Genomic DNA, 57,671 nt, shown 5'->3' on the forward strand with positions numbered 1-57,671 from the left:
GCGAAAGTCTCTTGGCCATGAAATCGAGTAGGACGGGGCACGAGAAACCTTGTCTGAATATGGGGGGACCATCCTCCAAGGCTAAATACTACTGACTGACCGATAGTGAACTAGTACCGTGAGGGAAAGGCGAAAAGAACCCCGGAGAGGGGAGTGAAATAGATCCTGAAACCGTATGCGTACAAGCAGTGGGAGCAGACTTTGTTCTGTGACTGCGTACCTTTTGTATAATGGGTCAGCGACTTATATTCAGTGGCGAGCTTAACCGAATAGGGGAGGCGTAGCGAAAGCGAGTCTTAATAGGGCGTTTAGTCGCTGGGTATAGACCCGAAACCGGGCGATCTATCCATGGGCAGGTTGAAGGTTAGGTAACACTGACTGGAGGACCGAACCGACTACCGTTGAAAAGTTAGCGGATGACCTGTGGATCGGAGTGAAAGGCTAATCAAGCTCGGAGATAGCTGGTTCTCCTCGAAAGCTATTTAGGTAGCGCCTCACGTATCACTCCAGGGGGTAGAGCACTGTTTCGGCTAGGGGGTCATCCCGACTTACCAAACCGATGCAAACTCCGAATACCTGGAAGTGCCGAGCGTGGGAGACACACGGCGGGTGCTAACGTCCGTCGTGAAAAGGGAAACAACCCAGACCGTCAGCTAAGGTCCCAAAGTCATGGTTAAGTGGGAAACGATGTGGGAAGGCTTAGACAGCTAGGAGGTTGGCTTAGAAGCAGCCATCCTTTAAAGAAAGCGTAATAGCTCACTAGTCGAGTCGGCCTGCGCGGAAGATGTAACGGGGCTCAAACCATGCACCGAAGCTACGGGTGTCACGCAAGTGACGCGGTAGAGGAGCGTTCTGTAAGCCTGTGAAGGTGAGTTGAGAAGCTTGCTGGAGGTATCAGAAGTGCGAATGCTGACATGAGTAACGACAATGGGTGTGAAAAACACCCACGCCGAAAGACCAAGGTTTCCTGCGCAACGTTAATCGACGCAGGGTTAGTCGGTCCCTAAGGCGAGGCTGAAAAGCGTAGTCGATGGAAAACAGGTTAATATTCCTGTACTTCTGGTTATTGCGATGGAGGGACGGAGAAGGCTAGGCCAGCTTGGCGTTGGTTGTCCAAGTTTAAGGTGGTAGGCTGAGATCTTAGGTAAATCCGGGATCTTAAGGCCGAGAGCTGATGACGAGTGTCCTTTAGGACGCGAAGTGGTTGATGCCATGCTTCCAAGAAAAGCTTCTAAGCTTCAGATAACCAGGAACCGTACCCCAAACCGACACAGGTGGTTAGGTAGAGAATACCAAGGCGCTTGAGAGAACTCGGGTGAAGGAACTAGGCAAAATGGCACCGTAACTTCGGGAGAAGGTGCGCCGGTGAGGGTGAAGGACTTGCTCCGTAAGCCCATGCCGGTCGAAGATACCAGGCCGCTGCGACTGTTTATTAAAAACACAGCACTCTGCAAACACGAAAGTGGACGTATAGGGTGTGACGCCTGCCCGGTGCCGGAAGGTTAATTGATGGGGTTAGCGAAAGCGAAGCTCTTGATCGAAGCCCCGGTAAACGGCGGCCGTAACTATAACGGTCCTAAGGTAGCGAAATTCCTTGTCGGGTAAGTTCCGACCTGCACGAATGGCGTAACGATGGCGGCGCTGTCTCCACCCGAGACTCAGTGAAATTGAAATCGCTGTGAAGATGCAGTGTATCCGCGGCTAGACGGAAAGACCCCGTGAACCTTTACTATAGCTTTGCACTGGACTTTGAATTTGCTTGTGTAGGATAGGTGGGAGGCTTTGAAGCGTGAACGCCAGTTTGCGTGGAGCCATTCTTGAAATACCACCCTGGCAACTTTGAGGTTCTAACTCAGGTCCGTTATCCGGATCGAGGACAGTGTATGGTGGGTAGTTTGACTGGGGCGGTCTCCTCCTAAAGAGTAACGGAGGAGTACGAAGGTGCGCTCAGACCGGTCGGAAATCGGTCGCAGAGTATAAAGGCAAAAGCGCGCTTGACTGCGAGACAGACACGTCGAGCAGGTACGAAAGTAGGTCTTAGTGATCCGGTGGTTCTGTATGGAAGGGCCATCGCTCAACGGATAAAAGGTACTCCGGGGATAACAGGCTGATACCGCCCAAGAGTTCATATCGACGGCGGTGTTTGGCACCTCGATGTCGGCTCATCACATCCTGGGGCTGAAGCCGGTCCCAAGGGTATGGCTGTTCGCCATTTAAAGTGGTACGCGAGCTGGGTTTAGAACGTCGTGAGACAGTTCGGTCCCTATCTGCCGTGGACGTTTGAGATTTGAGAGGGGCTGCTCCTAGTACGAGAGGACCGGAGTGGACGAACCTCTGGTGTTCCGGTTGTCACGCCAGTGGCATTGCCGGGTAGCTATGTTCGGAAAAGATAACCGCTGAAAGCATCTAAGCGGGAAACTTGCCTCAAGATGAGATCTCACTGGAACCTTGAGTTCCCTGAAGGGCCGTCGAAGACTACGACGTTGATAGGTGGGGTGTGTAAGCGCTGTGAGGCGTTGAGCTAACCCATACTAATTGCCCGTGAGGCTTGACCATATAACACCCAAGCAATTTGCGTCGAATGAGCAGATTGCGGTGTATGAAGACGAAGTGAACCGAAAGTTTGCCACGCACAAAGCACCAAAGACTGTCACGTACCCGATTCGCTGGAGCGTTGCCCAGGCAACGAGCTGGCTACCGAATTTCTTGACGACCATAGAGCATTGGAACCACCTGATCCCATCCCGAACTCAGAAGTGAAACGATGCATCGCCGATGGTAGTGTGGGGTTTCCCCATGTGAGAGTAGGTCATCGTCAAGATTAAATTCCAAAACCCCTATCTGCGCAGGCAGGTAGGGGTTTTGTCTTTTGCGGTGTTGAAACCGGCGTTGAAACGTCCGGTGCAGGGCTTGCCCGTACAAAGGCCGCCTCCATCCTCCAGGCATAAAAAAACCACCTTCGCAGGTGGTTTTTCAATACTCGGGATTCACTCCCCGCGATAGATGCAACCGCTGGTGCAGGTCTCGTGAATCCGGATCGCCGACAGCTCAGGCAGCAGTGGCTTCAGTTCCTTCCAGATCCACTTCGCCAGGTTTTCGCTGGTGGGGTTTTCCAGGCCGGGAATCTCGTTCAGATAGTTGTGGTCCAGGCGCTCGTACAGCGGCTTGAAGATCGCCTTGATCTCGGAGAAGTCACGAATCCAGCCGGTATGCTGATCGATATCACCGCTCAGGTGGATCGCCACCTTGAAGGAGTGGCCATGCAGGCGGCCACACTTGTGCCCGGCGGGCACGTTGGGCAGGCGGTGGGCGGATTCGAACGTAAACTCTTTGAAGATTTCCACGGTATTGTCAGCTCTGAAGAATGCATGCAGCTGGGCAGTTTAACAGTTCCGTTGCGGGAATAACCGTCTCAAAGCGCCAGCAGGCGCTCCGCCAGTCCACCGTTATCGGCCAGGTCGAGGAATTCATCGCCCAGTCGCCGGCTTTCCTCCATCGCCTTGCGCCAGTAGCTCTGGCGACTCCGATCGTCGCCCATAAAGCGCTTGAAGTCGTTACGATCCGGCAGCTTGCCGTAGGGCAACCGGGCCAGGTATTCCTGCGAAGGTGCCAGCAGCAGGACATCCTGCAAGCGGTCAGGACTGCCGCGGCGCCATGGGAGGGTCTTGTCGAACCAGCCGGGTATGACCTTGTCGGTGAAATGTGGGTACAGCACCACATCGTCACCGCTGTAGGGCAGGTCCAGGTGATAGTCGAGCAACCCGCCATCGCGATAGGTGCCATTGCCGACGCCGACGATGTCGCGTACGCCCTCCATGACCATCGGGATCGATCCCGAGGCCAGCAGGCCCTGGCGCAGGTTCTCCGTCGCCAGCGGCAGCAGGCGCGAGGGAAAGTCCTTCAGGGGCAGCAGGGGAGGGGAGAGACGTGGGTCATGCAGGATCACCCGCTCGAAATGCCGGGCCAGGCGCGCACGGCCCAGCAGATTGTCGGCGATCACGGAAGACAGGCCCAAGCCGAGACGGCCCCGATGATCGTCCGCCAGCAGGCCATGGCTTTTGACGATGACCACGTTCAACCGGTAGCGTTCGTTGCTCAGGATCGAGGCATCGCGCCCCTCGAGCAGGTCATGCAGCATGCGCTCGCAACTGCGGCTGACCTGCGCCATGGTCACGCCCTTGGCAAAACTCTGTTCGTTATAGAGTTGGCCCAGCCGTTCGATCCCTTTGGCAGCATCCGGCAGACAGGCGCTGGCAAACCGCCAGGCGCCAATCGAGGCACCGATCAGCGAACGTTCCCGTGGGCTGCCGGGTAGCCATTGACCGAACAGCGCCAGGTCCAGCCCCTGGATACCCAGGGCTTTCGGTCCACCCGCCGCGCCGGGCAGGGTGCCGACATCGGCGGCTTTCAGCCCGCTTTCACGGATGCGCCGATAGGCGCGCTTGCCGGCCTTGAGCGTCAGCGCGGGATATTTGATATGGATCGCAGTCATACAGCTCTCGTTCTGTGAATAGCCGGATTATAGGGAAGGTTGTCGCGAGTCGCTGCGGGTATCGGGCAAATCGACAGACCGTGCCTGAGGCGTGGACCGGCAATGGTCCAGGAAATTCAGCTTCATTTAAGTTGAAGTGGTTACCTTGTAACCGGTAACTGGCCATTTGCCATGGAGTGTTGTGATGAAAGCCCTGGGCACCGCTTTGGTCTTTTTGGCTCTGTGGGTCGCCACCTCCGAAGTCTCGGGTCGCGATATTGCCGTTGATGAGGCGGCGAAACTGCAGGCGGCAGGTACAATCCTGTCTCTTGATCGATTGGCCGCCATCGCCGTGGCCAGGCACCCCGGTGCACTGCCGAGCGATACCGGGCTGGAGCAGCGATACGGTCACTATATTTATCGGATAGAACTGCGCGACGCTCAGGGAGTTGAGTGGGAAATCGAATTGGACGCCGGTAGCGGTCAGGTTCTCAAGGACCATCAGGACAGGTAATGATCTTCAATTTGCGCGCCTGCAGTCTGTTGATGCTGGCAACCCTCTGTTCCCTGGCAGCGGCCAGGGATCTGGATCAGGACGAGGCCCTGCGCCTGCGCCAGCAGGGAGTGATACTACCCCTGGAAAGCCTGTTGCAACGGGCCATGGGCCATCATCCCGGGTCAAAGCTGCTGGAGGCCGAGCTTGAGAGCAAGCACGGTCACTATGTCTATGAAGTCGAGTTGCTGACCCAGGCCGGTGTGGTCCGGGAACTCAAGCTCGATGCCAGCAATGGCGATCTGTTGAAAGACGAGGAGGACGACTGATGCGGTTGTTGCTGGTGGAGGATCACGTGCCCCTGGCCGACGAATTGCTGGCCGGCCTGGCTCGCCAGGGGTATGCCGTCGACTGGTTGGCCGATGGGCGCGATGCGGCCTACCAGGGGGCTGTCGAGCCGTATGATCTGGTCATTCTCGATCTCGGCCTGCCGGGCCTGCCCGGGCTGGAAGTACTGCGGCAGTGGCGGGCCGGTGGCCTGGGCATTCCGGTGCTGATCCTCACCGCACGCGACTCCTGGGCCGAGCGTATCGAGGGGCTCAAGGCCGGTGCGGACGATTACCTGACCAAACCCTTTCATCCCGAAGAGCTGCAACTGCGGGTCCAGTCGCTGTTGCGTCGTGCCCACGGCCAGCCGAACCAGCCGACCCTGAACGCCGCGGGCCTGCACCTGGACGAGGGTCGCCAGTGTGTCAGTCGTGACGGCGCGGAGATCCAGCTGACCGCCGCCGAGTTTCGCCTGCTGCGCTATTTCATGCTGCACCCGGAGCAGATCCTCTCCAAGAGCCATCTGGCCGAACATCTCTATAACGGTGAAACCGAACGGGACTCGAATGTCCTGGAAGTGCACGTCAATCATCTGCGCCGCAAGCTGGGGCGCTCGGTGATCGAGACCCGCCGCGGCCAGGGCTACCTGTTCGGTGGGGCCGGCGGGTGAGGTCTATCCAGCGCCGCCTGAGCCTGGGCCTGGTCAGCGTATTGCTGATCGTCGGCCTGATCGTTGCGCAGACCAGCCTCTGGTTGTTCGAAATGGGCCTGCAACGCTATCTGGAGGATGGCCTGCATGCCGACAGCGAGAATCTGCTGGTCGCCCTGGTACGTGGCCCCGACGGCCTGCAACTGGATGAGCGCCGGCTGTCCCCGGCCTATCAGCGACCGTTTTCCGGGCACTACTTCCGAATCGATTTCGCCGACCATCACTGGCGTTCCCGTTCGCTCTGGGACCAGGACCTGCCGGTGCCGGAGCAGCCGGGGCTGCACGCCAACCTGCAATTGGGCCCGGAAAGGCAGATGCTGCTGGTATTGCGCTCGGACTACCGGCGCCTGGGGCAGTCGATCAGCATCAGCGTGGCCCAGGACTATACGCCGGTCCGGGAAAGCTTCCAGCTGATGCAGCGCATCGGCCTGGGGATCGGGCTGGCGGCGCTGATCGTGATCCTGCTGCTGCAGCGGGTCACTGTCCGCCGGGCCCTGCGCCCGCTGGAAAACGCCCGGGAGCAGATCGCCCAGTTGCAGCAGGGCAAGCGTTCGCAGCTGGAGACTCAAGTCCCTCAGGAACTTGAGCCGCTGGTGGCACAGATCAACCACCTGCTGGCCCACACTGAAGACAGCCTCAAGCGTTCCCGTAACGCCCTGGGCAATCTGGGGCATGCCCTGAAAACCCCTTTGGCGGTGCTGCTGAGCCTGGCCTCGGATACCCGGCTGGATGATCACCCGGGGCTGCGCCAGGTATTGCGCGAGCAATTGGAACAGATCGAACAACGCCTGAGCCGTGAACTGAATCGCGCGCGCCTGGCCGGTGACGCCTTGCCCGGCGTACTGTTCGATTGCGATACGGAGTTGCCAAGCCTGCTGTCGACCCTGGGGATGATTCATGGCGAGCATCTGTCGCTCAGCCACACCGCCCCGCCAGGCCTGCAACTGCCCTGGGATCGCGAGGACCTGCTCGAACTGCTGGGCAATCTCCTGGACAACGCCTGCAAGTGGGCGGATGCCGAGGTTCGCCTGGGCATCGTGGAGACCGTTGGGGGCTATCGCCTGAGTATCGAGGATGACGGCCCCGGCATTCCCGAGCAGAACCGGGATGCGGTATTCAGCCGCGGCACGCGTCTGGATGAGCAGACCACCGGGCATGGCCTGGGGCTGGGCATCGTGCGCGATATCGTCGATGCCTGGGGGGCGCAGATGCGCTTGTTGAGCAGCCCGCTGGGCGGGCTGCTGGTGACGATCGACTTGCCGCGCAGGAACTGAAGCCCCGCGCGCCAGGCCTCAGACCCGGAACTGGTCCATCAGGCCCTGCTGCTGGTTGGCCAACTGGTTGAGCGACTGGCTGACCCGTGCCGATTCGTTGGCCTGTCCCGATAGCGACTCGGTGACATCGCGAATGGTCGCCACGTTGTTGTTGATTTCCTCGGCCACCGCGCTCTGTTCTTCCGCCGCGCTGGCGATCTGAAGGTTCATGTCGGTGATGACCGTGACCGCACTGCCGATCTGCTGCAGGGCGGTCACCGCCTGGCTGACCTGCTCGACACTGCCCTGGGCCTGGCGATGACTGTTGCCCATCGAACTGACCACCTCGCGGGTGCCGTTCTGCAGCTCTTCGATGACCTGGCGGGTCTCCTCGACCGACTCCTGGGTGCGCCGGGCCAGGTTGCGCACTTCATCGGCGACCACCGCGAAACCGCGTCCGGCCTCACCGGCGCGGGCGGCCTCGATCGCCGCGTTGAGGGCCAGCAGGTTGGTCTGCTCGGCGATGGCGCGAATCACTTCGAGGACCGAGCCGATCTTCTCGCTGTTGGCCGCCAACCCTTCGACCTGGCCCATGGCATCGCTCATGTCGGCAGCCAGGTGACCGATGCTGCTGGTGGTACGGTCGATCACGGTCAGTCCCTGGCGGGTCGCCTGGTCGGCATCACGGGCGGCTTGTGCGGCCTGGGCGGCGCTGCGGGCGACATCCTGGGCGGTGGCGCTCATCTCGTGGGAGGCGGTGGCGACCTGGTCGACCTGGCGGTACTGCTGTTCCATGCCGGCGCTGGTCTGGGTGGCGATGGCGGCGGACTGGTCGGCGGTGCCGCGGGCGTCCTGGACCGAGCGCTTGACCTCGGCGATCACCGGTTGGAGTTTATCGAGGAAACGGTTGAACCAGCCGGCCAACCGGCCCAGTTCGTCCTGCTTGTCATAGTGCAGGCGGCGGGTCAGGTCGCCTTCGCCACTGGCGATGTCTTGCAGCATGTGGGCGACGGCGAGAATCGGCCGGGTCACGCTGCGTGCGGTGAGCCAGACCAGCAGCAGGCCGATCACCGCCGCCAGCAGGCCGAGGCCGGATTCGATCAGGGTGCCGGCGGCGCCGCGCTCGTCGAGCTGCGCCTTGAGCGCCTCGGCCGGTCCCACCAGTACCTTCTGCGGCACATCGAGCAGCACGCCCCAGGGCTTGCCGCCGGGGATCGGCTGGAAGGGCGCGAGGATCTTCAGTTGCTGGTGGGTACGCAAGACCTGTGTCTCACTGCTGTTGGCCAGTTGCTGGATCAGCGCGGCGCCGTCGAGGCTATCGACCTTGTCCAGGCGCTGGCTGAGCTTGCTGGCATCCGGGCTGTAGCCGGCGAGCAGGCCGACGGGGCTGAGGATACTGACGCTGGTCTGGCCATCGTAGAGCTTGCTGCTCGCCTGCTGGCTGACCGCTTGCAGGCTGTCGAGGTTGATGTCCACCGACAGCGAGGCGATCACCTTGCCCTCGAACTGCAACGGAAAGACGATGCTGGTCATCAGCACGTTGTGGCCGTCGATTTCGTAGAAGTACGGCTCGATCACGCACGGCTTGAGGGTGGTGCGCGGGCAGGTGAACCAGGTGTTGTTCGGTTGGCCGCTGGGGCCGGTGCTGGTGTCGCTCATGTCGCTTTCCGGCAGCGACATGGAGGTCAGCCTGCCGGCGGTCGGTTGCGACCAGTAGAGGGCGAAGCGGCCCTTTTCGTTGCTGCCGAGTTTCTTCTGGCCGGCGAACAGTTCGTCCTTGCCGTCCAGCGCATTGGCTTCGAACACCAGGGACAGCCCCAGCAGGTCGGGGTTGGCCTGCAGGGCGGCCTTCACCTGGCGGGTCAGGTCCTCGCGCAGATCGAAGGCGTCGAGAAAGCGCTTCTGGGCCTGTTCGCGCAGAAACAGCACCTGGCGGGCGAAACCGTTGCCGTATTGGTAGGCATCCATGAACTGGCGGCGGATGATCAGCGCCTGGACTTCGCCCTGGGCCTCGATACGCGCCTGGGCGGCCTCGTTGAGCATTTCCATGCTCGAGGCCTTGACCAGTTCCGAACTGTGCTTCATGCGGTAGAGCGAGAGGCTGACCAGCAGCGTGACGATCCCCAACAGGCAGAGCCCGGCGAGCAGGGTGATCTTCCATTGGATGGAAAGCTGTCTGAGCGACATGTAACGACGTCCTTATTCTTTGAAATGCAGAGGTTTGGAAGGTTAACGGCATGCCTGATTTTTTCTTTATTTGAATGTTCAAATAAAAAACAATGACCGGCGTCAACGAAGGGTGGCTTTATCCCATCGAATGAACATCGATGAAAATCGACAATACGTCGTAAAAGGTCGATTTACTGTCGGGAAAACGAGGAACTTCGACTATTTCCTGCATCTGCACGGGCGTGCGGGCTGCTCAACTTTCCGCGATTCAGGCCGTTAAACCGTTACCAGCCCAATAATAAGAGAGCATCCCCATGCGCCTGAGTCTCAAGGCCAAAGTCCTGTCCCTCGCCGTCTTGCCGGTCCTGGTGTTTGCGGTGGTGATCAGCCTGACCACTGCGTTGATTCTGCAGAATCAGGCGCGCCATGAGGTCGAGGAAACCCGCCAGCAACTGATCGCCGAAGCCCGGGCGACCCTCAAGAGCTATGTCGCGGTGGCGATGACGGCGATCAAGCCGCTCTACGATGCGTCCGCGCCCGGTGACCAGGCTTCCCGCGACCAGGCCATCAAGCTGCTTTCGAGCATCAAGTACGGCAAGGACGGCTACTTTTTCGGCTACGACTCGCAGATCGTCCGCTTGTTCAAGAGTGACAGCCCCGACGGGCTGGGCAAAAGTTTCAAGGACACTCGCGATCCCAATGGCGTGTATGTCAACCGCGGCCTGGTCGAGGTGGCCAAGAATGGCACCCACTACCTGGAATACAGCTCGCCGCTGCCGGGCAAGGAATCGGTACTGGTGCCCAAGCTGGGTTACACCGAGTATCTGGACAAGTGGGACATGGCGGTCGGCTCCTCGGTCAACCTCGACGGGATCGAAGCCCAGGTCGCGGTAGTCCGGGCCAAGATCACCGAACGCATGGAGGGCGTGGTTCTGAGCATCGTCGGTATTGCCTTGCTGGTGCTGCTGGTGATTGCCATCGTGGGGATGCTGGTGGCCAATACCATCCTGCGGCCCCTGGTGCTGATGAAAGCCAACCTGGACGATATCGCCGCAGGCGAGGGCGATCTCACCCATCGCCTGGCAATCACCAGCCAGGACGAACTCGGGCAGTTGGCCGGGTCGTTCAACCGCTTCGTCGAGAAGATCCACAGCCTGGTGCGGCAGATCACCGAGATGACCGGGCAGTTGACCGGTTTGGTCGGCCAGGTATCCGAACAGGCCAACCGTTCGGAAGAGGCGATGGAGCGTCAGCGGCACGAGACCGATCAGGTCGCCACGGCGATCAACCAGATGTCCTCGGCGGCCCAGGAAGTGGCCCGCAGTGCCCAGGGCGCCGCGGTCGCGGCCCAGCAGACCGACGCCGAAGGCCAGGCGGCCAAGCGGGTGGTCGATGGCAGCATCGAGCAGATTCATGCGCTGGTGAAGGACATTCGCCACAGTGGCGTGTCACTGGACAGCCTGCAGCAGGACGTGACGTCGATCGTCAGTGTGCTCGGGGTGATCCGTTCGATCGCCGAACAGACCAACCTGCTGGCCCTCAACGCGGCGATCGAGGCCGCCCGCGCCGGTGAGGCGGGGCGCGGTTTTGCGGTGGTCGCGGACGAGGTGCGGGCATTGGCCAGCCGGACCCAGCAGAGCACCCAGGAAATCCAGGGCATGATCGATCGCCTGCAGTCGGGGACGCAGTCGGCGGTGGAGGCGATGCGCCGTTCCAGCGAGGCTGGGGACGGTACCTCGGTGAAGGCCAACGAGGCGGGGGCTTCGCTGGATACCATCGCGCAACTGATCGGGACTATCAACGCGATGAACGCACAGATCGCCAGTGCTGCCGAGGAGCAGACGGCGGTGGCCGAGGAGATCAACCGCAGCGTGCACCAGATCGCGGTGGCGGTGGATAACGTCGCGGACCAGACCCAGCAGGGCGCGCAGACTTCCCGCAGTCTGGCGGACCTGGGGCAGCGTTTGGGCAAACTGGTGGGGCAGTTCCGGATCTGAGACCGGCGTTATCGTTCTTCGCGGATAAATCCTGCTCAGCGTTGAGTCGTACACCGAGGAAGGCTCGACACTGTGGGGTTTATCCGCGAAGAGGCCACCGCAGCCTCAGTGGATTTTACGGACCGACCTGGATATCGCGCATCAACAACCCGAACTCCAGCTCGACCTGATCCGGAATCGGCAGGTAAACCGTGTGCCCATCCCCCGGCGCCACCTCGATCGCCTCGCCGTTGCCATTGCGCAACTCACCCAGGTCGAAATGAAAGTTTCCCCTGGGCGTCATCAGTTCCAGATGGTCGCCCAACTCGAAACGGTTCTTCACCTTGACCTCCGCCAGCCGCTCGCGGCGCACGCCGGTCAGTTCGCCGACGAACTGCTGGCGCTCGGAAACCGAGCTGCCGTTCTGGTAGTTCTGGTACTCGTCATGCACGTGCCGACGCAGGAAACCCTCGGTATAGCCGCGTTGGGCCAGTGATTCGAGGTCGGTCATCAGGCCGCGGTCGAACTCGCGCCCAGCCACCGCGTCGTCGATCGCCTGGCGGTAGACCTGGGTGGTCCGCGCGCAGTAGAAGTGCGACTTGGTCCGGCCCTCGATCTTCAGCGAATGCACGCCCATCCGTGCCAGGCGCTCGACATGCTGCACCGCGCGCAGGTCCTTGGCGTTCATGATGTAGGTGCCGTGCTCGTCCTCGAAGGCCGGCATCGACGCTTCGGGGCGGTTGGCCTCCTGCAGCAGGAACACCTGGTCGGTCGGCGCTCCGAGGCCAAGGGTCGGCTCGACCACTTCGGGCTCGAAAACCTTGACGATCTCGCCGGTGAGGTTTTCCGTAGCCGGCTGCGCACTGTATTTCCAGCGACAGGCGTTGGTGCAGGTGCCCTGGTTGGCATCGCGCCGGTTCATGTAGCCCGATAGCAGGCAGCGCCCGGAATAGGCCATGCACAGCGCGCCGTGAACGAACACCTCCAGTTCCATGTCCGGTACCTGTTGGCGAATTTCCTCGATCTCCTCCAGGGACAGCTCCCGGGACAGGATGATTCGCGTCAGGCCCATCTGCTGCCAGAACTGCACGCTGGCCCAGTTCACCGTGTTGGCCTGCACCGACAGGTGAATCGGCATCTGCGGAAAGTGCTGGCGCACCAGCATGATCAGGCCCGGGTCGGACATGATCAGCGCGTCCGGCGCCATCTCGATCACCGGCGCCAGGTCCTTGAGAAAGGTCTTGAGCTTGGCGTTGTGCGGGGCGATGTTCACCACCACGTAGAAGCGCTTGCCCTGGGCCTGGGCTTCGCGGATGCCGAGGGCCAGGTTGGCGTGGTCGAACTCGTTGTTGCGCACCCGCAGGCTGTAGCGCGGCTGGCCGGCATAGACGGCGTCGGCGCCATAGGCGAAGGCGTAGCGCATGTTCTTGAGGGTGCCGGCCGGAGCCAGCAGTTCGGGGGCAGGGAAGGGCATGTGCGGACCGTCGGCAAAAGGGCGCGAGATTAAACCTTCCGGATTCTGGTTTTATTGATCTGGATCCAGACTTTGTGAACGAATCGCCGCGTTGGCCTGACTAAATCGTTGGGTGCCCTGCGCCCCTGCGTTTTCCCGACATGGACCGGACATGAGCGAAGCTTCTCTGCACAACAAATTCCTGCTGGTGCTGCTGGCGCTGGTGACCGTGGCCTTCCTCTGGATTCTCCAGCCGTTCTATGGCGCGGTGTTCTGGGCGGTCATTCTCGGGATCGTCTTCGCGCCCTTGCAGCGCCGCCTGCTGCTGCGGCTGAAGGCCCGGCGTAACCTCGCATCGTTGTGCACCCTGGGAGCCTGCCTGCTGATCGCCGTGCTGCCGGTGATTGTCATAGGCGTGTTGCTGGTACAGGAAGGGACCGCGTTGTACCAGAGTATCGAAAGCGGTCGCTTGGACATCGCCGGCCACGTGGCGCAGTTCAAGCACCTGCTGCCAGGCTCGTTTCAACGGCTGCTCGATCGCTTCGGCCTGGGGGATCTCGATGGGCTGCAGGCCAAGGTGGTCGAGGGCGTGACCCAGGGCAGTCAGTTCCTGGCCAGCCAGGCCGTCAGCGTCGGGCAGGGCACCTTCGAGTTCGTGGTGAGCTTTTTCATCATGCTCTACCTGTTGTTCTTCTTCCTGCGCGACGGCCCGGAACTGGTGCGGCGGATCCGTACGGCGGTGCCACTGGCCGAACAGCAGAAACGTCGCCTGCAACTGAAGTTCAACCGCGTGGTGCGTGCCACGGTGAAGGGCAACCTGGTGGTGGCGGTGACCCAGGGCGGCCTTGGCGGGTTGATCTTCTGGCTGCTGGATATCCCCAGTGCCCTGCTCTGGGCGGTGGTCATGGGGTGTCTTTCGCTGCTGCCGGCGGTGGGGGCGGGGATCGTCTGGGCGCCGGTGGCCGTGTACTTCCTGCTGAGCGGGGCGATCTGGCAAGGCGTGGTGCTGGCGCTGTTCGGCGTGTTCGTGATCGGGCTGGTGGACAACCTGCTGCGGCCGATCCTGGTGGGCAAGGACACGCGCATGCCCGATTACCTGATCCTGGTCAGCACCCTGGGCGGGTTGTCGGTATTCGGGCTGAACGGCTTCGTCATCGGGCCGTTGATCGCCGCCCTGTTCCTCTCCAGCTGGGATATCTTCACCGAGAACAAGAAACGCGTGAGATTGCCCTCCTGAGCGCGCGCCTCTGTAGGAGCCGGCGGTGCGGCGATCCGACTTGCCCGCGAAAGGGCCCTGGCTTCGACCCAATCACCTGAAACTGTAGGAAATTCCGGCGTACACCCCCATGCCTTCGCCCGGCACCGAACGCGCCGCGTCGGCCCCCTTGTCGTCGTAGCCCGGCACCACCAGCGCGGCGTAGTGCTGGTTGGTGAGATTGCGCAGGTCCAGCCAGGTCTGCCAGTCCTGCTTGGGCGAGGCGTAGCCCAGGGTGGCGCCGAACAGCGCGTAGGACGAGGCGTAGCGTGAGTTGGCGTAGTCCACGGCCATGCGCGAGGCGACCTGGGTGTTCAGACCGACATAGATCCCGGTCGGATGGTCGTAGCGGATCTCGGCCTGATAGTAATGCTGCGGGATACCGGGCAGGCGGTTGTCGCCGAAGGCGCGGTCATCGCGGTAATGGAAGTCGCTGAGGGTATAGGCCTGGCGCAGGCTGACCTTGCCCAGGGCCGGACGCTCCCACAGCAGGCTGTCCAGGCCGGCTTCGATGCCCTGGTGCACGGTAGGGCTGGCATTTACTTCGCCGGTGATCGGGCCTGTGGTCTGCGTGGCAGCCTGCATCTCCACGGTCAGCAGCTCATGGCGTACCGCCGAGTAGTACCAGGCCAGATCCCACTTGCCGAGCCAGGACTCGCCGCGGCTGCCCAGTTCCAGGGTGGTTGCGGTCTGGTTCTGCAGTTTGATCGGTGTGCTTTGCCGGCCGTAGGCCGGACCAGCATCTCGACCGAAGTAGGTGCCCGAACTCCAGATCAACGACCACGGATGCGGTGGCTCGACCGAGCGGCTGAGATTGCCGTACACCTGCAACTGCGGGCTGAACTCGTAACGCAGGCCCACGCGCGGCGCGTAGTCCCAGTCATGCTGGCTGACCTTGCCGCCACTGGCCGGATAGCTCACATCGCTTTCACGGCGGGTATAGATCATCGCCAGGCCGGTGGTCAGCCAGAGATCGGGCACCAGTTCCAGGTCATTGCTGGCGTGCAGCACGTTGTCCGAACCCTGGTAGCTGAAATCGCGGATCTTGGTCCCGACCGGATAGCCGGTGGTGTTGCCGGAAGGGATCCGCACGTATTCCGAGGCACCGCTGTTGGGCAAGTGCTTGGTGCTGCGCCAGCCTACGGTGGTCTTGCTCTCCCGGCCGAACAGCGTGTCGCGACGAAGGTAGTTCAAGGTACCGCTGACATCGGTGTAGGCCACCTTGAGGCGGTTGGGGCCTTCGCGCAGATCCATTGGATAGTCGTGATAGACCAGCCCGACCTCCAGTTTCGAGTCGTCGTCCAGGTACATCGTGGTCTTGCTGCCCAGCCAAGTACTGCCCGGTTGTGGACGGCTATCGTCGCGGTTGACGTAAGACGGGTTGGCCGCGTGCGGATGGTGCTTGATCTGCTCCTGGGTCACCCGTCCGGCCAGCTCGTTGTCGGTCTCCCGATAGCGCAGGTAGAGGCGCGTTTCCAGTTCCGGGCTGAAGCGGTAGCCGACGTTCGCCGCAATGCCCTTGCTGCTGCCCTTGGTATGGTCCTGGTAGCCGTCGTAGTCCGAGTCTGTCAGTGACACGTAGTAATCCAGGTCGCCCAGCACCTGGCCGGAGCTGATCTGGCGTTTGCGGTAGCCATGGCTGCCGGTCTCGTAGCGCACCTGCAGGGGCGCGGCATCCCGCCCGGTGTGGGTGATGTAGTCGATGGCGCCACCGAGGGCCAGCGAGCCGCGCTCGAAACCGTTGGCACCGCGCAACACTTCGGCGCGGCTCAGCCACAGCGGCTCGAACAACTCGTAGGGTGTGCCGCCGGGACCGGTCAGCGGCAGGCCGTCGAACATCGTGTAGACACCCGAGCCGTGGGCGCCGGGCGCGCGGTTGATGCCCGAGCCACGAATCGACACCTTGGTACCGTCGTTGCCGGCCGACTGGGCATAGACCCCCGGCTGGTAGGCGAGCACGTCCTGGTTGCTGGCGACTCGGCCATTCTCGACCTTGCTCAGATCGACCAGGTTGCTGGCGCCGGGCACCTGCTGCAACTGCTCGCGGGCCTCATCGAGCTCGCTGACCTCTTCGCTGCGCACCTGCACTTCGCCCAACTCGACGGAGACGGGGGCGGCTTGCAATGGCGCGCTGCACAACAGGGCGAGAGGGAGCAGGGAAGAGGGGAGGGCGGTGCGCATCAACAGGGGCTCGGCGGAACAGGGCGGGCCAGCCTATAGAAGTCGAGAATGGTTCGCAACGCATTCGGCAGGCCCTGAAAACAAAACACCCCGCCAGAGTTGCCTCGGGCGGGGTGTCGGGTCCGGCTGGCCGTTTGCTTAGCTGGCCAGGACCGCGTGTTGCACCAGTTCCAGCAGCGGTTGCGGGTACACGCCGAGGAAGAAGGCCAGGATCGCGATCGCCAGCAGCATCACGCCACCCGCACGTTGTTCCCAGTGCAGTTGGGCATCGTGACGACGCAGGTTCGGCTCGATCAGGTACAGGGTGACCATCACGCGCAGGTAGTAGAAGACGCCGATGGCGCTACCGACCACCAGGGAGCCGATCAGCCACCAGTGCTGGGACTCGACACCGGTCGCGATGATGTAGAACTTGCCGATGAAGCCGGCTGTCAGCGGGATGCCGGCCAGTGACAGCATCATCACGGTCAGTACGGCGGTCAGGTACGGACGGCGCCAGAACAGGCCGCGGTACTCGTACAGGGCATCCATGTCGCGACCGTTGTACGGCGAGGACATCAGGGTGATCACGCCGAAGGCGCCGAGGCTGGTGATCACGTAGGTGACCAGGTACACGCCCATGGCTTCCAGCGCCAGGCCCTTGCTCGCCACCAGGGCGATCAGCAGGTAGCCGAAGTGGGCGATGGACGAGTAACCGAGCAGACGCTTGAGGTTGCTCTGGGTCAGCGCCAACAGGTTACCGACCAGGATCGAGGCTACGGCGATGACCGCCAGGACGTTGCTCAGTACGCCGCTGCTGGCCACCGGCGAGATCTGGAACAGGCGAATCATCACGGCGAACACGGCGACCTTGCTGGCGGTGGCCAGGAAGGCCGCTACCGGTGCCGGGGCGCCTTCGTAGACGTCCGGGGTCCAGAGGTGGAACGGTACCAGCGACAGCTTGAACGCCAGGCCGACCAACATCATGCCCAGGCCCAATTGGGCGATCGGGCTTGGCAGGCCGGTGGCCGCCAGGGCCTGGCCGATACCGGTGAAGCTCAGGGTGCCGGCTTCGGCGTAGAGCAGGGCCATACCGAACAGCAGGAACGCGGAACCGGCGGCCGACAGCACCATGTACTTGATACCGGCTTCCAGCGAACGCTTGTTGAAGAACGCGTAGGCCACCAGGCCGTAGACCGGTACCGAGAGCAGTTCCAGGCCGATGAACAGGCTGGCCAGTTGCTGCGCGCTGACCAGTACCAGGCCACCGGCGGCGGCCATCAGGATCAGCAGGTACAGTTCTTCACGGTTGCCCGGGTAGCCCGAACCGCCATCGCCCAGGTAGGCGTGGGCGAGAGTGACGCAAGCCAGGGTGGCGACCAGGATCAGCGCCATGTACAGGCAGGCGAAATCGTCGATCTGGACCAGCGGGGTCACCGCCAGCGGGGCGACTTTCAGCGCTGGCAGAATCGACAGCAGCGCCAGGTTGAGACCGGCACAGGACAGCAGGAAGGTCTGTGAGTGGTTACGACGCCAGGCGATCGCCAGCATCACCACGATAATGGTGAGGCTGGTGATCAACAGCGGCGCCAGCGCGATAAAGTGTTGAATCGTGAATTCCATAGCGCTCTTACCGGGCCGAAGCGAGTTGAGTGAAGGCGGTGCCGAGCCACTGCTGCACGCCATGCATGGTGGCGGCAGAGGTGTCGAGGAACGGTTGCGGGTACACGCCGAGGTAGATCAGCAGTACTGCAAGGCCGAGCACCATGGTCAGTTCACGACCGTCCATACCGTGCAGCACTTCATCGGACTTGGCCGGGCCGAAGTAGGCGCGGTGGATCATGATCAGCGAGTAGACCGAACCGAACACCAGGCCGGACGTGGCGATGGCGGTGATCCATGGCGCGCTGACGAAGGTACCGATCAGGATCAGGAACTCGCCGACGAAGTTGCCGGTACCCGGCAGCCCCAGGGAGGCGGCGGCGAAGAACAGGCTGATGGCCGGCAGGTAGGCGATCTTCGACCACAGGCCGCCCATTTCACGCATGTCGCGGGTGTGGGTGCGCTCGTACAACTGGCCGCTGAGGATAAACAGGGCCGCTGCCGACAGGCCGTGGGCCAGCATCTGGATCACCGCGCCTTGCAGGGCCTGCTGGCTGCCGGAGTAGATACCGATCAGCACGAAGCCCATGTGCGAGACGCTGGAGAAGGCGATCAGGCGCTTGATGTCGGTCTGGGCGAAGGCCAGGAAGGCACCGTAGAAGATCCCGATCAGACCCAGGGTCATGGCGATCGGCGCGAACTCGGCCGAAGCGTTCGGGAACAGCGGCAGGGCGAAACGCAGCAGGCCGTAGGCCGCGGTCTTCAGCAGGATACCGGCGAGGTCGACGGAACCGGCGGTCGGTGCCTGGGCGTGGGCATCAGGCAGCCAGGAGTGGAACGGTACCACCGGCAGCTTCACCGCGAAGGCGATGAAGAAACCGAGCATCAGCAGGTACTCGACGCCATGTGACATCTTGGTCTTCAGCAGGTCGGCGTAGTTGAAGGTGATCACGCCGGTGTTGTTGAAGTTCACCAGCACCAGGCCGAGGATCGCCACCAGCATGATCAGGCCGGAAGCCTGGGTGAAGATGAAGAACTTGGTCGCCGCGTAGATCCGGGTCTTCTTGCCATCGGAGGAACTGTGACCCCAGAGCGCGATGAGGAAGTACATCGGCACCAGCATCATTTCCCAGAAGAAGAAGAACATGAACAGGTCGAGGGCGAGGAACACGCCGACGACACCGCCCAGGATCCACATCAGGTTCAGGTGGAAGAAGCCCACGTGGCGCTGGATCTCTTTCCACGAGCAGAGTACCGAGAGGATACCCAGCAGGCCGGTCAGCAGGATCATCAGCAGCGACAGGCCGTCGAGGGCCAGGTGCACGTTGATGCCGAAGCGCTGGATCCAGACGTGCCTGAACTCGATGGCCCAGGTCGGATCGGCGCCAGGCGCCGGTGCCAGGTGGTAATCCCCGTGCGCCCACAGCCAGAGGCCGAGGGCGAGTTCGAGGGTCATGGTCAGCAGCGCAATCCAGCGGGGGAGGGTGGCGCTGGTGCGCTCACCCAGCCAGCACAGCAGGCCGCCGATGAAGGGGATCAGGATTAGCCAAGGCAGAATCATGACGGGCTCAATTCCTTTCGCAATGTCGCAAGGTTCATAGTCAGACCGCTACCAGTACGATGGCGCCGAGCACCACGACTGCACCAGCGGCGATCGACGCGGCATACCAACGCAGTTGACCGGTCTCGCTGCGGCTCAGGGCGGTGTGACCGCCCTTGGCCAGGCGCGGGATCAGGCCGATGGTCTGGTCGAGCGGGTCTTTGCGCAGCACATGGCTGATCGCCAGGTAAGGCTTGACGAACAGTTTGTCGTAGATCCAGTCGAAGCCCCAGGCGGCGAACCACCAGGCCGAAAGGATGCGTCCGATGCCGCTGTTGGCGATGGCCGTCACGAAGCGACGCTTGCCCAGGAACAGCACCGCAGCCAGCAGGATACCGGCCAGGGCGATGGCGCCCGAGGCGATTTCCAGGCTGTGCTTGGCTTCGCCGCCGGCGTGACCGGCGCTTTCCGGCAGTACGCCGGCCAGTGGTGGGTGAATCCAGGCACCGACGAAGGTCGACAGCACGATCAGCACGCCCAGCGGCAGCCAGTGGGAGATACCGTGGCCGGCATGGGCTTCGGTCTTGGCTTCGCCGTGGAAGGCGATGAAGATCAGGCGGAAGGTGTACAGCGAGGTCATGAACGCACCGACCAGGCCGGCGTACAGCAGGCCATGGTTACCGCTGGCGAAGGCTTCCCAGAGGATTTCGTCCTTGGAGTAGAAGCCGGCGGTCACGATCGGCAGGGCGGCCAGGGCGGCACCACCGACGATGAAGCTGGCGTAGGCCAGTGGCAGTTTTTTCCACAGACCGCCCATCTTGAAGATGTTCTGCTCGTGGTGGCAGGCGACGATCACCGCACCGGAGGCAAGGAACAGCAGGGCCTTGAAGAAGGCGTGGGTCATCAGGTGGAAGATCGCGCCTTCCCAGGCGCCGACGCCCAGGGCCAGGAACATGTAGCCGATCTGGCTCATGGTCGAGTAGGCGAGGATACGCTTGATGTCGGTCTGAACCAGCGCGGCGAAGCCGGCGAGAACCAGGGTCACGCCACCGACGATTCCCACCAGATGCAGGATATCCGGCGCCAGGGCGAACAGGCCGTGGGTACGGGCGATCAGGTAGACACCGGCGGTCACCATGGTCGCGGCGTGGATCAGTGCCGAAACCGGGGTAGGACCGGCCATCGCGTCGGCCAGCCAGGTCTGCAGGGGCAGTTGGGCCGATTTACCGACCGCACCACCGAGCAGCAGCAGGGTCGCCAGCACGATCCAGAAGTCGCCGACCTTGAAGTGCTCAGGCGCCTTGACCAGCAGTTCCTGGATATTCAGCGTGCCCAACTGCTGGAACAGGATGAACAGGCCGATGGCCATGAACACGTCGCCGATGCGGGTGACGATGAACGCCTTCAGTGCCGCATTACCGTTGTTGCGGTTGCTGTAGTAGAAACCGATCAACAGGTAGGAGCACAGGCCCACGCCTTCCCAGCCGAAGTACACGAACAGCAGGTTATCGCCGAGCACCAGGAACAGCATGCTGGCGATGAACAGGTTGGTGTAGGAGAAGAAGCGCGAGTAGCCGTCTTCACCGCGCATGTACCAGGAGGCGAACAGGTGGATCAGGAAACCCACCCCGACCACCACACCGAGCATGGTGATCGACAGGCCGTCGATGTACAGGGCGAAGTTGGGGGCGAAGCCCTCCACCGACATCCACTGCCACAGCACCAGGGTGTAGTGGCCGCCTTCAGGAGGCGCGACGTTGAACTGCCAGATCACGTAGGCGGCGACGATCGCCGACAGGCCGATGGAGCCGACGCCGATCAGGGCCGAGAGGTTTTCCGAGAGACGTCCACGGGAGAACGACAGCAGCAGGAAACCGATCAGGGGGAATACGAAAGTCAGAAAGATCATGTTCATCCGCGCATCTCACTGGCAGCGTCGATATCGAGCGTGTGGAAGCGGCGATACAGTTGCAGCAGGATCGCCAGGCCGATACTGGCCTCGGCGGCTGCCAGGCTGATCACCAGGATGAACATGATCTGTCCATCCGGTTGCGCCCAGCGTGCGCCCGCGACGATGAAGGCCAATGCGGCGGCGTTCATCATCACTTCCAGGCTCATCAGCACGAAGAGAATGTTGCGGCGGACCATCAGGCCGACCAGGCCGAGGCAGAACAGGATGCCGGCGACGGCCAGACCATGTTCCAGAGGGATAGCAGGCATCGTATTACTCCTTCGCCTCGTTGCGGCCCAGGTGGAAAGCCGTGATGGCTGCGGCGAGCAGCAGCATCGAGGCCAGTTCTACGACCAGCAGGTATGGACCGAACAGGCTGATGCCCACGGCCTTGGCGCCTACGGTGGTTTGACCGATGCCGACACCGCTGCTGTGGCTGAACAGCACGTACAGCAGTTCGGCCAGCAGCAGGGCGGCGAGGATCACCGGCCCGATCCAGATCCCGGGCTTGAGCCAGGTGCGTTCCTGCAGCACCGAGGCGGGCCCGAGGTTGAGCATCATCACCACGAAGACGAACAGCACCATGATGGCGCCGGCGTAGGCGATCACTTCCAGGGCGCCGGCGAACGGGGCGCCGAGGCTGAAGAAGGTCATCGCCACGGCGATCAGCGAAATGATCAGGTAGAGCAGGGCGTGCACGGGGTTGGTGTTGGTGATCACGCGAAGCGTGGACACCACTGCGATACCCGATGCGAAATAGAAAGCGAATTCCATCTTTCTTCCTTAAGGCAGCAAGCTCTTCACGTTGATCGGTTCGGCTTCGTTCTGGGCGGCGCCTTTCGGCTTGCCGGCAACGGCCATACCTGCAACACGATAGAAGTTGTAGTCAGGGTTCTTGCCGGGGCCGGAGATCAGCAGATCTTCCTTTTCGTAAACCAGATCCTGACGTTTGAACTCGGCCATTTCGAAATCCGGCGTCAGCTGGATCGCGGTGGTCGGGCAGGCTTCCTCGCAGAGACCACAGAAAATGCAGCGCGAGAAGTTGATGCGGAAGAACTCCGGGTACCAACGACCGTCGTCGGTCTCGGCCTTCTGCAGGGAGATGCAACCGACCGGGCAGGCCACGGCACACAGGTTGCACGCCACGCAGCGCTCTTCGCCATCGGGGTCGCGGGTCAGGACGATGCGGCCGCGGTAGCGCGGTGGCAGGTAGACCGGCTCTTCCGGGTATTGCAGGGTGTCGCGCTTGCGAAAGCCATGGCCGAAAATCATCACCAGGCTTCGCAGCTGGGTACCGGTACCCTTAACGATGTCACCAATATATTTGAACATGGGTCAAATCCTCACTGAACCGCGCCGGCGGGCGTGTTCAACAACACGAGCGCAGCGGTCACCAGCATATTGATCAGGGTCAGTGGCAGGCAGAATTTCCAGCTGAAGTCCATCACCTGGTCATACCGTGGGCGCGGGATCGAGGCGCGCAGCAGGATGAACATCATGATGAAAAACGCGGTCTTCAGGGCGAACCAGACGAACGACAGTTGCGGCAGGATGCCGAACGGACCGTGCCAGCCACCGAAGAACAGGGTGACCAGCAGTGCCGAGATCAGGATGATGCCGATGTACTCGCCAACGAAGAACATGCCCCATTTCATGCCGGCGTATTCAATATGGTAGCCGTCGGCCAGTTCCTGTTCCGCTTCCGGCTGGTCGAAGGGGTGACGGTGAGTCACGGCCACGCCGGCGATGAAGAAGGTCAGGAAACCGAAGATCTGCGGGATGATGAACCACAGGTGCTGGGCCTGGTATTCAACGATGTCGCGCATGTTGAACGAGCCGACCTGGACCACGATGCCCATCAGCGACAGGCCCATGAACACTTCGTACGAAACGGTCTGGGCCGAGGCCCGCAGACTGCCGAGCAGGGCGTACTTGTTGCTGCTCGACCAGCCGGCGAACAGTACGGCGTACACCGACAGGCCGGCCATGGCGAAGAAGAACAGCAGGCCGATGTTCAGGTCCGCCACACCCCAGGTCGGGGTGATCGGGATGATCGCGAAGGCGATCAGCAGGGCGCTCATGGCGACCACCGGTGCCAGGGTGAAGATCACCTTGTCGGCGAACGGTGGGGTCCAGTCTTCCTTGAAGAACATCTTCAGCATGTCGGCGGCGATCTGGAACATGCCGAACGGGCCGACGCGGTTCGGACCGTAGCGGTCCTGCCACCAGCCCAGCAGGCGACGTTCGACGAAGCTCAGCAGTGCGCCGCAGACCACCACGGCCAGCAGGACCACGATGGCCTTGATGACCGTGAGGATCACGTCAATCACTTCAGGGGTGAACCAGGTCATTGAGCCGCCTCCTGCAGACCGTCAACGGATTTGCCGAAAATCGCCGGCGGGATACCGGCCAGGCCAGCCGGCAGGGCTACCAGGCCAGCGCCCAGTTGTTCATTGACGCGCAGCGGCAGACGCAGGGTGGTGCCGGCCACGTTGAGGCTCAGCAGGGCACCGTCGTTGACGCCCAGGCGGTCCGCTTCGGACTTGGCCAGCGCGACGTAGGCGGCCGGGATACGCTCCTGCACCGGTGCGGCCTTCGAGGAGTTCTCCTCGCTGCCGAACAGGTGATAGAACGGTACCGCCTGCCAGGTGCCGCGCGATGGCGAGAAGGCAGCCGGTACGCTGGCGAACCAGCCCAGGTTGTCGCCACGGCTTTCGATCAGGCGGATGCCCGGGTCACCGGCACGAATGTGGCCGCCGACTTCGTCCTGGAACTTGTTCCAGGCCTGTGGCGAGTTCCAGCCCGGCGACCAGGCGAACGGCACCTGCTGGCGCGGTTCGGCGGAGCCCGAGTAGCCTTCCATGGAGAAGGCGAACGCGGTGTCCTGATCCTGCGGGGTGCGTGGCTCGTGCACGCTGATGTTGGCGCGCATGGCGGTACGACCGGAGTAGCGCAGCGGTTCGCGGGCCAGTTTCAGGCCCTTGATGCGGAACGCGGCCGACGGTGCGGCGTCGACGATAGCGGCCAGTTGCGGCGCGCTGGCGGCGCAGGCGGCGGTGACGTGGTCCAGCTGGGTCCAGTCCACCGGCTTGTTCAGCAGGGTCGCACGCAGGGCGTGCAGCCAGCGCCAGCCTTCGTGAACCAGGATGCTGGCGTCCATGTATTGCGGGTCGAAGACCTGGAAGAAGCGCTGGGCGCGGCCTTCCTGGCTGACCAGGGTGCCGTCGCCTTCGGCGAAGGTCGCCGCCGGCAGCACCAGGTGGGCGCGGTCGGTGGTGGCGGTCTTCTGGTGGTCGGCAACGATCACCACCTTGGCGGCCTTGAGGGCGGCGTCGACCTTGGCGGCGTCGGTACGGGTGAACAGGTCGTTCTCCAGCACCACGATGGCATCGGCACGGCCGGAAATCACCGCGTCCAGGGCGGCATCGACGGACTCGCCACCGAACATGGCCAGGCCGAGGCTGTTGGCCTCAGGCACGACCAGGCTGATGGAGCCTGCCTTCTCGCGCAGCTTCAGGGCCTTGGCGATGTTCGCCGCGGCTTCGATCAGTGCCTTGGAACCCAGGGAGGTACCGGCGATGATCAGTGGGCGCTTGGCCGCGAGCAGGGCGTCGGCGATACGCTGGGCCAGTTCGCGGGCTTCGCTGTCCAGGCCTTCGACGGCCGGTGCGCTGGCGTCCAGGGCGTGGGCCACGGCGAAGCCGAGGCGGGCCAGGTCATCCGGTGCGGCGTGCACGCACTCTTCGGCGACGTCGTCGAGCTTGGTTTCCGCGAGGCTGGCGATGAACAGCGGATTCAGCGCGTTCTGGCCGATGTTTTTCACCGCGGCGTTGAGCCACGGCTGTACGCGCATCGCGTCGGCCATGTCCTCGGCCTTGCCCTTGACCGACTGGCGCAGGGCCAGGGCCAGGCGGGCGGCGGTCTGGGTCAGGTCTTCACCGAGGACGAACACGGCGTCGTGGTCTTCGATGTCGCGCAGGTTCGGCACGGGCAGTGGGCTGTCCTTGAGGACTTGCAGCACCAGGCGGATGCGCTCCAGCTCGGACGCTTCGATACCCGAGTAGAAGTGCTCGGCACCGACCAGTTCCTGCAGCGCGTAGTTGCTTTCCAGGCTGGCGCGCGGCGAACCGATACCGACGATGTTGCGACCGCGCAGCAGGTCGGCGGCCTTGTCCAGGGCGTTGTCCAGGCTCAGCCTGGTGCCGTCGGCCAGCAGTGGCTGGCGTGGACGGTCGGCGCGGTTGACGTAGCCGTAACCGAAGCGGCCACGGTCGCACAGGAAGTACTGGTTCACCGAACCGTTGAAACGGTTTTCGATGCGCCGCAGTTCGCCGTAGCGCTCACCGGGGCTGATGTTGCAACCGCTGGAGCAGCCATGGCAGATGCTCGGGGCGAACTGCATGTCCCACTTGCGGTTGTAGCGCTCGGAGTGGGTCTTGTCGGTGAACACGCCGGTCGGGCAGACCTCGGTGAGGTTGCCGGAGAACTCGCTTTCCAGAGTGCCGTCTTCGACGCGACCGAAGTACACGTTGTCGTGGGCGCCGAATACCCCCAGGTCGGTACCGCCGGCGTAGTCCTTGTAGAAGCGTACGCAGCGGTAGCAGGCGATGCAGCGGTTCATCTCGTGGGCGATGAACGGACCGAGTTCCTGGTTCTGGTGGGTGCGCTTGGTGAAGCGATAACGGCGCTCGTTGTGGCCGGTCATCACGGTCATGTCTTGCAGGTGGCAGTGACCGCCTTCCTCGCAGACCGGGCAGTCGTGCGGGTGGTTGGTCATCAGCCATTCGACGACACTGGCGCGGAACGCCTTGGACTCTTCGTCGTCGATGGAAATCCAGGTGTTGTCGGTAGCCGGGGTCATGCAGGACATGACGATACGACCACGGGTGTCGTTCTCGTCGTTGTACTGCTTGACCGCGCACTGGCGACAGGCACCGACGCTGCCAAGAGCGGGGTGCCAGCAGAAATAAGGAATGTCGAGGCCCAGCGACAGACATGCCTGTAACAGGTTGTCTGCCCCGTTGACTTCGAGTGCCTTGCCGTCTACGTGGATAGTGGCCATGGTTCAAAGTTCTTCGTTGGCCCGCGTCTGCGGGCGTGGCTAATGGAATCCTGTACTCGCCTGGCGCGTCTAGGCGCGGCTGCAGACGAGGAAGAGGGCGGCATGCACCGCCCCCCTTCGATACGTGTTATGCGCCGACTACGATCGGCCGTGCCAAAGGCGGGACGGCAGCCCCAGCGGGGGCGATGCCGGCCTCGAACTCCGGACGGAAATACTTGATTGCGCTGCCCAATGGCTCCACGGCGCCCGGTGCGTGGGCACAGAAGGTCTTGCCCGGGCCGAGGAAGCCGACCAGACCCAGCAGGGTCTCGATGTCGCCGGCCTGGCCCTGGCCTTTCTCCAAGGCGCGCAGCAGCTTGACGCTCCACGGCAGGCCATCGCGGCAAGGGGTGCAGAAACCGCACGACTCACGGGCGAAGAACTCTTCCATGTTGCGCAGCAGCGAAACCATGTTGATGCTGTCGTCGACCGCCATGGCCAGGCCGGTACCCATCCGGGTGCCGACCTTGGCGATGCCGCCGGCGTACATCTGGGCATCCAGATGCTCGGGCAGCAGGAAGCCGGTACCGGCGCCGCCAGGCTGCCAGCACTTGAGCTTGAAGCCGTCGCGCATGCCACCGGCGTAGTCTTCGAACAGCTCGCGGGCGGTCACGCCGAACGGCAATTCCCACAGGCCCGGGTTCTTCACCTTGCCGGAGAAGCCCATCAGCTTGGTGCCGTGGTCCTCGCTGCCTTCGCGGGCGAGGGACTTGTACCAGTCGACGCCGTTGCCGATGATCGCCGGCACGTTGCACAGCGTCTCGACGTTGTTCACGCAGGTCGGCTTGCCCCAGACGCCAACGGCGGCAGGGAAGGGCGGCTTGGAGCGCGGGTTGGCACGGCGGCCTTCGAGGGAGTTGATCAGTGCGGTTTCTTCACCGCAGATGTAGCGCCCGGCACCGGTGTGGACGAACAGCTCGAAGTCGAAGCCGCTGCCGAGGATGTTCTTGCCCAGCAGGCCCGCAGCCTTGGCTTCTTCCACGGCACGGTTGAGGTGCCGGGCGGCGGTGACGTACTCGCCGCGCAGGAAGATGTAGCCACGGTAGGTCTTCAGCGCACGGGCGCTGATCAGCATGCCTTCGATCAGTTGATGGGGCAGTTGCTCCATCAGCATGCGGTCCTTCCAGGTGTTGGGCTCCATTTCATCCGCGTTGCACAGCAGGTAGCGGATGTTCATGGATTCGTCTTTGGGCATCAGGCCCCACTTGACCCCGGTGGGGAAGCCCGCACCGCCGCGGCCCTTGAGGCCGGAGTCCTTCACGGTCTGGACGATATCGTCGGCGGCCATGTCGGCGAAGGCCTTGCGCGCGGCGGCGTAGCCGTTCTTGGCCTGGTACTCGTCGAGCCATACCGGCTCGGCATCGTCACGCAGGCGCCAGGTCAGCGGGTGGGTTTCTGCCGTGCGCGCGATGCGGTTGGCAGGGCCGAAGGAAGTCAGGGTCATACGTAGCCCTCCAGCAGTTTGTCGACGCCGGCGGCGGTTACGTCGCCGAAGGTGTCGTCGTCGATCATCAGGGCCGGGGCCTTGTCGCAGTTGCCCAGGCAGCACACCGGCAGCAGGGTGAAGCGGCCGTCGGCGGTGGTCTGACCGAGGCCGATGCCCAGCTTGTTCTGGATTTCGCTGACCACCGACTCGTGGCCGCCGATATAGCAGACCATGCTGTCGCAGACGCGAATGACGTGGCGACCGACCGGCTGGCGGAAGATCTGGCTGTAGAAGGTCGCGACGCCTTCGACGTCGCTGGCCGGGATACCGAGGATCTCGCCGATGGCGTAGACCGCGCCGTCAGGCACCCAGCCACGTTCCTTCTGGACGATCTTCAGGGCTTCGATGGACGCCGCGCGCGGGTCCTCGTAGTGATGCATCTCGTGCTCGATGGCCGAGCGCTCGGTTTCGCTGAGGGCGAAACGGTCTGTCTGGATGAGCGTGCTGTTCATGCTTAGCGGTCCACGTCGGCCATAACGAAGTCGATACTACCCAGGTACGCGATCAGGTCCGCGACCATGCTGCCGCGGATCACCGATGGGATCTGCTGCAGGTGCGGATAGCTTGGCGTACGAATCCGGGTGCGGTAGCTCATGGTGCCGCCATCGCTCGTCAGGTAATAACTGTTGATGCCCTTGGTCGCCTCGATCATCTGGAAGGATTCGTTGGCCGGCATGACCGGGCCCCACGAAACCTGCAGGAAGTGCGTGATCAGGGTTTCGATGTGCTGCAGCGTGCGTTCTTTCGGCGGCGGCGTGGTCAGCGGGTGATCCGCCTTGTACGGGCCTTCCGGCATGTTGCGCAGGCACTGGTCGATGATCCGCACGCTCTGGCGCATCTCCTCGACGCGGACCATGCAGCGGTCGTAGGCATCACCGTTGGCCGCCAGCGGTACTTCGAAGTCGAAGTTCTGGTAGCCGGAGTACGGACGCGCCTTGCGCAGGTCGAAATCGCAACCGGTGGAACGCAGGCCGGCACCGGTGACGCCCCACTCCAGGGCTTCCTTGGTGTTGTACTGGGCCACGCCGATGGTACGACCCTTGAGAATACTGTTCTGCAGGGCGGCCTTGGTGTACTCGTCCAGGCGCTTGGGCAGCCATTCGACGAATTCCTTGACCAGCTTGTCCCAGCCCCGAGGCAGGTCGTGGGCGACACCACCGATGCGGTACCAGGCCGGGTGCAGACGGAAGCCGGTGATGGCCTCGATCACCTTGTAGGCGCGCTGGCGGTCGGTGAAGGTGAAGAACACCGGAGTCATCGCACCGACGTCCTGGATGTAGGTACCCAGGAACAGCAGGTGGCTGGTGATCCGGAAGAACTCGGCCATCATGATGCGGATGGTGTCGACCCGGTCCGGCACCTTGATGCCGGCCAGTTTTTCCACCGAGAGCACGTACGGCAGGTTGTTCATCACCCCGCCGAGGTAGTCGATACGGTCGGTGTAGGGGATGAAGCTGTGCCAGGACTGACGCTCGGCCATCTTCTCGGCACCACGGTGGTGGTAGCCGATGTCCGGTACGCAGTCGACGATCTCTTCACCGTCCAGTTGCAGGACGATACGGAAGGCACCGTGGGCCGAAGGGTGGTTCGGGCCGAGGTTGAGGAACATGTAGTCCTCGTTCGGACCGGACCGCTTCATGCCCCAGTCTTCCGGATTGAAGCGCGCGGCTTCCTCTTCCAGTTGCTGCTTGGCCAGGGTCAGGCTGTAGGGATCGAACTCGGTGGCGCGGGCAGGGTAGTCCTTGCGCAGCGGGTGGCCTTCCCAGGTCGGCGGCATCATGATGCGCGACAGGTGCGGGTGGCCTTTGAAGTCGATGCCGAACATGTCCCAGACTTCGCGTTCGTTCCAGTTGGCGTTCGGCCAGATGCTGGTGACGCTGGGCAGGCTGAGGTCGCTTTCGGACAAGGCGACCTTGATCATTACGTCACTATTACGCTCGATCGAGAGCAGATGATAGAAGACGCTGAAATCGGCGGCCGGCAGGCCCTGGCGCTTGGTGCGCAGACGCTCGTCCACGCCGTGCAGGTCATAGAGCATGACGTACGGCTTGGGCAGGTTGCGCAGGAAGGTCAGGACTTCGACGAGTTGGGCGCGGCTCACCCACAGCACCGGCATGCCGGTGCGGGTGGCCTGGGCGGTGAAGGCCTCGGCGCCAAAACGGTTGTTCAGTTCGACGACCACATCCTGGTCGTCAGCCTTGTAAGGCGGGATGTACAGAGCACTGCCTGTAGTCATGGTTTTTTATCGCTTTCGGTCAACGTAAAGAATGAAGCCAGGTACACGTTTCTTTGGAAGAAGCAGAACTGGATCAGACTTCGTCGGGGCTGCGCAGGTTGGTCACCTGGATACGCTGTTCGCGGCGCTGTTCCTTTTGCGACGGCATCTCGGCACGGTAAATGCCTTGATCACCGACGACCCAGGAAAGTGGGCGACGCTCCTGGCCAATCGACTCTTGCAAGAGCATCAAGCCTTGCAGGAAAGCCTCGGGGCGGGGCGGGCAGCCTGGCACGTAGACGTCCACGGGCAGGAACTTGTCCACCCCCTGAACGACGGAGTAGATGTCGTACATGCCGCCGGAGTTGGCACACGAACCCATGGAAATCACCCATTTCGGTTCGAGCATCTGTTCGTACAGGCGCTGGATGATCGGCGCCATCTTGACGAAGCAGGTGCCGGCCACAACCATGAAGTCGGCCTGGCGTGGTGATGCCCGGATAACTTCGGCGCCGAAGCGTGCGATGTCGTGGGGTGCCGTGAAGGCGGTGGTCATCTCCACGTAGCAGCAGGACAGACCGAAGTTGTACGGCCACAGGGAGTTCTTGCGCCCCCAGTTGACCGCGCCACTCAGCACGTCTTCCAGCTTGCCCATGAAAATGTTCTTGTGGACTTGATCCTCTAACGGATCGGCAACGGTTTCCCGTTGGCCGATCGGATATTGCTCGTTAGGAGCGTCCGGGTCGATTCTGGTGAGATTGTATTGCATTGCCAAAGCCTCATTGTTTCAGCTTCGCTTGCCTCTTATGACGAGCTTGTGGAGCCCAATCCAGCGCCCCCACTCGGTAAAGGTAAACAAGACCTGCCAACAGAATTGCTATGAAAACGAGTGCTTCGACGAATCCGGTCCAGCCGCTTTCGCGTACCGACACAGACCATGCAAAGAGAAAGAGGGCTTCGATATCGAAGATCACGAACAGCATCGCGACCAGATAGAATTTGGCGGAGAGCCGCAGGCGGGCGCTGCCGGTGGGCAGCATGCCGGATTCGAACGGTTCGTTCTTGCTGCGTCCCCAGGCTTTTGACCCGAGGAGGCTGGAAAGACCGAGCATGAAGGCACAGAGGCCGACGACGCCGAGCAGGAAAATGGCAAAGCCCCAGTTGTGGGCCATGAGTCCGGTCGCTTCGGTCATGCGGGTAATCCTTAACAGAGAGCAAGGTTCTCTGAGCTTGAAAAAGTAACAAGGCAGTGACGATATGTCGCAGCGCCATCAATCCGGGTGATTTTATGGGTAAACACCTGGCAAGTAAATTTTCTATAGCGAAATTATTTAGTGGAATAAGGACATAGGGACCTCTGGAGGGCCTGCAGGGCCTGTACTGCGGGCATTAGCCGGGTTTTTGTTAATTATGTTTTATCCAGGCTGCAACGAATAAAGCTATTTCTAAATGATAATCAATATTATTTATCTTTCACTGTAACAGCTCTCGTGAATGCGGCTGTTTCTAGTTGCCATATAGGGAGACTAGTTGAAAGTTGCGGGAAGGGGGGACGTTTTAATCGATTTGTCGTGATCGAAGGCTGCGCCAGGTCAATGTTTGGGCGTTGTGGCGGTCGGGCCGGCCCCTTCGCGGGCAGGCCCTGCTCCTGCAGGTTTGTGTGCGCCGATCCTGCTTCTGTAGGAGCCGGGCTTGCCCGCGAAAGGGGGCGCCGGCCCTGCGCAGGATACAGGCAAAAAAATGCCCCGAACCAGTCGGGGCATCAGTCTGTCAGGCATTCCAGTTAGGTCTTACACGGTCTGGAATGGCCGCTTGCTCGGTCGACTCAGTGGAACTGCTCTTCTTCGGTCGAGCCGGTCAGCGCGGTCACCGAGGAGGTACCGCCCTGGATCACGGTGGTCATGTCGTCGAAGTAGCCGGTGCCGACTTCCTGCTGGTGCGCCACGAAGGTGTAGCCCTTGGCGGCATCGGCGAATTCCTGCTCCTGCAGCTTCACGTAGGCGGTCATGTCGTTGCGGGCGTAGTCGTGCGCCAGGTTGAACATGCCGTGCCACATGTTGTGGATGCCGGCCAGGGTGATGAACTGGTGCTTGTAGCCCATGGCCGACAGCTCGCGCTGGAACTTGGCGATGGTCGCGTCGTCCAGGTTCTTCTTCCAGTTGAAGGAAGGCGAGCAGTTGTAGGACAGGATCTGGTCCGGGTATTCCTTCTTGATCGCTTCGGCGAAGCGGCGCGCTTCGTCCAGGTCCGGCTTGGCGGTTTCGCACCAGATCAGGTCGGCATACGGTGCGTAGGCCAGGCCGCGGGCGATGGCCTGGTCGAGGCCGGCGCGGACCTTGTAGAAACCTTCCTGGGTGCGGGTACCGGTGACGAACGGCTGGTCGTAAGGGTCGCAGTCGGAGGTCAGCAGGTCAGCGGCGTTCGCGTCGGTACGGGCCAGGATGATGGTCGGTACGCCGGCGACGTCGGCTGCCAGGCGCGCAGCGACCAGCTTCTGTACGGCTTCCTGGGTCGGTACCAGCACCTTGCCACCCATGTGGCCGCATTTTTTCACCGAAGCCAGCTGGTCTTCGAAGTGCACGCCGGCGGCGCCCGCCTCGATCATGCTCTTCATCAGCTCGTAGGCGTTCAGTACGCCGCCGAAACCGGCTTCGGCGTCGGCCACGATCGGGGCGAAGTAGTCGATGTAGCCTTCGTCACCCGGGTTCTTGCCGGATTTCCATTGGATCTGGTCGGCGCGGCGGAACGAGTTGTTGATGCGCTTGACCACGGTCGGTACCGAGTCGACCGGGTACAGCGACTGGTCGGGGTACATGGATTCGGCGGAGTTGTTGTCCGCAGCCACTTGCCAGCCCGACAGGTAGATCGCCTGGATACCGGCCTTGACCTGTTGCACGGCCTGGCCGCCGGTCAGGGCGCCCATGCAGTTGACGAAATCCTTATCCGGACGGAAGGATGGCTTGGCACCCTGGGTGACCAGCTTCCAGAGCTTCTCGGCACCCAGGCGGGCCAGGGTGTGCTCAGGCTGGATCGAGCCACGCAGACGAACCACGTCAGCGGCGGTGTAGGTGCGAGTCACGCCTTTCCAGCGCGGGTTTTCAGCCCAGTCTTTTTCAAGGGCTGCAATTTGCTGTTCGCGTGTCAGTGCCATGGACATAAACCTCGTCGCGTCTTCTATCAAAAGTCGATCTTTTGTGGAAAGTTCCTTGCTCCACCGCGTGCCCGCACCTGAAAAGGCTTGAGCAGAGGCTGCGCGCCGACCAGAAGCTCAGGCGGTCGAGTCGGGTCTGGCGGGAAATGCGACGGGTGAACGATGGGCTCAAGGGGGAGACGAGCGGGCGAGGGCGATCCTTGGGGCGCAGCGGGGCGTCGTGGGCCTCATGCTGGCTTTGCGGGTATTGCCGTTCTACCTGATTACGCTTCCGTCCCTCGGGACAACTTCGTTCCAGTCGCAATCTCGTCAAACGCGCCTTGTGGGCGGTACAGACACGAATCGGCTCAGGTGGGTGAGTTAGAGCGGCGATCCGAAGGCCCTTGCCAGGGCCCCTGATTAGCGGGAGCGAGGCCATCATGCCTTCGGTTTTTGGGCGCGTCAAACGTTTTGTAGTGCTTTTTTCAAAGCACTACATCTTTGGTCTAATACGACTGGACAGTCAGTTTTCGGTGCTTCAGTCCAGGCTGTCGACTTTCACCCGCAAAGTCATGTCGTTACGGTTCGAGGTAGAGTAGCTGCGGGTTAGAGCCTGGCGGTCGGCCTGGCTCTGGCCGTTGACGCCGGCCAGGGTGATCCATTCGCCGAGTGGTCCGCTGACCGTTGTGTCGGTACTTTGTACGTTCACTACATCCTGACGCTCCTGGCTCATCCGGTCACGATTGGTACTGATGGCCAGGTGAACGATGTTTCCGGTGACGCTGGCGGTGACGTAGAACCCCTGGGTGACGTTGCGATACTGGGTCTGGGTTTGCGGGCGGCCGTAGATGTCGAGTTGGCCGGTGCTGCTGGTCAGCGGCACGCTCTGGCCGACCTGGATCAGTGCCGGGGTGCCTTCGCTGGCCTGGATCTGCTGGATGCCACCGTCGCGGCTGTCGGTGCTGCGGCTGATGATGCGGGTCTGGCCCTGGCCGTTGATCGAGTAGCCCTGGGTACCCTGGTCGTTGTTTTCGCTGGTGTCGACGCTGATCAGCAGGCGCCGGGCCGGTTTGTCCAGTTGCCCGATGAATTCGCGCAGTTCGCCGATCTTGCGCGGTTCGGCGTTGACGATCAGCTGGTTCTGGTAGGCGCTGACCTTGCCGTCCTGGCCGAGGAAGTTCTGCGCGACCGGCAGCAGGTCACTGCTGGTGCGGTAGTTCAGGGGGATCAGCTCGGTGGCCGCCTGGGCGCTGAAGGTGCAGGCCAGCAGCAGGCCGGTGAAGAGGGTGCGTAGGGACATGTCCGTTATCTCCGCGTTTGACTGGGCAATGCACATGAGTGTGATGCATTGAGTTTGACAGTTTCTCGGCGCGGCAGGCGGCAAATTGAATGGCGCACAGCAAAACGCCCCGATGACGGGGCGTTTTTACCGGTTCCGCAACTGCAGGGCGTCAGGCCGCGCCGCGAACCATGTCGACGTGGGGAATCCCGGCTTCGAGAAACTCCTCGCTGACGATGCTGAAGCCATGGCGTTCGTAGAACGCCGTGGCCTGCACCTGGGCGCTGAGCATCTGCTGCTTGAGGCCACGCTTCTCCGCTTCGCCGATCACTGCCTGCAGCAGCGCGTCGCCGACCTTCAGGCCGCGCCAGTCGCGCAGCACCGAGACGCGGCCGATCTGCCCGTCTGGGAGCAGGCGGGCGGTGCCGATCGGGAAGTCGCCTTCGTAGGCGAGGAAATGCACCGCTGCGGCGTCCTCCGCGTCCCACTCCAGCTCCGGGGTACAGCTTGTTCGGCAATGAACACCGACTCACGAATGCGCCGAATCTCGGCGTTATCCTTTTGCCAGTCCGCGACACGTACGTGAATTCTATTCATCGGCAAATCCCACGCTTCCTTGTTTGACCAGCTCGCACAGCAGGCTGCGTCCATCCTCGTCCGCCAGCCATGGGCCGAGGTTGTCGATGTGCAGGGCTTCGGCTGCACAGATCATCTTCAGCAGCTCGCGCAGCTTGCCTGGCAGGTAACGGCTCTGGCCGCTGGCGAACAGCAGCAGGTCGTCGTCGACTTCCGACCAGGCCAGGCGTGCACTCGGGTTACGAATCAGTATGGCACCGTGCTCCAGGCCGGCGAGCAGGTCTTCTTCTTCCAGTTCCGGGCCGACCACCAGTTCCGGGTAGCGTGGCTCGGTCATGAACTGGCCGAACCAGGTCAGCAGCAGGCGCTCGTCGCTCATGTGCTCGGCCAGCAGGCTCTTGAGGCGGTCGAGGGCGTCGTGCTGAATCTGGTGCGGGTCGACTGCCGGCTGGGCGTCGGCATCGGTGTAGCGCTCTTCGTCCGGCAGGAACTGGCTGAGGAAGTCGGTGAAGTGGGTCAGCACTTCAGCGGCGCTCGGGGCGCGGAAACCCACCGAGTAGGTCATGCAGTCGTCCACGGCGACGCCGCAGTGGGCCAGGCGTGGTGGCAGATAGAGCATGTCGCCCGGTTCCAGCACCCAACCCTCGGTTTCCTCGAAGTCGGCGAGGATGCGCAGGTCGGCGTGCTCCAGCAGGGTGCTTTCGGAATCGCACATCTGGCCGATCTTCCAGTGGCGCTTGCCCTTGCCCTGCAGCAGGAACACGTCGTAGTTGTCGAAGTGCGGGCCGACGCTGCCACCCGGGGCGGCGAAGCTGATCATCACATCGTCGATCCGCCAGCTCGGCAGGAAGCGGAAATGCTCCAGCAGCTCGGCGACTTCCGGGACGAACTGGTCGACCGCCTGCACCAGCAGGGTCCACTCACGTTCCGGCAACTGGCTGAAGGCGTCCTCGGAAAACGGACCGCGGCGCAGTTCCCACGGACGTTCGCCATGCTCGATGATCACGCGCGATTCGACTTCTTCTTCCAGGGCCAGGCCGGCCAGTTCGTCAGCGTCGATCGGGCTTTCGAAGTCGGGAATCGCCTGGCGAATCAGCAGCGGTTTCTTTTGCCAGTAGTCGCGCAGGAATTCCCGGGCGGTGAGCCCGCCCAGAAGTTGCAGAGGAGTATCAGGATTCATGTGTAACCTATTGAAAAATCGTATTTTTCAGACTGGAATAAAAACGCCCGGCTCAGCCGGGCGTTCAGAGCGGGTGCCGTACGATCAGATACGCTGGGCCTGGGCCACGGCGTTGCCGATGTAGTTGGCCGGGGTCAGTTGTTTCAGCTCGGCCTTGGCGTCGGCAGGCATGTCGAGGCCGTCGATGAAAGTCTGCAGGGCTTCAGGGCTGATGCCTTTGCCACGGGTCAGTTCTTTCAGCTTTTCGTACGGGTTTTCGATGTTGTAGCGACGCATCACGGTCTGGATCGGCTCGGCCAGGACTTCCCAGCAGGCGTCCAGGTCGGCGGCGATCTTCTGCTCGTTGATCTCCAGCTTGCCGATGCCCTTGAGGCTGGCTTCGTAGGCGATCACGCTGTGGGCAAAGCCGACACCGAGGTTGCGCAGTACGGTGGAGTCGGTCAGGTCCCGCTGCCAGCGGGAGATCGGCAGCTTGCTGGCCAGGTGCTGGAACAGAGCGTTGGCGATACCCAGGTTGCCTTCGGAGTTTTCGAAGTCGATCGGGTTGACCTTGTGCGGCATGGTCGAGGAGCCGATTTCGCCGGCGATGGTCTTCTGCTTGAAGTAACCCAGGGAGATGTAGCCCCAGATGTCGCGGTCGAAGTCGATCAGGATGGTGTTGAAGCGGGCGATCGCGTCGAACAGCTCGGCGATGTAGTCGTGCGGTTCGATCTGCGTGGTGTAGGGGTTGAACACCAGGCCAAGTTCGTCCTCGATGAAGGCGCGGGCGTTGGCTTCCCAGTCGACTTGCGGGTAGGCCGACAGGTGGGCGTTGTAGTTGCCCACGGCGCCGTTGATCTTGCCCAGCAGTGGCACGGCGGCCACCTGGGCGATCTGGCGCTCCAGGCGGTAGACGACGTTCGCCAGTTCCTTGCCCAGGGTGGTCGGCGAAGCGGGCTGGCCGTGGGTGCGCGACAGCATCGGCACGGCGGCGAAGCGGCGGGCCAGCTCACGGATGGCTTCGGCGATCTGGCGCATCAGCGGCAGCAGCACGTCGTCGCGGCCTTCGCGCAGCATCAGGGCGTGGGACAGGTTGTTGATGTCCTCGCTGGTGCAGGCGAAGTGGATGAATTCGCTGACGGCGGCCAGTTCAGGCAGCTTGGCGGCCTGCTCCTTGAGCAGGTACTCGATGGCCTTGACGTCGTGGTTGGTGGTGCGCTCGATCTCTTTGACGCGCTCGGCGTGCTCCAGGGCGAAGTTTTCGGCCAGGGTGTCGAGCACGGCGTTGGCTTCGGCGGAGAACGCCGGGACTTCGGTGATGGCCGGGTGGGCGGCCAGGCGCTGGAGCCAGCGGACTTCCACCAGGGCGCGGGCACGGATCAGGCCGTACTCACTGAAAATAGGGCGCAGGGCCTGGGTTTTGCCGGCGTAGCGGCCGTCAACAGGGGAAACCGCAGTGAGCGAAGAGAGCTGCATGGGGTGTTCTCGGACAGTCAGGCAACGAAATGGGGCGCGTATCATACATGAAAAAATCCGCCGGTCCGTTGCGAACTGACCGGCGTATCGCGCTTTTAAGCTCCGTCGATGGCCTCAGGCGCTACGCATCAACGGATAGAGTTCCTTGAGCAGCTTGCGGCGGCTGATCACCAGCTGCCAGCGATGGCCGCCCAGTTGGCGCCAGAGGCGGGCCGAACGGATACCGGCCAGCAGCAGGGCACGGATTTTCGAGGCATTGCTCGGCTGTTGCAGGTTGCGCATGTCGCCATGCACCTGGATGCGTTGGCGCAGTGTGCTGAGGGTGTCCTGGTACAGTGCGCCACAGGCCGCCACCACGTTTTCGTGGGCCGGGCCGAAGTGTTCGACCTGGGACTGGATCTGCGGCAGGCGCTTGCCGATGGTTTCCAGCATGTCCTCGCGCTTGGCCAGCTGGCGCTCCAGGCCGAGCATCGACAGAGCGTAGCGCAGCGGCTCGCGTTGCAGGGCGCTCGGGTCGCGTTCGAGGGCGCCGATCAGGGCGCGATAGCCGTCGCGCAGGTTGATGTCGTCGCCGCCGTAGACCTCCAGGGTGTCCTTGGGGTCGCGAATCAGCAGGCTGCCGAGCATGCAACTGACGCCGGCTTCGCTGGACTGGCCGGTCTTGGCGATCCGGTCCACCAGCACCGCCGCGAGAAACACGCCGCCCAGGGCGGTCAACTGCTCCTGGATCGGGCTCATGGGCGTGCTCCGTCAGCCGACGGTTCGGCCACTTCGATGACGCCGCCGCCGAGGCAGACTTCGCCATCGTAGAACACCACGGACTGGCCGGGAGTGACCGCGCGCTGAGGCTCGTCGAACACCGCACGATAGCCGTCGGCAGTCTTTTGCAGGGTGCAATGCTGGTCGCCCTGGCGATAGCGGACTTTCGCCGTCAGCTTGCGCGGGCTGCTCAGGTCGATCGGGTTGACCCAGTAGATTTCCGAGGCGAGCAGGGCGCCGGAGAACAGCCACGGGTGTTCGTTGCCCTGGCCGACGATCAGTTCGTTGTGTTCCAGGTCCTTGCGCAGCACGTACCACGGCTCGTCGCCTGCGTCCTTCAGGCCGCCGATGCCCAGGCCCTGGCGCTGGCCTATGGTGTGGTACATCAGGCCGTGGTGGCGGCCGATCACTTCACCGTCGGTGGTCTTGATCTCGCCGGGCTGGGCCGGCAGGTACTGCTTGAGGAAGTCGCTGAAGCGCCGTTCGCCGATGAAGCAGATACCGGTGGAGTCCTTTTTCTTCGCGGTGGCCAGGCCGTGTTTTTCGGCGATGGCGCGCACGGCCGGTTTTTCCAGCTCGCCGACCGGGAACAGGGTCTTGGCGATCTGTTCGCCGCCGACGGCGTGCAGGAAGTAGCTCTGGTCCTTGTTCGGGTCCAGGCCCTTGAGCAGCTCGGTGCGGCCGTCGATATCGCGGCGGCGCACGTAGTGGCCGGTGGCGATCAGGTCGGCGCCCAGGCTCAGGGCGTAGTCGAGGAACGCCTTGAACTTGATTTCGCGGTTGCAGAGGATGTCCGGGTTCGGCGTACGCCCGGCCTTGTACTCGGCCAGAAAATGTTCGAACACGTTGTCCCAGTATTCGGCGGCAAAGTTGGCGGTGTGCAGCTTGATACCGATCTTGTCGCACACGGCCTGGGCGTCCGCCAGGTCGTCCATGGCGGTGCAGTACTCCGTACCGTCGTCCTCCTCCCAGTTCTTCATGAACAGGCCTTCCACCTGGTAACCCTGCTCCATGAGCAGTACGGCGGAAACGGAAGAGTCCACGCCGCCGGACATGCCGACGATGACGCGCAGGTTTTCTGGGGCGGTGGCAGCAGGATCACGCATAGGGATTCAATGAGTGTCTTCGAAAAAGGACGCGATTCTAACAGGCCCTGGCCTTCAAGGCTAAAGAGAAGGGCGGATCAGTTCGAGACTGTGCAATGGGCCGGCGAGATAATCGTCGACACAACGGATGATCAGCTCGCTGCGCCACTGCGGGCGCAGGGCCAGCAACTCTTCGCGAGTCAGCCAGCGCGGACCGATGATACCGTGGTCCAACTGATAGTCGGGCCGCTGGCGCAGCGGTTTGCCGGCGAAGCACACGCGCTGGTAGGTCACGCCGTTGCTCGGCGCGGTGTACAGATAGAGGCCGATCACGCCGCTGAGCTCGACGTCCCAGCCGGTTTCCTCCAGGGTTTCGCGCAGGGCGGCTTCGATCAGGCTTTCGTTCGGATCGAGGTGGCCGGCCGGCTGGTTGAAGACGACCTGGCCGTCCTGCCGTTCCTCGACGAACAGGAAGCGGCCCTGGTCCTCGATGACGGTGGCGACGGTGATGTGGGGTTGCCATTCCATAAGATCGGTTCCTCCTCGCCTATCTATAAGGGCTGCACGGCCCCCTGTAGGAGCGTGGCTTGCCCGCGAAGCTTTTAGCGGCCTTGAGACCGCCTTCGCGGGCAAGCCACGCTCCTACAGGGCGGTAAACACAAACCCCGGCACGGGGCCGGGGTTTGTGATCTTGCGTGAGAGCTTACACCAGTGCCGCGATCGCCGCGTTCAGGGTGGCGCTCGGGCGCATGGCCTGGCTGATCAGTTCGGCGCTGGCGTGGTAGTAACCGCCGATGTCGACTGGCTTGCCCTGTACGGCGTTGAGCTCGGCAACGATTTTTGCCTCGTTCTCGCTCAGGGTTTTCGCCAGAGGCGCGAACTGGGCCTGCAGTGCAGCGTCCTCGGTCTGGGCAGCCAGGGCCTGAGCCCAGTACAGCGCCAGGTAGAAGTGGCTGCCGCGGTTGTCGATGTTGCCGACTTTACGCGATGGCGACTTGTTGTTGTCGAGGAACTGGCCGGTGGCCTGGTCCAGGGTCTTGGACAGTACCAGCGCTTTCGGGTTGTTGTAGTTCACGCCCAGGTGCTCCAGGGAAGCGGCCAGGGCCAGGAACTCACCCAGGGAGTCCCAGCGCAGGAAGTTTTCTTCCAGCAGTTGCTGCACGTGCTTCGGCGCCGAACCGCCGGCACCGGTTTCGAACAGGCCGCCGCCATTCATCAGCGGGACGATCGACAGCATCTTGGCGCTGGTGCCCAGTTCCATGATCGGGAACAGGTCGGTCAGGTAGTCACGCAGCACGTTGCCGGTCACCGAGATGGTGTCCTTGCCGGCGCGGGTGCGGGCCAGGGTGGCCTTCATCGCGTCGACCGGCGACATGATCTGGATGTCCAGGCCAGTGGTGTCGTGGTCTTTCAGGTAGGCCTGGACCTTCTCGATCACCACGCCGTCGTGGGCACGCAGCGGGTCGAGCCAGAAGATCGCCGGGGTGCTGCTGGCGCGGGCACGGTTGACGGCCAGTTTGACCCAGTCCTGGATCGGCGCGTCCTTGGTCTGGCACATGCGGAAGATGTCGCCGGCTTCGACGTTCTGTTCCAGCAGGGTGCGACCGGTGCTGTCGGTCACGCGGACCACGCCGTTGGCCTTGATCTGGAAGGTCTTGTCGTGGGAGCCGTATTCTTCGGCCTTCTTCGCCATCAGGCCGACGTTCGGCACGCTGCCCATGGTGGTCGGGTCGAAGGCGCCGTTGGCCTTGCAGTCCTCGATCACCGCCTGGTAGATGGTGGCGTAGCAGCGATCCGGGATCACGGCCTTGGTGTCGTGCAACTGGCCGTCGGTGCCCCACATCTTGCCGGAGTCACGGATCATGGCTGGCATCGAGGCGTCGACGATGACGTCGCTCGGCACGTGCAGGTTGGTGATGCCCTTGTCGGAGTTGACCATGGCCAGGGCTGGGCGAACGGCGTAGACCGCCTGGATGTCCGCTTCGATCTGGGCCTGCTGCTCGGCTGGCAGGGTCTTGATACGGGCGTACAGGTCGCCGATACCGTTGTTCAGGTTGAAGCCGATCTGCTCCAGGACTTCGGCGTTCTTGGCCAGGGCGTCCTTGTAGTACTCGGCAACGATCTGGCCGAACATGATCGGGTCGGAGACCTTCATCATGGTCGCCTTCAGGTGAACCGACAGCAGCACGCCTTCGTTCTTGGCGGCTTCGATTTCAGCGGCGATGAAGCTGCGCAGGGCGTTCTTGCTCATCACGGCGCAGTCGAGGATCTCGCCGGCCTGGACGCTGGTCTTCTCTTTCAGGACGCTGGTGCTGCCGTCCTGGGCGATCAGCTCGATCTTGACGCTGCCTGCGGCTTCGATCAGTGCCGCCTTCTCGCTGCCGTAGAAGTCACCGCTGTTCATGTGGGCAACGTGGGACTTGGAGTCGGCAGCCCAGGCGCCCATCTTGTGCGGGTGCTTGCGGGCGTAGTTCTTGACCGACAGCGGTGCGCGGCGGTCGGAGTTGCCTTCGCGCAGAACCGGGTTCACGGCGCTGCCCTTGACCTTGTCGTAACGGGCGCGAGCGTCTTTCTCGGCATCGTTGGTCACGGTTTCCGGGTAGTCCGGAATGTTGAAGCCCTGGGCCTGCAATTCCTTGATCGCGGCCTGCAGCTGCGGTACCGAGGCGCTGATGTTCGGCAGCTTGATGATGTTGGCTTCAGGGGTGATGGCCAGTTCGCCGAGTTCGGCGAGGTGGTCCGGCACTGCTTTGGCGCCCAGCTGCTCGGGGAAGCTGGCGAGAATGCGTCCGGCCAGGGAGATGTCGCGGGTTTCCACGGCGATATCAGCCGAAGCGGTGAAGGCCTCTACGATAGGCAACAGTGAATAGGTGGCGAGGGCGGGAGCTTCGTCGGTAAAGGTGTAGATGATCTTCGAGCGGGTGGGCATATTCGGATTAACTCTCTTCTTTGCTAAAGCATGCGCAGAAACTAACTCGAGGTGCGCCGGATAAGCGCGTTCGTTCAAAGTCGTCCATGAGTCGAAAATCGAAGTTTCTTCGCGGTGATGTTGGGTGCATCAGTCGAGCGTCAAGCGGTCGGGCTGCGGTAACAGCCCGGCTCTGGGCGGCAGTTCCTGGCTACATTTCCTGTAACAGAGGCGTCGGCCATCGTGACCCTGTGGTCAGCGGCGCGAGTATACATAGGTTGCTGGCAAAACGCCGAGCGTTCATGCCCAACTCTTTTCGTCCATTGGTCTAAAGGTCGCACCCGCAGTTGCCTCGCCGATGAGCGTCTGGTGCTGGAGATTGGCGCTTTTCCCTTTGATTTCAAGCTTGTACGCCGCGAACTTGCCGCTTTTCAAGGGGAATGGGTGGGGGCGAGGTTTCCGTCTACATTTAACTGGGGTACGCTCGAACGCAGCCAGATGTTCAATCCATAGATGGAGTACAACATGGGATACAAGAAGATTCAGGTTCCAGCCGTCGGTGACAAAATCACCGTCAACGCAGACCACTCTCTCAATGTTCCTGATCACCCGATCATCCCTTTCATCGAAGGTGACGGTATTGGCGTCGACATCAGCCCGGTGATGATCAAGGTCGTCGATGCGGCTGTCGAAAAGGCTTACGGCGGCAAGCGCAAGATCTCATGGATGGAAGTCTATGCCGGCGAAAAGGCCACCCAGGTCTATGACCAGGACACCTGGCTGCCCCAGGAAACCCTGGACGCGGTCAAGGACTATGTGGTTTCCATCAAGGGTCCGCTGACCACGCCGGTGGGTGGCGGTATCCGTTCGCTCAACGTGGCCCTGCGCCAGCAACTCGACCTGTATGTCTGCCTGCGCCCGGTGCGCTGGTTCGAGGGCGTGCCGAGCCCGGTGAAAAAGCCCGGCGATGTCGACATGACGATCTTCCGCGAGAACTCCGAGGACATCTATGCCGGGATCGAGTGGAAGGCCGGTTCGCCGGAAGCGAACAAGGTCATCAAGTTCCTCAAGGAAGAAATGGGCGTGACCAAGATCCGTTTCGACCAGGACTGCGGTATCGGCGTCAAGCCGGTGTCGAAGGAAGGCACCAAGCGCCTGGCGCGCAAGGCCCTGCAATATGTGGTCGACAACGATCGCAAGTCGCTGACCATCGTCCACAAGGGCAACATCATGAAGTTCACCGAAGGTGCCTTCAAGGAATGGGCCTATGAGGTGGCGGCCGAGGAGTTCGGCGCGACCCTGCTCGACGGTGGCCCGTGGATGCAGTTCAAGAATCCCAAGACCGGGCGCAACGTGGTGGTCAAGGATGCCATCGCCGATGCCATGCTCCAGCAGATCCTGCTGCGTCCGGCCGAATATGACGTGATCGCGACCCTCAACCTGAACGGTGACTACCTGTCCGACGCCCTGGCGGCCGAGGTGGGCGGTATCGGCATTGCACCGGGCGCCAACCTGTCCGACACCGTCGCCATGTTCGAGGCCACCCATGGTACCGCGCCGAAGTATGCCGGCAAGGACCAGGTCAACCCGGGCTCGCTGATCCTCTCGGCGGAAATGATGCTGCGTCACCTGGGCTGGACCGAGGCCGCCGACCTGATCATCAAGGGTACCAATGGCGCCATCGGGGCCAAGACCGTGACCTATGACTTCGAGCGTCTGATGGAGGGGGCCAGGCTGGTTTCGTCGTCCGGTTTCGGTGACGCGCTGATCGCGCACATGTAAGACGGATTGGCGATAAAAAAGCCCGATTCAAATCCTTGAATCGGGCTTTTTTATAGCTGGATGTTTCTGTGAGATGACTCAGGCGCTGACGTTGTTCGCCTTGCTCTTGGAAACCAATGCTTTGTCATCGGTTGGGGTCACTACGGCAGCGCTCTGTATGTTGACCGCATGCAGACCTTTGGGGCCCTGGATGATCTCAAAGCTTACGGCCTGGCCAGCCTTGAGGGTTTTGTAGCCGTCCATCTGGATGGCTGAATAGTGGGCAAACAAGTCTTCATCCTTGCCTTCTTCCAGGACGAAACCATAGCCCTTGGCGTTGTTGAACCACTTGACCTTACCGCTCGGCATGCTCATATCCCTCTGCAAACGACCCCATCACTGGAGTATCATCCAGTTCATCCTTCACTGCGTGAACCAGAAAAATGGTTGACGATATGGACCTTTATTACCCAATCTGGTCTCTATTGGTTGTAACACCGATTTGCCGATAGTCAAGGTGACCATTCGGTCAGTCTTGAAATGGGCCGGATTGTCCCCATCACTGTATTTGCTCAACTGACGAACCTTTCTTTCCATGCATGCAATCAGCCAGATTCGACTAACATTCAATCAGGATCGCCCGGATTTCCACGACGACGGCTCGGGCGTTGCCATGCAGGAGGCGAAACCTGCGTTGCAGGCGCCACCGATGTACAAGGTGGTGTTGTTCAATGATGACTACACACCGATGGATTTCGTCGTCGAAGTGCTCGAGGTGTTTTTTAACTTGAATCGCGAGCTGGCCACCAAGGTCATGCTGGCGGTTCACACGGAAGGACGGGCAGTATGTGGAGTGTTTACCCGCGACATCGCCGAGACAAAGGCCATGCAGGTCAACCAGTACGCCAGGGAAAGCCAGCATCCGCTACTCTGTGAAATCGAGAAGGACGGTTAACGCCGACCAGTTGGGTATGAGGTGAACTATGTTAAACCGCGAGCTCGAAGTCACCCTCAATCTTGCCTTCAAGGAGGCTCGTTCGAAGCGTCATGAATTCATGACGGTCGAGCACCTTTTGCTGGCCCTTTTGGATAACGAGGCAGCCGCTACCGTCCTACGGGCCTGCGGTGCGAACCTCGACAAACTCAAGCACGACCTGCAGGAGTTCATCGACTCCACCACGCCGTTGATCCCCGTGCATGACGAAGATCGCGAGACCCAGCCGACCCTGGGTTTCCAGCGTGTCCTGCAGCGGGCCGTGTTCCATGTGCAGAGCTCCGGTAAGCGTGAGGTGACGGGTGCCAACGTGCTCGTCGCGATCTTCAGCGAGCAGGAAAGCCAGGCGGTGTTCCTGCTCAAGCAGCAAAGCGTTGCGCGTATCGATGTCGTCAACTACATCGCCCATGGCATCTCCAAGGTGCCAGGGCATGGCGATCACTCCGAAAGCGAGCAGGATATGCAGGACGAAGAGGGCGGTGAGTCTTCATCTTCAGGCAACCCACTGGATGCGTATGCCAGCAACCTCAACGAGCTGGCGCGCCAGGGGCGTATCGATCCACTGGTCGGTCGCGAGCACGAGGTCGAGCGCGTGGCGCAGATCCTCGCCCGGCGGCGCAAGAACAACCCGTTGCTGGTCGGTGAGGCGGGCGTCGGCAAGACCGCGATCGCCGAAGGCCTGGCCAAGCGCATCGTCGACAACCAGGTGCCCGACCTGCTGGCGAGCAGTGTGGTCTACTCCCTCGACCTGGGCGCCCTGCTGGCCGGTACCAAGTACCGCGGCGACTTCGAGAAGCGCTTCAAGGCGCTGCTCGGCGAGCTGAAAAAGCGTCCGCAGGCGATCCTGTTCATCGACGAAATCCACACCATCATCGGTGCCGGTGCCGCTTCCGGCGGCGTCATGGATGCCTCGAACCTGCTCAAGCCGCTGCTGTCCTCGGGTGATATCCGTTGCATCGGCTCGACCACCTTCCAGGAATTCCGCGGCATCTTCGAGAAGGACCGTGCGCTGGCACGGCGTTTCCAGAAGGTCGATGTGACCGAGCCCTCGGTCGAGGACACCATCGGTATCCTGCGCGGCCTGAAAGGGCGTTTCGAGCAGCACCACAATATCGAATACAGCGAAGAGGCGCTGCGTGCGGCGGCCGAGCTGGCTGCGCGCTACATCAATGACCGGCATATGCCGGACAAGGCCATCGACGTCATCGACGAGGCGGGCGCCTTCCAGCGTCTGCAGCCGGCGGACAAGCGCGTCAAGCGCATCGATGTGCCGCAGGTCGAGGATATCGTCGCGAAAATCGCGCGGATTCCGCCGAAGCACGTCACCAGTTCCGACAAGGAACTGCTGCGCAACCTCGAGCGCGACCTCAAGCTCACCGTGTTCGGCCAGGATGCGGCCATCGACTCGCTGTCGACCGCCATCAAGCTGTCCCGTGCCGGGCTGAAGTCGCCGGACAAGCCGGTCGGTTCGTTCCTGTTCGCCGGCCCTACCGGCGTCGGCAAGACCGAGGCGGCACGGCAGCTGGCCAAGGCGATGGGCATCGAGCTGGTGCGTTTCGACATGTCCGAGTACATGGAGCGTCATACCGTGTCGCGCCTGATCGGTGCGCCTCCGGGTTATGTCGGTTTCGACCAGGGTGGCCTGCTGACCGAGGCCATCACCAAGCAGCCGCATTGCGTGCTGCTGCTCGACGAGATCGAGAAGGCTCACCCGGAAGTCTTCAACCTGCTGCTGCAGGTCATGGACCACGGTACCCTGACCGATAACAACGGGCGCAAGGCCGACTTCCGCAACGTGATCCTGATCATGACCACCAACGCCGGTGCCGAAACCGCGGCCCGGGCGTCGATCGGCTTCACTCACCAGGATCATTCGTCCGATGCCATGGAAGTGATCAAGAAGAGCTTTACGCCGGAGTTCCGCAACCGTCTGGACACCATCATCCAGTTTGGTCGCCTCAGCCACGAGGTCATCAAGAGCGTGGTGGACAAGTTCCTTACTGAACTGCAGGCGCAGCTGGAAGACAAGCGCGTACAGCTGGAAGTCACCGATGCGGCCCGCAGTTGGCTGGCCGAGGGCGGTTACGATTCGGCCATGGGGGCACGTCCGATGGCGCGCCTGATCCAGGACAAGATCAAGCGTCCGTTGGCCGAGGAGATCCTGTTTGGCGAGTTGTCCGAGCATGGCGGTGTGGTGCACATCGACATCAAGGATGGCGAGCTGACCTTCGACTTCGAGACCACGGCTGAAATGGCTTGATGCAAGGCTGTCATGCAAACACGCCCGGCTAAGCCGGGCGTTTTTGTTTGTATCGGGTGTTGCTTGCGCCGGCCTTTTCGCGGGCAAGCCCGGCTCCTACGGTTCATCGTCGTGCCCGCGCTCGCGTACGACACATTCCTGTAGGAGCCGGGCTTGCCCGCGAAGACGTCAGTGGCATCGACATTACCTTCAAAGGCTGGCCACTATCCCAACCCGCGCAAACAAAAACGCCCGGCAATGCCGGGCGTCTTGTATCGACCTGATTAACGAGCGCGGTAGGTGATGCGCCCTTTGCTCAAGTCGTAGGGCGTCAGCTCGACGCGCACTTTGTCACCGGTAAGAATACGAATGTAGTTCTTGCGCATCTTGCCGGAGATATGCGCGGTTACGACGTGCCCATTTTCCAATTCCACGCGAAACATGGTGTTTGGCAGGGTGTCGACGACAGTGCCTTCCATTTCGAAGCTGTCTTCTTTCGACATGCAGTAAAGCCCTCGGTGTCCAGTGAATGGCCCGGTGCAACTGCGCCAGGCAAAAGCGGCGTGCATTGTGCCCGAAAAAGCACCTGCACGCCAAGAGGTTAGTGCTTTCGAGCGAAAATAACCGGCCGATTCCAGCGTGCTTTGCCACTGGAATGGAAGGGGTTTTGGCCGGGGATGTACTCAGTTGAGTGTGACCCAGCGCTGATTGATCAGCAGTTCGATTGGCCGGTACTGGGTCTTGTAGTTCATCTTCTTGCAGTTCTTGATCCAGTACCCGAGATAGACCGCATCCAGGCCCAGGCGCAGGGTTTCGCCGATCTGCCAGAGAATGGCGTAGCGCCCCAGGCTGCGACGTTCTTCCTCCGGTTCGTAGAAAGTGTACACCGCCGACAGGCCGTTGGGCAGCAGGTCGGTCACCGCCACGCCGACCAGCCGCCCCTGCAGGCGAAACTCGTAGAACCGGGAGAAGGGCAGGTCGCGCACCAGGAAGGTCGAGAACTGGTCCCGGCTGGGCGGGTACATGTCGCCATCGGCATGGCGTTGCTCGATGTAGCGGCGGTACAGGTCGAAGTACTCTTCGCTGAACTGCGGCTTGGCGGCACGTACTTCCAGGTCCATGTTGCGCTTGAGAATGCGTTTCTGCTGGCGGTTGGGCAGGAACTGCGCCGCAGGAATGCGTGCCGGTACGCAGGCATTGCAGTTCTGGCAGTGGGGCCGGTAGAGGTGGTCGCCGCTACGACGGAAACCCATTTCCGACAGATCTGCATAGACATGCACGTCCATCGGCTGGCTAGGATCGAGGAACAGCGTAGTCGCCTGCTCCTCGGGCAGATAGCTGCAAGAGTGGGGTTGAGTGGCATAAAACTTCAAACGCGCCAGCTCGGTCATGATCAACCCTCGGGATTAAGCTTTGAATTGCATTGAATCAAGTGTAAGCCAGCCTGGGAAAACACGCCTAGGCGCTGTATGAAGGTTACTTGATTGTCGTGTGATTTTCCGGTTTGCCGGCTCTACAGCGGCGCTTGCCAGGACGCGCTGTTGGGTTGGTCGAGGTGTTCCTGCAGATAACGGGCGAATTCGCTGCGTGCAATCGCCCGGGCGCCGAAGCTGTGCAGATGGTGGGTCGGCATCTGGCAGTCGATGAGCACGAAACCCGCCTCCTTGAGGTGGCTGACCAGGGTGGCGAAGCCGACTTTGGAGGCATTGTCGGCACGGCTGAACATGGACTCGCCGAAAAACAGCTGGCCCATCGCCAGGCCATAGAGGCCGCCGACCAGCTCACCCTGGTCCCAGACCTCGACCGAATGGGCAAACCCGCGTTCGTGCAGTTGCAGGTAGGCGTCCTGCATCGCTTCGGTGATCCAGGTGCCGTCGGCGTAGGCGCGGGGTGCCGCGCAGGCGCGGATGACCGCGGCGAAGTCGCGATCGAAGGTGACCTGGTAGCGCCGCTGGCGCAGCAGCTTGGCCAGGCTGCGGGAAACGTGCAGTTCGTCAGGAAACAGCACGGTGCGCGGGTCTGGCGACCACCAGAGGATCGGCTGGCCTTCGGAAAACCAAGGGAAGCAGCCATGGCGGTAGGCCTGGATCAGCCGTTCGGCGGACAGATCGCCGCCGGCTGCCAGCAGGCCATTGGGTTCGCGCATGGCCTTGGCCAGCGGTGGGAAGTTCAGGTTGTCGCGTTGTAACCAGGTCAGCATGGCGTTCTTGGCTTGAAAAGGAAGAGGGGAGGGCGGGTAAACACACTGTTGCAGGCGCCGCAGTCCTTGTGGGAGCAGGGCTTGCCCGCGAAAGCGCCCTCAAGATTGCCAAAGGCTTCGCGGGTAAGCCACGCTCCTGCAAGGATCGCGGTGCCTTTCGGTGTCAGTTGTCGTCCAGGTACTTCTCGGCATCCAGCGCCGCCATGCAGCCTGCGCCCGCCGAGGTGATGGCCTGGCGATAGACGTGGTCGGCCACATCGCCGGCAGCGAACACGCCGGGGATCTGCGTTGCCGTGGCATTGCCCTCGCTGCCGCCCTGCACCAGCAGGTAGCCATCGCGCATCGGCAATTGCCCTTGGAACAGATCGGTGTTGGGCTTGTGGCCGATGGCGATGAACACGCCGGCCAGCGGCAACTCCCGGGTTTCGCCGGTGTTGCTGTCGCGCAGGCGGGCGCCGGTGACGCCGCTGGCATCGCCGAGCACTTCGTCCAGCTGCTGGTTCCAATGCAGGCGGATATTGCCGTTGGCGGCCTTTTCGAAGAGCTTGTCCTGGAGAATCTTCTCCGCGCGCAATTTGTCGCGACGGTGCACCAGGTGTACCTCCCTGGCGATATTGGCCAGGTACAGGGCTTCCTCGACCGCCGTATTGCCGCCGCCGACCACCGCAACCACCTGGTTGCGATAGAAAAAGCCATCGCAGGTGGCACAGGCCGAAACACCTTTGCCGGCAAACGCCTCTTCGGAGGGCAGGCCCAGGTACTGGGCGGAGGCGCCGGTGGCGATGATCAGTGCATCGCAACTGTAGGTACCGTTGTCACCCTTGAGAATGAACGGCCGCTGTTGCAACTCCGCGGTGTGAATGTGGTCGTAGACAATCTGGGTGTCGAAGCGTTCGGCGTGTTTCTGCATGCGTTCCATCAGGACCGGCCCGGTCAGGCCCTCGACATCGCCTGGCCAGTTGTCGACTTCGGTGGTGGTGGTCAACTGACCGCCGGCTTGCAGGCCGGTGATGACGACAGGCTTGAGGTTGGCACGGGCGGCATAGACGGCGGCACTGTAACCGGCGGGCCCGGAGCCGAGAATGATCAGGCGCGAATGCTTGGCTTCGTTCATAAAAACACCTCATAAGCCTTTGTCACAAAAGAGAATGCATGCTCAAATTGAGCGGCATGAACAGCGCTGTTGGCTATGCTACACCCAGGAGGCAGCGGCGTGGCATCGGGCGCGCAAACCCGTACAATGTTCATCATGTAAGGATGATAGTTTCCGGAGTGGCAAATACCGATAATAAGGGGCTGATATTTAAAATAGCCGCGGTTTGCCGGATAACTGTTACTGGCCCCGAGTGGGCAGTATTTTGTCGTCAATCAACAGCTGGGCGCGCCTCGGGCGCAGGAAAAGACGCGTTTTGAAGAAATCCACCGCAACACCGCCTAAAGCAGTGGTGCCACTCTGGCGCCAGCAACTGCATTATCGCCTCAAGGAAGGCGCGCTGATTGCCATCGGCGCCTTGTGCCTGTTCCTGATGATGGCCTTGCTGACTTACGGCAAGGACGATCCGGGCTGGAGTCATAACAGCAAGATCGATGACGTGCAGAACTTCGGCGGCCCTGCCGGCTCCTACAGCGCCGATATCCTGTTCATGGTGCTGGGTTACTTCGCCTACGTATTTCCATTATTGTTGGCGATCAAGACCTACCAGATCTTTCGCCAGCGTCACGAACCCTGGCAGTGGAGTGGCTGGCTGTTCTCCTGGCGCCTGATCGGCCTGGTATTCCTGGTGCTCTCGGGCGCGGCCCTGGCGCATATCCATTTCCATTCGCCGACCGGCCTGCCAGCCGGTGCCGGCGGAGCCCTGGGCGAGAGCCTGGGTGACCTGGCGCGCAACGCCCTGAATATCCAGGGCAGCACCCTGTTGTTCATCGCCCTGTTCCTGTTCGGCCTCACGGTGTTTACCGACCTGTCGTGGTTCAAGGTGATGGATGTCACCGGCAAGATCACCCTCGACCTGTTCGAGCTGTTCCAGGGGGCATTGAACCGCTGGTGGGCGGCCCGTACCGAGCGCAAGCAACTGGTGGCGCAACTGCGTGAGGTGGACGACCGCGTCCACGAAGTGGTGGCTCCGGCCGTTCCCGACAAGCGCGAGCAGGCCAAGGCCAAGGAACGCCTGATCGAGCGCGAACAGGCTCTGAGCAAGCACATGTCCGAGCGCGAGAAGCAGATCCCGCCGGTGATCATGCCGGCTCCGGCCAAGCCGCCACAACCGAGCAAACGGGTGGAAAAGGAGAAGCAGGCGCCGCTGTTCGTCGACAGCGCGGTCGAAGGCACCCTGCCGCCGATCTCGATTCTCGACGAGGCGGCGAAAAAGCAGCTCAACCATTCTCCCGAATCCCTGGCGGCCGTCGGCCACCTGCTGGAAATCAAGCTCAAGGAGTTCGGCGTCGAAGTGTCGGTGGACTCGATCCATCCGGGCCCGGTCATTACCCGTTACGAAATCCAGCCGGCGGCCGGGGTGAAGGTCAGTCGTATCGCCAACCTGGCCAAGGACCTGGCGCGCTCGCTGGCGGTGACCAGCGTGCGGGTGGTGGAAGTCATCCCCGGCAAGACCACGGTGGGGATCGAGATTCCCAACGAGGACCGGCAGATCGTGCGTTTCCGCGAGGTGCTGTCGACCCCGGAATACGACGACGCCAAGTCGCCGGTCACCCTGGCCCTGGGCCACGACATCGGCGGCAAGCCGGTGATCACCGACCTTGCGAAGATGCCGCACCTGCTGGTGGCCGGTACCACCGGTTCCGGTAAGTCGGTGGGGGTCAACGCGATGATCCTGTCGATCCTGTTCAAGTCCGGCCCGGAAGACGCCAAGCTGATCATGATCGACCCGAAGATGCTCGAACTGTCGATCTACGAAGGCATTCCGCACCTGCTGTGCCCGGTGGTCACCGACATGAAGGACGCCGCCAACGCCCTGCGCTGGAGCGTCGCCGAGATGGAACGGCGCTACAAGCTGATGGCGAAGATGGGCGTGCGCAACCTGTCGGGTTTCAACGCCAAGATCAAGGAAGCCCAGGAACGCGGCGAACCGATTCCGGACCCGCTGTACAACCGCGAAAGCATCCACGACGAAGCGCCGCTGCTGACCAAGTTGCCGACCATCGTGGTGGTGGTCGACGAATTCGCCGACATGATGATGATCGTCGGCAAGAAGGTCGAGGAACTGATCGCCCGTATCGCCCAGAAGGCGCGGGCGGCCGGCATCCACCTGATCCTGGCGACCCAGCGGCCGTCGGTGGACGTGATCACCGGCCTGATCAAAGCCAACATCCCGACCCGCATGGCGTTCCAGGTGTCCAGCAAGATCGACTCGCGGACCATCATCGACCAGGGCGGTGCCGAGCAGTTGCTGGGCCATGGTGACATGCTCTACATGCCGCCGGGTACCAGCCTGCCGATCCGTGTTCACGGCGCCTTCGTTTCCGACGATGAAGTGCACCGCGTGGTCGAGGCGTGGAAACTGCGTGGCGCCCCGGAGTACAACGACGACATCCTCAACGGCGTCGAAGAGGCCGGCAGCGGCTTCGAGGGCGGCGGTGGCGGTGGCGGCGAAGAGGATGCCGAAACCGACGCGCTCTATGACGAAGCGGTACAGTTCGTCCTGGAAAGCCGCCGGGCTTCGATTTCCGCAGTGCAGCGCAAGCTGAAGATCGGTTACAACCGGGCCGCCCGGATGATCGAGGCCATGGAGATGGCCGGCGTGGTGACGGCCATGAATACCAACGGTTCGCGCGAAGTGATTGCGCCCGGGCCGATGCGCGACTGATTCCGTGCCGCATGCGATCATGCGGCATATCCTTCAAACGAATTCCATGAGGACTCCCATGCGTGTCATTCGCATGCTGTTGTTGCCGGTTCTGGCGTTGACCACCTTGTCGGCCCATGCCGACCAGAAGGATGTGGCGCGCCTGACGCAGTTGCTCGAAAAATCCCAGACCCTCACCGCGCGTTTCTCGCAACTGACCCTGGATGGCAGCGGAACCCAGTTGCAGGAAACCGCTGGCGAGATGTCCCTCAAGCGCCCGGGGCTGTTCTACTGGCACACCGATGCGCCGCAGGAGCAGACCATGATTTCCGATGGCCAGAAGGTCACCCTGTGGGACCCGGACCTGGAGCAGGTGACCATCAAGAAGCTCGACCTGCGCCTGACCCAGACCCCGGCGCTGCTGCTGTCCGGTGACGTGTCGAAGATCAGCGAGAGCTTCGATATCACTGCCAAGGAAGCCGGTGGCGTGATCGACTTCGTGCTCAAGCCGAAAACCAAGGACACCCTGTTCGACAGCCTGCGCCTGTCGTTCCGCAACGGCCTGGTCAACGACATGCAACTGATCGACAGCGTCGGCCAGCGCACCAATCTGCTGTTCACCGGGGTCAAGGCCAACGAGCCGATCGATGCGGCCCGCTTCAAGTTCGACATCCCCAAGGGTGCTGACGTCATCCAGGAATAAGAGGTTTCAAACGCAGCCCATGGATCTGTTCAGCCGTGCCCCGATCGCCCAGCCCCTGGCCGCCCGTCTGCGGGCGACCAACCTGGATGAGTACGTCGGCCAGGAGCACCTGCTGGCCCGGGGCAAGCCGTTGCGCGAAGCCCTGGAGCAGGGCGCACTGCATTCGATGATCTTCTGGGGCCCGCCCGGGGTAGGCAAGACCACCCTGGCGCGGCTGCTGGCGGAAGTCTCGGACGCCCACTTCGAAACCGTGTCGGCGGTGCTCGCCGGGGTCAAGGAGATCCGGCAGGCGGTAGAAGTCGCCAAGCAGCAGGCAGGCCAGTACGGTCGGCGTACGATCCTGTTCGTCGACGAAGTCCATCGCTTCAACAAGTCCCAGCAGGATGCGTTCCTGCCCTATGTCGAGGACGGCACGCTGATCTTTATCGGCGCCACTACCGAGAACCCCTCGTTCGAATTGAACAACGCCCTGCTGTCGCGGGCGCGGGTCTATGTGCTCAAGAGCCTCGACGAGGCGGCCCTGCGCAAGCTGGTGCAGCGTGCCCTCACTGAAGAGCGCGGCCTGGGCAAGCGCCGGTTGAGCCTGGGCGACGAGGGTTTCCAGATGCTGCTGGCGGCGGCGGATGGGGATGGCCGGCGTCTGCTCAACCTGCTGGAGAACGCCTCGGACCTGGCCGAAGACGGTGGCGAGATCGGCGTCGACCTGCTGCAGAGCCTGCTGGGCGATACCCGTCGGCGTTTCGACAAGGGCGGCGAAGCCTTCTACGACCAGATTTCCGCGCTGCACAAGTCGATTCGCGGTTCCAACCCGGATGCCGCGCTGTACTGGTTCGCGCGCATGCTCGACGGCGGCTGCGATCCACTGTACCTGGCGCGGCGGGTGGTGCGCATGGCCAGCGAGGACATCGGCAACGCCGACCCCCGGGCCCTGAGCCTGTGCCTGGCGGCCTGGGATGTGCAGGAACGCCTTGGCAGCCCCGAGGGCGAGCTGGCGGTGGCCCAGGCCATCACCTACCTGGCCTGCGCGCCGAAGAGCAACGCGGTGTACATGGGCTTCAAGGCCGCCATGGTCAGTGCGGCCGAACATGGCTCATTGGAAGTTCCGCTGCACCTGCGCAACGCCCCGACCAAGCTGATGAAGCAGTTGGGCTATGGCGAGGAGTATCGCTATGCCCACGACGAGCCCGACGCCTACGCCGCCGGCGAGGACTATTTCCCCGAGGAACTGCAGCCGCAGGCCTTCTACCAGCCGGTTCCGCGCGGGCTGGAGCTTAAGATCGGCGAGAAGCTCAACCACCTCGCCGCGCTGGATCGGCAGAGCCCGAGACAACGGAGAAAACCGTGATCCGCACCGTAATCGCGGTGTCCGTCGCCGGCATCATCGGCACCCTGGTACGTTTTGCCGCAGGCAATCTGATCAATGCCAATTGGCCCAGGCACTTCTATACCGCGACGTTGGCCGTTAATATCGTGGGCTGCCTGGTGATTGGCGTGCTCTACGGCCTGTTTTTGCTGCGCCCCGAGGTCCCGGTGGAAATCCGCGCCGGCCTGATCGTGGGATTCGTTGGCGGCCTGACCACCTTTTCATCCTTTTCACTGGATACGATTCGCCTGCTGGAAAGCGGGCAGGGGCTGGTGGCCCTGGGCTATGCGGCCCTGAGCGTATTCGGCGGGCTGCTCGCAACCTGGGCTGGCCTGTCCTTGACCAAACTCTGAATAACGAGAAACCGACATGCTCGATTCCAAACTGTTACGTAGCAACCTCCAGGACGTAGCGGATCGTCTGGCCTCCCGTGGCTTCAGCCTCGATGTCGCCCGCATCGAAGAGCTGGAAAGCCAGCGCAAGGTGGTGCAGACCCGCACCGAACAATTGCAGGCCGAGCGCAATGCGGTTTCCAAGAGTATCGGCCAGGCCAAGCAGCGCGGCGAAGACATCGCGCCGCTGATGGCCAGCGTCGAAAACATGGGCACCGAGCTGACGGAAGGCAAGGCCGCGCTGGACGCCATCCAGTCCGAGCTGGACCAGATCCTGCTGGGTATCCCCAACCTGCCCCACGAATCGGTACCGGTGGGTGCCGACGAGGACGGCAACGTCGAAGTGCGCCGCTGGGGCACGCCGACCGCCTTCGACTTCCCGATCCAGGACCACGTCGCCCTGGGCGAGAAGTTCGGCTGGCTGGACTTCGAAACCGCCGCCAAGCTGTCCGGCGCCCGTTTCGCCCTGCTGCGCGGCCCGATTGCCCGCCTGCACCGCGCCCTGGCGCAGTTCATGATCAACCTGCACACCAGCGAGCACGGTTACGAAGAAGCCTACACACCTTACCTGGTGCAGGCGCCGGCGCTGATGGGCACCAGCCAGTTGCCGAAGTTCGAGGAAGACCTGTTCAAGATCAAGCGCGACGGCGAAGCCGATCTGTACCTGATCCCGACCGCCGAAGTGTCGCTGACCAACATCGTCGCCGGCGAGATCCTCGATCCCAAGCAACTGCCGTTGAAATTCGTCGCCCACACCCCGTGCTTCCGCAGTGAAGCCGGTGCCTCGGGTCGCGATACCCGCGGCATGATCCGCCAGCACCAGTTCGACAAGGTCGAGATGGTCCAGGTGGTCGAGCCGTCGAAGTCGATGGAAGCGCTGGAAGGCCTGACTGCCAACGCCGAGAAGGTCCTGCAACTGCTGCAACTGCCGTATCGCGTCCTGGCCCTGTGCACCGGCGACATGGGCTTCAGCGCCGTGAAGACCTACGACCTCGAAGTCTGGGTGCCGAGCCAGGACAAGTACCGCGAGATTTCCTCGTGCTCCAACTGTGGCGACTTCCAGGCCCGCCGCATGCAGGCGCGTTTCCGCAATGCCGAAACCGGCAAGCCGGAACTGGTCCACACCCTGAACGGCTCCGGCCTGGCGGTGGGGCGTACCCTGGTGGCGGTGCTGGAGAACTACCAGCAGGCCGACGGTTCGATCCGTGTACCGGAAGTGCTCAAGCCCTACATGGGCGGCATCGAGGTCATCGGCTAAATGGAATTTCTGCCGCTGTTTCACAACCTGCGCGGCAGCCGTGTCCTGGTGGTCGGTGGCGGCGAGATTGCCTTGCGCAAGTCTCGCCTGCTGGCCGACGCCGGTGCGCTGTTGCGGGTGGTTGCTCCCGAGATTGAAAGCCAGCTGCGCGAGCTGATCGACGGCAGCGGCGGCGAAATGCTGTTGCGCGGTTATGTCGAGTCCGACCTGGATGGTTGCGTGCTGATCATCGCCGCCACCGATGACGAAGCGCTCAATGCCCAGGTTTCCGCCGATGCCCGGCGGCGTTGCGTACCGGTCAACGTGGTGGATGCGCCAGCCCTGTGCAGCGTGATCTTCCCGGCCATCGTCGATCGCTCGCCGCTGGTGATCGCGGTGTCCAGCGGCGGTGACGCACCGGTGCTGGCGCGGTTGATCCGGGCCAAGAT

Annotated in this window: 46 protein-coding genes, 2 rRNA genes and 3 pseudogenes (2 of these 51 cut by a window edge); 18 read left to right on the plus strand and 33 right to left on the minus strand. The window is 62.2% G+C overall.

The genetic code is table 11. The features are described from left to right. A 23S ribosomal RNA gene (locus ACM62G_RS22220) occupies window positions 1–2,556 on the plus strand; it begins 335 nt to the left of the window's first position. A gap of 149 nt (window positions 2,557–2,705) precedes the next feature. Next, window positions 2,706–2,821: ribosomal RNA gene (gene rrf / locus ACM62G_RS22225) — 5S ribosomal RNA — on the plus strand. 166 nt (window positions 2,822–2,987) lie between these two features. On the opposite strand, the gene queD is transcribed toward rrf, so the two are convergent. Next, window positions 2,988–3,344, minus strand: a complete 357-nt coding sequence (gene queD / locus ACM62G_RS22230; protein WP_054060215.1) for a 6-carboxytetrahydropterin synthase QueD — start codon at window positions 3,342–3,344, stop codon at window positions 2,988–2,990. Window positions 3,345–3,412: 68 nt separating this feature from the next. Beyond that, window positions 3,413–4,492: a hypothetical protein gene (locus ACM62G_RS22235; protein WP_054060214.1), complete on the minus strand. Its 1,080-nt coding sequence runs from the start codon at window positions 4,490–4,492 to the stop codon at window positions 3,413–3,415. Between the two features lie 184 nt (window positions 4,493–4,676). Between ACM62G_RS22235 and ACM62G_RS22240 the strand changes: the two genes are divergently transcribed. Genes ACM62G_RS22240 through ACM62G_RS22255 form a run of 4 tightly spaced genes read left to right on the plus strand, consistent with a single transcriptional unit; the run spans window position 4,677 to window position 7,274 of the window. Beyond that, window positions 4,677–4,985, plus strand: coding sequence for a PepSY domain-containing protein (locus tag ACM62G_RS22240; RefSeq protein ID WP_273823225.1), 309 nt, complete (start codon window positions 4,677–4,679; stop codon window positions 4,983–4,985). Beyond that, on the plus strand, window positions 4,985–5,293 hold the full coding sequence (locus ACM62G_RS22245; RefSeq protein WP_273823226.1) for a PepSY domain-containing protein: 309 nt from the start codon (window positions 4,985–4,987) through the stop codon (window positions 5,291–5,293). The genes ACM62G_RS22240 and ACM62G_RS22245 overlap by 1 nt, the downstream gene beginning before the upstream one ends. Continuing rightward, window positions 5,293–5,961, plus strand: a complete 669-nt coding sequence (locus ACM62G_RS22250) for a response regulator transcription factor (RefSeq protein WP_054060211.1) — start codon at window positions 5,293–5,295, stop codon at window positions 5,959–5,961. Before ACM62G_RS22245 ends, ACM62G_RS22250 begins: the two co-directional genes overlap by 1 nt. Continuing rightward, entirely contained in the window at window positions 5,958–7,274 is a 1,317-nt protein-coding gene (locus ACM62G_RS22255; protein WP_273823227.1) for an ATP-binding protein, read from the plus strand. Before ACM62G_RS22250 ends, ACM62G_RS22255 begins: the two co-directional genes overlap by 4 nt. Before the next feature lie 18 nt (window positions 7,275–7,292). Here the strand turns inward: ACM62G_RS22255 and ACM62G_RS22260 are convergent, their stop codons facing one another. Next, window positions 7,293–8,048, minus strand: a complete 756-nt coding sequence (locus ACM62G_RS22260) for a methyl-accepting chemotaxis protein (protein ID WP_419737547.1) — start codon at window positions 8,046–8,048, stop codon at window positions 7,293–7,295. A 102-nt stretch (window positions 8,049–8,150) separates the two neighbouring features. Continuing rightward, window positions 8,151–9,440, minus strand: a pseudogene (locus tag ACM62G_RS22265) (HAMP domain-containing protein); the annotation flags it as partial. 296 nt (window positions 9,441–9,736) lie between these two features. Between ACM62G_RS22265 and ACM62G_RS22270 the strand changes: the two are divergent. Both ACM62G_RS22270 and ACM62G_RS22275 read left to right on the plus strand, forming a co-directional pair. Beyond that, a pseudogene (locus ACM62G_RS22270) lies at window positions 9,737–10,561 on the plus strand (cache domain-containing protein); the annotation flags it as partial. 102 nt (window positions 10,562–10,663) lie between these two features. Continuing rightward, window positions 10,664–11,419, plus strand: coding sequence for a methyl-accepting chemotaxis protein (locus ACM62G_RS22275; RefSeq protein ID WP_419737548.1), 756 nt, complete (start codon window positions 10,664–10,666; stop codon window positions 11,417–11,419). A 115-nt stretch (window positions 11,420–11,534) separates the two neighbouring features. On the opposite strand, the gene yegQ is transcribed toward ACM62G_RS22275, so the two are convergent. Then, on the minus strand, window positions 11,535–12,872 hold the full coding sequence (gene yegQ / locus ACM62G_RS22280; protein ID WP_419735562.1) for a tRNA 5-hydroxyuridine modification protein YegQ: 1,338 nt from the start codon (window positions 12,870–12,872) through the stop codon (window positions 11,535–11,537). A gap of 151 nt (window positions 12,873–13,023) precedes the next feature. Here yegQ and ACM62G_RS22285 point away from each other — a divergent pair, with 151 nt between their 5' ends. Next, the gene (locus ACM62G_RS22285) at window positions 13,024–14,088 is read left to right on the plus strand and encodes an AI-2E family transporter (protein WP_273823230.1); all 1,065 of its coding nucleotides are present in this window, start codon (window positions 13,024–13,026) and stop codon (window positions 14,086–14,088) included. 72 nt (window positions 14,089–14,160) lie between these two features. On the opposite strand, the gene ACM62G_RS22290 is transcribed toward ACM62G_RS22285, so the two are convergent. From ACM62G_RS22290 to ACM62G_RS22400, 23 genes and pseudogenes are all read right to left on the minus strand, one after another. Beyond that, entirely contained in the window at window positions 14,161–16,287 is a 2,127-nt protein-coding gene (locus tag ACM62G_RS22290) for a TonB-dependent receptor family protein (protein ID WP_419735563.1), read from the minus strand. A 138-nt stretch (window positions 16,288–16,425) separates the two neighbouring features. Then, entirely contained in the window at window positions 16,426–17,889 is a 1,464-nt protein-coding gene (gene nuoN / locus ACM62G_RS22295) for an NADH-quinone oxidoreductase subunit NuoN (RefSeq protein WP_054057223.1), read from the minus strand. A 7-nt stretch (window positions 17,890–17,896) separates the two neighbouring features. After that, the gene (gene nuoM, locus ACM62G_RS22300) at window positions 17,897–19,429 is read right to left on the minus strand and encodes an NADH-quinone oxidoreductase subunit M (RefSeq protein WP_419735564.1); all 1,533 of its coding nucleotides are present in this window, start codon (window positions 19,427–19,429) and stop codon (window positions 17,897–17,899) included. A 40-nt stretch (window positions 19,430–19,469) separates the two neighbouring features. Beyond that, window positions 19,470–21,323: an NADH-quinone oxidoreductase subunit L gene (gene nuoL, locus ACM62G_RS22305; protein WP_054057225.1), complete on the minus strand. Its 1,854-nt coding sequence runs from the start codon at window positions 21,321–21,323 to the stop codon at window positions 19,470–19,472. After that, window positions 21,320–21,628, minus strand: a complete 309-nt coding sequence (gene nuoK, locus ACM62G_RS22310) for an NADH-quinone oxidoreductase subunit NuoK (protein ID WP_017131317.1) — start codon at window positions 21,626–21,628, stop codon at window positions 21,320–21,322. Before nuoK ends, nuoL begins: the two co-directional genes overlap by 4 nt. Before the next feature lie 4 nt (window positions 21,629–21,632). Next, window positions 21,633–22,133: an NADH-quinone oxidoreductase subunit J gene (nuoJ, locus tag ACM62G_RS22315; protein ID WP_054057226.1), complete on the minus strand. Its 501-nt coding sequence runs from the start codon at window positions 22,131–22,133 to the stop codon at window positions 21,633–21,635. Between the two features lie 9 nt (window positions 22,134–22,142). Beyond that, window positions 22,143–22,691, minus strand: coding sequence for an NADH-quinone oxidoreductase subunit NuoI (gene nuoI / locus ACM62G_RS22320; protein ID WP_017903633.1), 549 nt, complete (start codon window positions 22,689–22,691; stop codon window positions 22,143–22,145). An 11-nt stretch (window positions 22,692–22,702) separates the two neighbouring features. Next, complete coding sequence (gene nuoH / locus ACM62G_RS22325; protein WP_054057227.1) at window positions 22,703–23,710, minus strand: NADH-quinone oxidoreductase subunit NuoH; 1,008 nt, start codon at window positions 23,708–23,710, stop codon at window positions 22,703–22,705. Further along, window positions 23,707–26,421: an NADH-quinone oxidoreductase subunit NuoG gene (gene nuoG, locus ACM62G_RS22330; protein WP_419735565.1), complete on the minus strand. Its 2,715-nt coding sequence runs from the start codon at window positions 26,419–26,421 to the stop codon at window positions 23,707–23,709. Before nuoG ends, nuoH begins: the two co-directional genes overlap by 4 nt. Window positions 26,422–26,548: 127 nt before the next feature. After that, entirely contained in the window at window positions 26,549–27,904 is a 1,356-nt protein-coding gene (gene nuoF, locus ACM62G_RS22335; RefSeq protein WP_010444603.1) for an NADH-quinone oxidoreductase subunit NuoF, read from the minus strand. Continuing rightward, window positions 27,901–28,398: an NADH-quinone oxidoreductase subunit NuoE gene (gene nuoE, locus ACM62G_RS22340; RefSeq protein WP_054057229.1), complete on the minus strand. Its 498-nt coding sequence runs from the start codon at window positions 28,396–28,398 to the stop codon at window positions 27,901–27,903. Before nuoE ends, nuoF begins: the two co-directional genes overlap by 4 nt. 2 nt (window positions 28,399–28,400) lie before the next feature. Then, window positions 28,401–30,182: an NADH-quinone oxidoreductase subunit C/D gene (gene nuoC / locus ACM62G_RS22345; RefSeq protein ID WP_054057230.1), complete on the minus strand. Its 1,782-nt coding sequence runs from the start codon at window positions 30,180–30,182 to the stop codon at window positions 28,401–28,403. A 73-nt stretch (window positions 30,183–30,255) separates the two neighbouring features. Then, complete coding sequence (locus tag ACM62G_RS22350; protein WP_026145108.1) at window positions 30,256–30,930, minus strand: NuoB/complex I 20 kDa subunit family protein; 675 nt, start codon at window positions 30,928–30,930, stop codon at window positions 30,256–30,258. 10 nt (window positions 30,931–30,940) lie between these two features. Then, a complete protein-coding gene (locus ACM62G_RS22355) occupies window positions 30,941–31,354 on the minus strand; it encodes an NADH-quinone oxidoreductase subunit A (protein WP_017903639.1) in 414 nt (137 codons plus the stop codon). Window positions 31,355–31,986: 632 nt separating this feature from the next. Then, on the minus strand, window positions 31,987–33,312 hold the full coding sequence (gene aceA / locus ACM62G_RS22360; protein WP_054057256.1) for an isocitrate lyase: 1,326 nt from the start codon (window positions 33,310–33,312) through the stop codon (window positions 31,987–31,989). A 517-nt stretch (window positions 33,313–33,829) separates the two neighbouring features. Next, complete coding sequence (locus tag ACM62G_RS22365; RefSeq protein ID WP_054057231.1) at window positions 33,830–34,591, minus strand: secretin N-terminal domain-containing protein; 762 nt, start codon at window positions 34,589–34,591, stop codon at window positions 33,830–33,832. A 151-nt stretch (window positions 34,592–34,742) separates the two neighbouring features. Beyond that, window positions 34,743–35,167 (minus strand): annotated as a pseudogene (locus tag ACM62G_RS22370) (GNAT family N-acetyltransferase). Beyond that, the gene (locus ACM62G_RS22375) at window positions 35,160–36,326 is read right to left on the minus strand and encodes a cupin domain-containing protein (RefSeq protein ID WP_273823234.1); all 1,167 of its coding nucleotides are present in this window, start codon (window positions 36,324–36,326) and stop codon (window positions 35,160–35,162) included. The pseudogene ACM62G_RS22370 and the gene ACM62G_RS22375 overlap by 8 nt, the downstream one beginning before the upstream one ends. An 84-nt stretch (window positions 36,327–36,410) precedes the next feature. Next, a complete protein-coding gene (purB, locus tag ACM62G_RS22380; protein WP_419735566.1) occupies window positions 36,411–37,781 on the minus strand; it encodes an adenylosuccinate lyase in 1,371 nt (456 codons plus the stop codon). A gap of 114 nt (window positions 37,782–37,895) precedes the next feature. Beyond that, a complete protein-coding gene (hflD, locus tag ACM62G_RS22385) occupies window positions 37,896–38,519 on the minus strand; it encodes a high frequency lysogenization protein HflD (RefSeq protein ID WP_017903645.1) in 624 nt (207 codons plus the stop codon). Beyond that, complete coding sequence (gene mnmA / locus ACM62G_RS22390; RefSeq protein ID WP_054057235.1) at window positions 38,516–39,646, minus strand: tRNA 2-thiouridine(34) synthase MnmA; 1,131 nt, start codon at window positions 39,644–39,646, stop codon at window positions 38,516–38,518. The genes hflD and mnmA overlap by 4 nt, the downstream gene beginning before the upstream one ends. Before the next feature lie 60 nt (window positions 39,647–39,706). Next, the gene (locus ACM62G_RS22395) at window positions 39,707–40,153 is read right to left on the minus strand and encodes an NUDIX hydrolase (protein WP_419735567.1); all 447 of its coding nucleotides are present in this window, start codon (window positions 40,151–40,153) and stop codon (window positions 39,707–39,709) included. 175 nt (window positions 40,154–40,328) lie between these two features. Continuing rightward, window positions 40,329–42,554, minus strand: coding sequence for an NADP-dependent isocitrate dehydrogenase (locus ACM62G_RS22400; protein ID WP_419735568.1), 2,226 nt, complete (start codon window positions 42,552–42,554; stop codon window positions 40,329–40,331). A gap of 504 nt (window positions 42,555–43,058) precedes the next feature. On the opposite strand from ACM62G_RS22400, the gene icd reads away from it, so the two are divergent. Then, window positions 43,059–44,315, plus strand: a complete 1,257-nt coding sequence (icd, locus tag ACM62G_RS22405; RefSeq protein WP_273823237.1) for an NADP-dependent isocitrate dehydrogenase — start codon at window positions 43,059–43,061, stop codon at window positions 44,313–44,315. Window positions 44,316–44,393: 78 nt separating this feature from the next. Here icd and cspD read toward each other — a convergent pair whose 3' ends face one another. Then, window positions 44,394–44,663, minus strand: coding sequence for a cold shock domain-containing protein CspD (gene cspD, locus ACM62G_RS22410; RefSeq protein ID WP_054057257.1), 270 nt, complete (start codon window positions 44,661–44,663; stop codon window positions 44,394–44,396). A gap of 226 nt (window positions 44,664–44,889) precedes the next feature. On the opposite strand from cspD, the gene clpS reads away from it, so the two are divergent. Next, window positions 44,890–45,249 carry an ATP-dependent Clp protease adapter ClpS gene (gene clpS, locus ACM62G_RS22415; RefSeq protein ID WP_017903651.1) on the plus strand — a complete coding sequence of 120 codons (360 nt, stop codon included), beginning with the start codon at window positions 44,890–44,892 and terminating at the stop codon, window positions 45,247–45,249. Between the two features lie 28 nt (window positions 45,250–45,277). Beyond that, complete coding sequence (clpA, locus tag ACM62G_RS22420; protein ID WP_419735569.1) at window positions 45,278–47,548, plus strand: ATP-dependent Clp protease ATP-binding subunit ClpA; 2,271 nt, start codon at window positions 45,278–45,280, stop codon at window positions 47,546–47,548. A gap of 263 nt (window positions 47,549–47,811) precedes the next feature. On the opposite strand, the gene infA is transcribed toward clpA, so the two are convergent. The 4 genes from infA to trxB all read right to left on the minus strand — a co-directional run bounded on the left by infA (window position 47,812) and on the right by trxB (window position 50,841). Then, window positions 47,812–48,030, minus strand: coding sequence for a translation initiation factor IF-1 (gene infA / locus ACM62G_RS22425; protein ID WP_002553999.1), 219 nt, complete (start codon window positions 48,028–48,030; stop codon window positions 47,812–47,814). Between the two features lie 180 nt (window positions 48,031–48,210). Then, a complete protein-coding gene (locus ACM62G_RS22430; RefSeq protein WP_054057258.1) occupies window positions 48,211–48,918 on the minus strand; it encodes an arginyltransferase in 708 nt (235 codons plus the stop codon). Window positions 48,919–49,040: 122 nt separating this feature from the next. Further along, window positions 49,041–49,727, minus strand: a complete 687-nt coding sequence (gene aat / locus ACM62G_RS22435; protein WP_419735570.1) for a leucyl/phenylalanyl-tRNA--protein transferase — start codon at window positions 49,725–49,727, stop codon at window positions 49,041–49,043. Between the two features lie 163 nt (window positions 49,728–49,890). After that, window positions 49,891–50,841 (minus strand): thioredoxin-disulfide reductase, encoded by a 951-nt coding sequence (gene trxB / locus ACM62G_RS22440; RefSeq protein WP_419735571.1) that lies wholly within the window; start codon window positions 50,839–50,841, stop codon window positions 49,891–49,893. Window positions 50,842–51,136: 295 nt separating this feature from the next. On the opposite strand from trxB, the gene ACM62G_RS22445 reads away from it, so the two are divergent. The 6 genes in view from ACM62G_RS22445 to cysG are tightly spaced (at most 58 nt apart) and all read left to right on the plus strand, a layout consistent with a single transcriptional unit that may run on beyond the window. Next, window positions 51,137–53,548, plus strand: a complete 2,412-nt coding sequence (locus ACM62G_RS22445; protein WP_054057241.1) for a DNA translocase FtsK — start codon at window positions 51,137–51,139, stop codon at window positions 53,546–53,548. A 58-nt stretch (window positions 53,549–53,606) separates the two neighbouring features. Then, a complete protein-coding gene (lolA, locus tag ACM62G_RS22450; RefSeq protein ID WP_017903657.1) occupies window positions 53,607–54,230 on the plus strand; it encodes an outer membrane lipoprotein chaperone LolA in 624 nt (207 codons plus the stop codon). A gap of 19 nt (window positions 54,231–54,249) precedes the next feature. After that, window positions 54,250–55,575 carry a replication-associated recombination protein A gene (locus ACM62G_RS22455; protein WP_273823240.1) on the plus strand — a complete coding sequence of 442 codons (1,326 nt, stop codon included), beginning with the start codon at window positions 54,250–54,252 and terminating at the stop codon, window positions 55,573–55,575. Then, entirely contained in the window at window positions 55,572–55,946 is a 375-nt protein-coding gene (gene crcB / locus ACM62G_RS22460) for a fluoride efflux transporter CrcB (RefSeq protein ID WP_054057243.1), read from the plus strand. Before ACM62G_RS22455 ends, crcB begins: the two co-directional genes overlap by 4 nt. 16 nt (window positions 55,947–55,962) lie before the next feature. Beyond that, entirely contained in the window at window positions 55,963–57,243 is a 1,281-nt protein-coding gene (gene serS, locus ACM62G_RS22465) for a serine--tRNA ligase (protein WP_054062804.1), read from the plus strand. Beyond that, window positions 57,244–57,671, plus strand: the 5' end (the start) of a protein-coding gene (gene cysG, locus ACM62G_RS22470; RefSeq protein WP_054057245.1) for a siroheme synthase CysG. 967 nt of this gene lie beyond the right edge of the window; 428 of the gene's 1,395 nt are visible here — the first part of the coding sequence; the start codon lies at window positions 57,244–57,246; its stop codon lies beyond the right edge, outside the window.

Source organism: Pseudomonas sp. COR18 (genome assembly GCF_048568395.1).
Taxonomy (GTDB): Bacteria; Pseudomonadota; Gammaproteobacteria; order Pseudomonadales; family Pseudomonadaceae; genus Aquipseudomonas; species Aquipseudomonas fuscovaginae_B.

What these genes read in the sequence shown, in the direction of transcription:
- aceA (WP_054057256.1), bottom strand. Translation starts at nt 33,312, where the DNA reads ATGGCACTGACACGCGAACAGCAAATTGCAGCCCTTGAAAAAGACTGG.
- nuoI (WP_017903633.1), bottom strand. Translation starts at nt 22,691, where the DNA reads ATGTTCAAATATATTGGTGACATCGTTAAGGGTACCGGTACCCAGCTG.
- ACM62G_RS22285 (WP_273823230.1), top strand. Translation starts at nt 13,024, where the DNA reads ATGAGCGAAGCTTCTCTGCACAACAAATTCCTGCTGGTGCTGCTGGCG.
- clpA (WP_419735569.1), top strand. Translation starts at nt 45,278, where the DNA reads ATGTTAAACCGCGAGCTCGAAGTCACCCTCAATCTTGCCTTCAAGGAG.
- ACM62G_RS22245 (WP_273823226.1), top strand. Translation starts at nt 4,985, where the DNA reads ATGATCTTCAATTTGCGCGCCTGCAGTCTGTTGATGCTGGCAACCCTC.
- serS (WP_054062804.1), top strand. Translation starts at nt 55,963, where the DNA reads ATGCTCGATTCCAAACTGTTACGTAGCAACCTCCAGGACGTAGCGGAT.
- nuoF (WP_010444603.1), bottom strand. Translation starts at nt 27,904, where the DNA reads ATGACCCTGACTTCCTTCGGCCCTGCCAACCGCATCGCGCGCACGGCA.
- nuoM (WP_419735564.1), bottom strand. Translation starts at nt 19,429, where the DNA reads ATGATTCTGCCTTGGCTAATCCTGATCCCCTTCATCGGCGGCCTGCTG.
- mnmA (WP_054057235.1), bottom strand. Translation starts at nt 39,646, where the DNA reads ATGCGTGATCCTGCTGCCACCGCCCCAGAAAACCTGCGCGTCATCGTC.
- yegQ (WP_419735562.1), bottom strand. Translation starts at nt 12,872, where the DNA reads ATGCCCTTCCCTGCCCCCGAACTGCTGGCTCCGGCCGGCACCCTCAAG.
- infA (WP_002553999.1), bottom strand. Translation starts at nt 48,030, where the DNA reads ATGTCGAAAGAAGACAGCTTCGAAATGGAAGGCACTGTCGTCGACACC.
- icd (WP_273823237.1), top strand. Translation starts at nt 43,059, where the DNA reads ATGGGATACAAGAAGATTCAGGTTCCAGCCGTCGGTGACAAAATCACC.
- aat (WP_419735570.1), bottom strand. Translation starts at nt 49,727, where the DNA reads ATGCTGACCTGGTTACAACGCGACAACCTGAACTTCCCACCGCTGGCC.
- clpS (WP_017903651.1), top strand. Translation starts at nt 44,890, where the DNA reads ATGCATGCAATCAGCCAGATTCGACTAACATTCAATCAGGATCGCCCG.
- nuoN (WP_054057223.1), bottom strand. Translation starts at nt 17,889, where the DNA reads ATGGAATTCACGATTCAACACTTTATCGCGCTGGCGCCGCTGTTGATC.
- ACM62G_RS22240 (WP_273823225.1), top strand. Translation starts at nt 4,677, where the DNA reads ATGAAAGCCCTGGGCACCGCTTTGGTCTTTTTGGCTCTGTGGGTCGCC.
- cspD (WP_054057257.1), bottom strand. Translation starts at nt 44,663, where the DNA reads ATGCCGAGCGGTAAGGTCAAGTGGTTCAACAACGCCAAGGGCTATGGT.
- ACM62G_RS22365 (WP_054057231.1), bottom strand. Translation starts at nt 34,591, where the DNA reads ATGTCCCTACGCACCCTCTTCACCGGCCTGCTGCTGGCCTGCACCTTC.
- ACM62G_RS22275 (WP_419737548.1), top strand. Translation starts at nt 10,664, where the DNA reads ATGGAGCGTCAGCGGCACGAGACCGATCAGGTCGCCACGGCGATCAAC.
- hflD (WP_017903645.1), bottom strand. Translation starts at nt 38,519, where the DNA reads ATGAGCCCGATCCAGGAGCAGTTGACCGCCCTGGGCGGCGTGTTTCTC.
- ACM62G_RS22400 (WP_419735568.1), bottom strand. Translation starts at nt 42,554, where the DNA reads ATGCCCACCCGCTCGAAGATCATCTACACCTTTACCGACGAAGCTCCC.
- purB (WP_419735566.1), bottom strand. Translation starts at nt 37,781, where the DNA reads ATGCAGCTCTCTTCGCTCACTGCGGTTTCCCCTGTTGACGGCCGCTAC.
- ACM62G_RS22375 (WP_273823234.1), bottom strand. Translation starts at nt 36,326, where the DNA reads ATGAATCCTGATACTCCTCTGCAACTTCTGGGCGGGCTCACCGCCCGG.
- ACM62G_RS22235 (WP_054060214.1), bottom strand. Translation starts at nt 4,492, where the DNA reads ATGACTGCGATCCATATCAAATATCCCGCGCTGACGCTCAAGGCCGGC.
- nuoE (WP_054057229.1), bottom strand. Translation starts at nt 28,398, where the DNA reads ATGAACAGCACGCTCATCCAGACAGACCGTTTCGCCCTCAGCGAAACC.
- ACM62G_RS22250 (WP_054060211.1), top strand. Translation starts at nt 5,293, where the DNA reads ATGCGGTTGTTGCTGGTGGAGGATCACGTGCCCCTGGCCGACGAATTG.
- ACM62G_RS22260 (WP_419737547.1), bottom strand. Translation starts at nt 8,048, where the DNA reads ATGGAACAGCAGTACCGCCAGGTCGACCAGGTCGCCACCGCCTCCCAC.
- lolA (WP_017903657.1), top strand. Translation starts at nt 53,607, where the DNA reads ATGCGTGTCATTCGCATGCTGTTGTTGCCGGTTCTGGCGTTGACCACC.
- ACM62G_RS22355 (WP_017903639.1), bottom strand. Translation starts at nt 31,354, where the DNA reads ATGACCGAAGCGACCGGACTCATGGCCCACAACTGGGGCTTTGCCATT.
- nuoG (WP_419735565.1), bottom strand. Translation starts at nt 26,421, where the DNA reads ATGGCCACTATCCACGTAGACGGCAAGGCACTCGAAGTCAACGGGGCA.
- trxB (WP_419735571.1), bottom strand. Translation starts at nt 50,841, where the DNA reads ATGAACGAAGCCAAGCATTCGCGCCTGATCATTCTCGGCTCCGGGCCC.
- ACM62G_RS22455 (WP_273823240.1), top strand. Translation starts at nt 54,250, where the DNA reads ATGGATCTGTTCAGCCGTGCCCCGATCGCCCAGCCCCTGGCCGCCCGT.
- nuoH (WP_054057227.1), bottom strand. Translation starts at nt 23,710, where the DNA reads ATGACCTGGTTCACCCCTGAAGTGATTGACGTGATCCTCACGGTCATC.
- nuoC (WP_054057230.1), bottom strand. Translation starts at nt 30,182, where the DNA reads ATGACTACAGGCAGTGCTCTGTACATCCCGCCTTACAAGGCTGACGAC.
- ACM62G_RS22350 (WP_026145108.1), bottom strand. Translation starts at nt 30,930, where the DNA reads ATGCAATACAATCTCACCAGAATCGACCCGGACGCTCCTAACGAGCAA.
- nuoL (WP_054057225.1), bottom strand. Translation starts at nt 21,323, where the DNA reads ATGAACATGATCTTTCTGACTTTCGTATTCCCCCTGATCGGTTTCCTG.
- ACM62G_RS22395 (WP_419735567.1), bottom strand. Translation starts at nt 40,153, where the DNA reads ATGGAATGGCAACCCCACATCACCGTCGCCACCGTCATCGAGGACCAG.
- nuoJ (WP_054057226.1), bottom strand. Translation starts at nt 22,133, where the DNA reads ATGGAATTCGCTTTCTATTTCGCATCGGGTATCGCAGTGGTGTCCACG.
- nuoK (WP_017131317.1), bottom strand. Translation starts at nt 21,628, where the DNA reads ATGCCTGCTATCCCTCTGGAACATGGTCTGGCCGTCGCCGGCATCCTG.
- ACM62G_RS22290 (WP_419735563.1), bottom strand. Translation starts at nt 16,287, where the DNA reads ATGCGCACCGCCCTCCCCTCTTCCCTGCTCCCTCTCGCCCTGTTGTGC.
- ACM62G_RS22430 (WP_054057258.1), bottom strand. Translation starts at nt 48,918, where the DNA reads ATGACCGAGCTGGCGCGTTTGAAGTTTTATGCCACTCAACCCCACTCT.